General features: G+C 46.4%; 62 protein-coding genes, 3 pseudogenes and 1 riboswitch (2 of these 66 only partly in view). Of the genes and pseudogenes, 19 read left to right on the top strand and 46 right to left on the bottom strand.

What is annotated here, in order from left to right; genetic code table 11:
• The 3 genes from K3G25_RS13900 to K3G25_RS13890 form a co-directional block, all read right to left on the bottom strand.
• Positions 1-24, bottom strand: the 5' end (the start) of a protein-coding gene (locus K3G25_RS13900) for a carbohydrate ABC transporter permease (RefSeq protein ID WP_012118373.1). Its footprint begins 867 nt before the window's first position; only the first 24 of its 891 coding nucleotides appear in the window; the start codon lies at positions 22-24; its stop codon lies beyond the left edge, outside the window.
• Between the two features lie 24 nt (positions 25-48).
• On the bottom strand, positions 49-1314 hold the full coding sequence (locus K3G25_RS13895; protein ID WP_025650319.1) for an ABC transporter substrate-binding protein: 1266 nt from the start codon (positions 1312-1314) through the stop codon (positions 49-51).
• A gap of 73 nt (positions 1315-1387) precedes the next feature.
• Positions 1388-2374 (bottom strand): SIS domain-containing protein, encoded by a 987-nt coding sequence (locus tag K3G25_RS13890; protein WP_104678952.1) that lies wholly within the window; start codon positions 2372-2374, stop codon positions 1388-1390.
• A gap of 196 nt (positions 2375-2570) precedes the next feature.
• Here K3G25_RS13890 and K3G25_RS13885 point away from each other — a divergent pair, with 196 nt between their 5' ends.
• Positions 2571-3497, top strand: coding sequence for a MerR family transcriptional regulator (locus K3G25_RS13885; protein ID WP_121984697.1), 927 nt, complete (start codon positions 2571-2573; stop codon positions 3495-3497).
• A gap of 33 nt (positions 3498-3530) precedes the next feature.
• Here the strand turns inward: K3G25_RS13885 and K3G25_RS13880 are convergent, their stop codons facing one another.
• The 3 genes and pseudogenes from K3G25_RS13880 to K3G25_RS13870 form a co-directional block, all read right to left on the bottom strand.
• On the bottom strand, positions 3531-4121 hold the full coding sequence (locus tag K3G25_RS13880; protein WP_017418971.1) for a sporulation delaying protein family toxin: 591 nt from the start codon (positions 4119-4121) through the stop codon (positions 3531-3533).
• 84 nt (positions 4122-4205) lie between these two features.
• Positions 4206-5022: pseudogene (locus K3G25_RS13875) on the bottom strand (sporulation-delaying protein SdpB family protein); the annotation flags it as partial.
• Positions 5023-5054: 32 nt separating this feature from the next.
• Positions 5055-5585, bottom strand: coding sequence for an SdpA family antimicrobial peptide system protein (locus K3G25_RS13870; protein ID WP_017418969.1), 531 nt, complete (start codon positions 5583-5585; stop codon positions 5055-5057).
• A gap of 126 nt (positions 5586-5711) precedes the next feature.
• On the opposite strand from K3G25_RS13870, the gene K3G25_RS13865 reads away from it, so the two are divergent.
• Positions 5712-5984, top strand: a complete 273-nt coding sequence (locus K3G25_RS13865) for a DUF1648 domain-containing protein (RefSeq protein ID WP_007410095.1) — start codon at positions 5712-5714, stop codon at positions 5982-5984.
• A 38-nt stretch (positions 5985-6022) separates the two neighbouring features.
• Here the strand turns inward: K3G25_RS13865 and K3G25_RS13860 are convergent, their stop codons facing one another.
• From K3G25_RS13860 to K3G25_RS13845, 4 genes are all read right to left on the bottom strand, one after another.
• Positions 6023-6397, bottom strand: coding sequence for a nucleotide excision repair endonuclease (locus K3G25_RS13860; protein ID WP_007410094.1), 375 nt, complete (start codon positions 6395-6397; stop codon positions 6023-6025).
• Positions 6398-6463: 66 nt separating this feature from the next.
• The gene (locus K3G25_RS13855; protein WP_017418968.1) at positions 6464-7579 is read right to left on the bottom strand and encodes an NAD(P)/FAD-dependent oxidoreductase; all 1116 of its coding nucleotides are present in this window, start codon (positions 7577-7579) and stop codon (positions 6464-6466) included.
• A gap of 382 nt (positions 7580-7961) precedes the next feature.
• Positions 7962-8696: a DUF6060 domain-containing protein gene (locus K3G25_RS13850; RefSeq protein ID WP_014418820.1), complete on the bottom strand. Its 735-nt coding sequence runs from the start codon at positions 8694-8696 to the stop codon at positions 7962-7964.
• A 70-nt stretch (positions 8697-8766) separates the two neighbouring features.
• On the bottom strand, positions 8767-9267 hold the full coding sequence (locus K3G25_RS13845; protein WP_029973603.1) for a hypothetical protein: 501 nt from the start codon (positions 9265-9267) through the stop codon (positions 8767-8769).
• A gap of 128 nt (positions 9268-9395) precedes the next feature.
• Here K3G25_RS13845 and K3G25_RS13840 point away from each other — a divergent pair.
• Positions 9396-9860 (top strand): annotated as a pseudogene (locus tag K3G25_RS13840) (DUF2691 family protein).
• Positions 9861-9992: 132 nt separating this feature from the next.
• Complete coding sequence (gene csn, locus K3G25_RS13835; RefSeq protein ID WP_003151879.1) at positions 9993-10829, top strand: chitosanase; 837 nt, start codon at positions 9993-9995, stop codon at positions 10827-10829.
• Positions 10830-10864: 35 nt separating this feature from the next.
• Here the strand turns inward: csn and sufB are convergent, their stop codons facing one another.
• From sufB to K3G25_RS13740, 19 genes are all read right to left on the bottom strand, one after another.
• Positions 10865-12262, bottom strand: coding sequence for a Fe-S cluster assembly protein SufB (sufB, locus tag K3G25_RS13830; RefSeq protein WP_007410090.1), 1398 nt, complete (start codon positions 12260-12262; stop codon positions 10865-10867).
• 19 nt (positions 12263-12281) lie between these two features.
• A complete protein-coding gene (gene sufU, locus K3G25_RS13825) occupies positions 12282-12725 on the bottom strand; it encodes a Fe-S cluster assembly sulfur transfer protein SufU (protein ID WP_003151877.1) in 444 nt (147 codons plus the stop codon).
• A complete protein-coding gene (gene sufS / locus K3G25_RS13820; RefSeq protein ID WP_014418823.1) occupies positions 12715-13935 on the bottom strand; it encodes a cysteine desulfurase SufS in 1221 nt (406 codons plus the stop codon). The genes sufU and sufS overlap by 11 nt, the downstream gene beginning before the upstream one ends.
• Positions 13935-15248, bottom strand: coding sequence for a Fe-S cluster assembly protein SufD (gene sufD, locus K3G25_RS13815; protein ID WP_014418824.1), 1314 nt, complete (start codon positions 15246-15248; stop codon positions 13935-13937). Before sufD ends, sufS begins: the two co-directional genes overlap by 1 nt.
• Before the next feature lie 17 nt (positions 15249-15265).
• The gene (gene sufC, locus K3G25_RS13810) at positions 15266-16051 is read right to left on the bottom strand and encodes a Fe-S cluster assembly ATPase SufC (RefSeq protein ID WP_003327022.1); all 786 of its coding nucleotides are present in this window, start codon (positions 16049-16051) and stop codon (positions 15266-15268) included.
• Positions 16052-16227: 176 nt separating this feature from the next.
• Positions 16228-16380: a YuzK family famiily protein gene (locus tag K3G25_RS13805; RefSeq protein ID WP_094296276.1), complete on the bottom strand. Its 153-nt coding sequence runs from the start codon at positions 16378-16380 to the stop codon at positions 16228-16230.
• Between the two features lie 192 nt (positions 16381-16572).
• The gene (locus K3G25_RS13800) at positions 16573-16950 is read right to left on the bottom strand and encodes a carboxymuconolactone decarboxylase family protein (RefSeq protein ID WP_029973602.1); all 378 of its coding nucleotides are present in this window, start codon (positions 16948-16950) and stop codon (positions 16573-16575) included.
• A 94-nt stretch (positions 16951-17044) separates the two neighbouring features.
• Positions 17045-17860 carry a methionine ABC transporter substrate-binding lipoprotein MetQ gene (metQ, locus tag K3G25_RS13795; RefSeq protein WP_014418825.1) on the bottom strand — a complete coding sequence of 272 codons (816 nt, stop codon included), beginning with the start codon at positions 17858-17860 and terminating at the stop codon, positions 17045-17047.
• A 13-nt stretch (positions 17861-17873) separates the two neighbouring features.
• Positions 17874-18542 carry a methionine ABC transporter permease gene (locus K3G25_RS13790; protein WP_003151851.1) on the bottom strand — a complete coding sequence of 223 codons (669 nt, stop codon included), beginning with the start codon at positions 18540-18542 and terminating at the stop codon, positions 17874-17876.
• A complete protein-coding gene (metN, locus tag K3G25_RS13785) occupies positions 18535-19560 on the bottom strand; it encodes a methionine ABC transporter ATP-binding protein MetN (protein WP_003151850.1) in 1026 nt (341 codons plus the stop codon). Before metN ends, K3G25_RS13790 begins: the two co-directional genes overlap by 8 nt.
• 105 nt (positions 19561-19665) lie before the next feature.
• Positions 19666-19772: riboswitch (SAM riboswitch) on the bottom strand.
• Positions 19773-19883: 111 nt separating this feature from the next.
• Positions 19884-20234 carry an SCP2 sterol-binding domain-containing protein gene (locus tag K3G25_RS13780; protein ID WP_007410085.1) on the bottom strand — a complete coding sequence of 117 codons (351 nt, stop codon included), beginning with the start codon at positions 20232-20234 and terminating at the stop codon, positions 19884-19886.
• A 96-nt stretch (positions 20235-20330) separates the two neighbouring features.
• Complete coding sequence (locus K3G25_RS13775) at positions 20331-20651, bottom strand: thioredoxin family protein (RefSeq protein ID WP_003151847.1); 321 nt, start codon at positions 20649-20651, stop codon at positions 20331-20333.
• A 2-nt stretch (positions 20652-20653) separates the two neighbouring features.
• A complete protein-coding gene (locus K3G25_RS13770) occupies positions 20654-21019 on the bottom strand; it encodes a toprim domain-containing protein (RefSeq protein ID WP_007410083.1) in 366 nt (121 codons plus the stop codon).
• Positions 21020-21088: 69 nt separating this feature from the next.
• On the bottom strand, positions 21089-21325 hold the full coding sequence (locus K3G25_RS13765) for a YusG family protein (RefSeq protein ID WP_003151845.1): 237 nt from the start codon (positions 21323-21325) through the stop codon (positions 21089-21091).
• A gap of 54 nt (positions 21326-21379) precedes the next feature.
• The gene (gene gcvH / locus K3G25_RS13760) at positions 21380-21763 is read right to left on the bottom strand and encodes a glycine cleavage system protein GcvH (RefSeq protein WP_003151844.1); all 384 of its coding nucleotides are present in this window, start codon (positions 21761-21763) and stop codon (positions 21380-21382) included.
• Positions 21764-21822: 59 nt separating this feature from the next.
• Positions 21823-22179 (bottom strand): arsenate reductase family protein, encoded by a 357-nt coding sequence (locus tag K3G25_RS13755; RefSeq protein ID WP_003151843.1) that lies wholly within the window; start codon positions 22177-22179, stop codon positions 21823-21825.
• Between the two features lie 113 nt (positions 22180-22292).
• Entirely contained in the window at positions 22293-24077 is a 1785-nt protein-coding gene (locus tag K3G25_RS13750; RefSeq protein WP_007613612.1) for an acyl-CoA dehydrogenase FadE, read from the bottom strand.
• 19 nt (positions 24078-24096) lie between these two features.
• Positions 24097-25272 carry an acetyl-CoA C-acetyltransferase gene (locus K3G25_RS13745; protein WP_003151841.1) on the bottom strand — a complete coding sequence of 392 codons (1176 nt, stop codon included), beginning with the start codon at positions 25270-25272 and terminating at the stop codon, positions 24097-24099.
• A 10-nt stretch (positions 25273-25282) separates the two neighbouring features.
• The gene (locus K3G25_RS13740; RefSeq protein WP_029973600.1) at positions 25283-27652 is read right to left on the bottom strand and encodes a 3-hydroxyacyl-CoA dehydrogenase/enoyl-CoA hydratase family protein; all 2370 of its coding nucleotides are present in this window, start codon (positions 27650-27652) and stop codon (positions 25283-25285) included.
• Positions 27653-27842: 190 nt separating this feature from the next.
• On the opposite strand from K3G25_RS13740, the gene K3G25_RS13735 reads away from it, so the two are divergent.
• A complete protein-coding gene (locus K3G25_RS13735) occupies positions 27843-27983 on the top strand; it encodes a YuzL family protein (RefSeq protein ID WP_003151836.1) in 141 nt (46 codons plus the stop codon).
• A 29-nt stretch (positions 27984-28012) separates the two neighbouring features.
• Here K3G25_RS13735 and K3G25_RS13730 read toward each other — a convergent pair whose 3' ends face one another.
• Complete coding sequence (locus K3G25_RS13730; RefSeq protein WP_021494006.1) at positions 28013-28921, bottom strand: proline dehydrogenase family protein; 909 nt, start codon at positions 28919-28921, stop codon at positions 28013-28015.
• 89 nt (positions 28922-29010) lie between these two features.
• Between K3G25_RS13730 and K3G25_RS13725 the strand changes: the two genes are divergently transcribed.
• The 4 genes from K3G25_RS13725 to K3G25_RS13710 all read left to right on the top strand — a co-directional run bounded on the left by K3G25_RS13725 (position 29011) and on the right by K3G25_RS13710 (position 31828).
• The gene (locus K3G25_RS13725; protein WP_015418171.1) at positions 29011-29268 is read left to right on the top strand and encodes a hypothetical protein; all 258 of its coding nucleotides are present in this window, start codon (positions 29011-29013) and stop codon (positions 29266-29268) included.
• An 11-nt stretch (positions 29269-29279) separates the two neighbouring features.
• Positions 29280-29612, top strand: a complete 333-nt coding sequence (locus tag K3G25_RS13720) for a spore coat protein (RefSeq protein WP_017418957.1) — start codon at positions 29280-29282, stop codon at positions 29610-29612.
• Positions 29613-29750: 138 nt separating this feature from the next.
• Positions 29751-30212: a MarR family winged helix-turn-helix transcriptional regulator gene (locus K3G25_RS13715; RefSeq protein WP_003151828.1), complete on the top strand. Its 462-nt coding sequence runs from the start codon at positions 29751-29753 to the stop codon at positions 30210-30212.
• Between the two features lie 20 nt (positions 30213-30232).
• Positions 30233-31828 (top strand): MDR family MFS transporter, encoded by a 1596-nt coding sequence (locus K3G25_RS13710; protein ID WP_007410079.1) that lies wholly within the window; start codon positions 30233-30235, stop codon positions 31826-31828.
• 112 nt (positions 31829-31940) lie between these two features.
• On the opposite strand, the gene K3G25_RS13705 is transcribed toward K3G25_RS13710, so the two are convergent.
• A complete protein-coding gene (locus K3G25_RS13705) occupies positions 31941-32828 on the bottom strand; it encodes a LysR family transcriptional regulator (protein WP_014418832.1) in 888 nt (295 codons plus the stop codon).
• A gap of 121 nt (positions 32829-32949) precedes the next feature.
• On the opposite strand from K3G25_RS13705, the gene K3G25_RS13700 reads away from it, so the two are divergent.
• The gene (locus K3G25_RS13700) at positions 32950-33696 is read left to right on the top strand and encodes an acetoacetate decarboxylase (RefSeq protein ID WP_029973597.1); all 747 of its coding nucleotides are present in this window, start codon (positions 32950-32952) and stop codon (positions 33694-33696) included.
• 13 nt (positions 33697-33709) lie between these two features.
• Positions 33710-34750, top strand: a complete 1041-nt coding sequence (locus K3G25_RS13695; protein ID WP_021494008.1) for a ketopantoate reductase family protein — start codon at positions 33710-33712, stop codon at positions 34748-34750.
• Between the two features lie 188 nt (positions 34751-34938).
• Here K3G25_RS13695 and K3G25_RS13690 read toward each other — a convergent pair.
• From K3G25_RS13690 to K3G25_RS13675, 4 genes and pseudogenes are all read right to left on the bottom strand, one after another.
• Positions 34939-35206: pseudogene (locus K3G25_RS13690) on the bottom strand (YusU family protein).
• Positions 35207-35208: 2 nt separating this feature from the next.
• Positions 35209-36033 (bottom strand): ABC transporter ATP-binding protein, encoded by an 825-nt coding sequence (locus K3G25_RS13685; protein WP_014418835.1) that lies wholly within the window; start codon positions 36031-36033, stop codon positions 35209-35211.
• 155 nt (positions 36034-36188) lie between these two features.
• Positions 36189-36626 carry a YusW family protein gene (locus K3G25_RS13680; protein WP_095270529.1) on the bottom strand — a complete coding sequence of 146 codons (438 nt, stop codon included), beginning with the start codon at positions 36624-36626 and terminating at the stop codon, positions 36189-36191.
• Positions 36627-36744: 118 nt separating this feature from the next.
• The gene (locus tag K3G25_RS13675) at positions 36745-38526 is read right to left on the bottom strand and encodes a M3 family oligoendopeptidase (RefSeq protein WP_232489354.1); all 1782 of its coding nucleotides are present in this window, start codon (positions 38524-38526) and stop codon (positions 36745-36747) included.
• A 132-nt stretch (positions 38527-38658) separates the two neighbouring features.
• On the opposite strand from K3G25_RS13675, the gene K3G25_RS13670 reads away from it, so the two are divergent.
• Positions 38659-39501, top strand: a complete 843-nt coding sequence (locus K3G25_RS13670) for an oxidoreductase (RefSeq protein WP_029973594.1) — start codon at positions 38659-38661, stop codon at positions 39499-39501.
• Positions 39502-39590: 89 nt separating this feature from the next.
• Complete coding sequence (locus tag K3G25_RS13665; RefSeq protein ID WP_007410071.1) at positions 39591-40055, top strand: Dps family protein; 465 nt, start codon at positions 39591-39593, stop codon at positions 40053-40055.
• A 46-nt stretch (positions 40056-40101) separates the two neighbouring features.
• Here K3G25_RS13665 and K3G25_RS13660 read toward each other — a convergent pair whose 3' ends face one another.
• Complete coding sequence (locus tag K3G25_RS13660) at positions 40102-41463, bottom strand: S1C family serine protease (protein WP_232489353.1); 1362 nt, start codon at positions 41461-41463, stop codon at positions 40102-40104.
• A gap of 277 nt (positions 41464-41740) precedes the next feature.
• Between K3G25_RS13660 and K3G25_RS13655 the strand changes: the two genes are divergently transcribed.
• Positions 41741-42418, top strand: a complete 678-nt coding sequence (locus K3G25_RS13655; RefSeq protein WP_014418841.1) for a two-component system response regulator CssR — start codon at positions 41741-41743, stop codon at positions 42416-42418.
• A complete protein-coding gene (locus K3G25_RS13650) occupies positions 42415-43770 on the top strand; it encodes a two-component system sensor histidine kinase CssS (RefSeq protein WP_014418842.1) in 1356 nt (451 codons plus the stop codon). Before K3G25_RS13655 ends, K3G25_RS13650 begins: the two co-directional genes overlap by 4 nt.
• A gap of 27 nt (positions 43771-43797) precedes the next feature.
• Here K3G25_RS13650 and spxO read toward each other — a convergent pair whose 3' ends face one another.
• Complete coding sequence (gene spxO, locus K3G25_RS13645) at positions 43798-43962, bottom strand: anti-adapter protein SpxO (RefSeq protein WP_007410067.1); 165 nt, start codon at positions 43960-43962, stop codon at positions 43798-43800.
• A gap of 178 nt (positions 43963-44140) precedes the next feature.
• On the opposite strand from spxO, the gene K3G25_RS13640 reads away from it, so the two are divergent.
• A complete protein-coding gene (locus K3G25_RS13640; RefSeq protein ID WP_021494013.1) occupies positions 44141-45016 on the top strand; it encodes a TetR/AcrR family transcriptional regulator in 876 nt (291 codons plus the stop codon).
• Positions 45017-45052: 36 nt separating this feature from the next.
• Here K3G25_RS13640 and fumC read toward each other — a convergent pair whose 3' ends face one another.
• Positions 45053-46441 (bottom strand): class II fumarate hydratase, encoded by a 1389-nt coding sequence (gene fumC, locus K3G25_RS13635; protein ID WP_007410064.1) that lies wholly within the window; start codon positions 46439-46441, stop codon positions 45053-45055.
• A 67-nt stretch (positions 46442-46508) separates the two neighbouring features.
• A complete protein-coding gene (locus K3G25_RS13630) occupies positions 46509-46694 on the bottom strand; it encodes a YvzF family protein (protein WP_003151806.1) in 186 nt (61 codons plus the stop codon).
• Between the two features lie 116 nt (positions 46695-46810).
• Here K3G25_RS13630 and K3G25_RS13625 point away from each other — a divergent pair, with 116 nt between their 5' ends.
• Genes K3G25_RS13625 through K3G25_RS13615 form a run of 3 tightly spaced genes read left to right on the top strand, consistent with a single transcriptional unit; the run spans position 46811 to position 50437 of the window.
• The gene (locus K3G25_RS13625; RefSeq protein WP_022553750.1) at positions 46811-48253 is read left to right on the top strand and encodes a spore germination receptor protein GerAA; all 1443 of its coding nucleotides are present in this window, start codon (positions 46811-46813) and stop codon (positions 48251-48253) included.
• Positions 48228-49328, top strand: a complete 1101-nt coding sequence (locus K3G25_RS13620; protein ID WP_014418846.1) for a spore germination protein — start codon at positions 48228-48230, stop codon at positions 49326-49328. Before K3G25_RS13625 ends, K3G25_RS13620 begins: the two co-directional genes overlap by 26 nt.
• Complete coding sequence (locus K3G25_RS13615) at positions 49325-50437, top strand: Ger(x)C family spore germination protein (protein WP_115941033.1); 1113 nt, start codon at positions 49325-49327, stop codon at positions 50435-50437. The genes K3G25_RS13620 and K3G25_RS13615 overlap by 4 nt, the downstream gene beginning before the upstream one ends.
• A 41-nt stretch (positions 50438-50478) precedes the next feature.
• Here K3G25_RS13615 and K3G25_RS13610 read toward each other — a convergent pair whose 3' ends face one another.
• The 7 genes from K3G25_RS13610 to K3G25_RS13580 all read right to left on the bottom strand — a co-directional run.
• Complete coding sequence (locus tag K3G25_RS13610) at positions 50479-51111, bottom strand: two-component system response regulator LiaR (protein ID WP_003151798.1); 633 nt, start codon at positions 51109-51111, stop codon at positions 50479-50481.
• Entirely contained in the window at positions 51089-52171 is a 1083-nt protein-coding gene (gene liaS / locus K3G25_RS13605) for a two-component system sensor histidine kinase LiaS (RefSeq protein WP_022553751.1), read from the bottom strand. The genes K3G25_RS13610 and liaS overlap by 23 nt, the downstream gene beginning before the upstream one ends.
• Complete coding sequence (liaF, locus tag K3G25_RS13600; RefSeq protein WP_029973590.1) at positions 52168-52899, bottom strand: cell wall-active antibiotics response protein LiaF; 732 nt, start codon at positions 52897-52899, stop codon at positions 52168-52170. The genes liaS and liaF overlap by 4 nt, the downstream gene beginning before the upstream one ends.
• A gap of 26 nt (positions 52900-52925) precedes the next feature.
• On the bottom strand, positions 52926-53795 hold the full coding sequence (locus K3G25_RS13595; RefSeq protein WP_100262000.1) for a LiaG family protein: 870 nt from the start codon (positions 53793-53795) through the stop codon (positions 52926-52928).
• Positions 53796-53900: 105 nt separating this feature from the next.
• Entirely contained in the window at positions 53901-54578 is a 678-nt protein-coding gene (gene liaH, locus K3G25_RS13590) for a stress responsive protein LiaH (RefSeq protein ID WP_007410057.1), read from the bottom strand.
• A 13-nt stretch (positions 54579-54591) separates the two neighbouring features.
• Positions 54592-54972 carry a protein liaI gene (locus K3G25_RS13585; RefSeq protein WP_007410056.1) on the bottom strand — a complete coding sequence of 127 codons (381 nt, stop codon included), beginning with the start codon at positions 54970-54972 and terminating at the stop codon, positions 54592-54594.
• Positions 54973-55138: 166 nt separating this feature from the next.
• On the bottom strand, positions 55139-56195 hold the 3' portion of the coding sequence (locus K3G25_RS13580; protein WP_014418851.1) for an MFS transporter. The gene runs 212 nt beyond the window's last position; only the last 1057 of its 1269 coding nucleotides appear in the window; its start codon lies beyond the right edge, outside the window; it ends in the stop codon at positions 55139-55141.

The raw sequence follows: 56195 nt of genomic DNA, 5'->3' as shown, positions 1-56195 counted from the left end.
TCGGCTGACCAAGGAAATCCTCATCTCCTTTCTCCAAAGAAATCTGTTCTATTCAGATGACGCTCTGACCTGACGCGCCGCTTTCTGCACGGAATTCATCACCTCGCGCGGTGTCATTGTGCCGCCGAGCATCTGCTGAACGCCTGCCGCATACACATCGGCGATTTCAACGTCAACATCCATATCAAACCACGGCACCATTGATTCGGCGCGGACGATATCCTGCACGGCTTCGCGCTGGATCGGGGCGGAATTGTTTTCTGTCGCCGTTCCTTGAACCGCGCTGTATTTACCGACGTCTTTTATCAGCTTCTCTCCCATTTTTTTCGAGGTTAAAAACTGAAGAAATTCCATGGCTTCTTTCGGGTGCTTCGTTTTTGAGGAAATCATAAATCCTTCCGGAGATCCGGTCAGTGCACGGGGAGATCCCTTTTCGCCGCTGATTTTCGGGAAAGGAAACAAGCCCAGATTGACCGGTTCGACGAGCTTAATTTCTGCCGTTTCCGCATAAATCATCGCCGCTTTGCCGCTTGTAAACTGCTGGCGCACGTATTCGTGATCAACGGAGTTCACGTGCTTTGTAAAGTACGGCAGCAGTTCCTGAAGCTTTTCAAGCGCTTTGACATAGCCTTCGTCCGTAAACTCCCCGGTTTCCGGGCTGTAATCCTTCGCCCGCGTTTTTTCATCCACCATACGCTGGTTCAGCGTCCCGATATAATGAGAAATGGTCCAAGGCGCTTTTGTGCCGAAACTGATCGGAATATATCCGTTCTCTTTCAATTTCTCAGAGACTGTGATCAGTTCATCCCATGTCGCCGGGGGCTTCAAATGTAATGTATGAAAAATGTCCTTATTATAAAAGAATGATTTAGCGTCCATTTGCCACGGAACGCCGTACTGTTTTCCGTCATGCGTAAAGGGTTTGATTTGTGACTGCACAAGCTGTGAGGACCAATCTTTATCCTGCTGATAGTAAGACGACAGATCGAGGGCTTTATCTCCTTTGATGAATTTATAAGCAAACCGGTCGCTCCATGAAAAGAAAATATCAGGGGGGCTCGTTGTTCCGAGCATGACTTTCACCTTGTCTTTATAAGAATCGTTTAAGACCGCTTCCGTTTGGATATGAATATCCGGATGAGCGGCTTCAAATTCTTTGACCGCTTCTTCAAAATAGCTTTTTTCCGGCTCCTTCGGCCACCTGTGAAAAAACTTCAAGGTCACTTTTCCGTCAGAGGAACTGCTTTGGCTTGAACAGGCGGCGGCTGACAGACATACGGCTAACAGAACGAACAGGCAGATGAGCTTTTTCAGATGCTTTTCCTCCTTTGTCACCGGACTATAACGTTATATATCATTATAGTCCGGTGAAATATAATGCGCGTTCTTAATATTCGACTTTCCACATGTAACGCCGCTGGCTTAACGGATGGTTCCTTGCTTCCGCCAGCGCATCCGCATAGCTTCTGAGCACCCGGTTTAATACGAGAGGAGCCAGATAGCCTTTTACAGAATCGTCAATTCCGGAAAAATCATATGCTGCCGCATCAAGCACAGTCAGTTTTTTGCCGTATCTTTTTGAGAAGGAAAGCGCCCGCTCTTCAAGGGGTCTTGTTTCGTCTAAGCCGAGCAGGATAATAAATGGAACGGATTCATCAATGATTTCGAACGGTCCGTGAAAATATTCTCCGGCATGAATGGCGTGGGAATGAATCCATTGCATTTCCATGAGAATGCAGATGCTGTAGGAGTAAGCGACGCCGTAGTTCGCACCGCTTGCCATCGTGTAAATGATATCTTCTTTTTCGTGGTCTTTCGCGAATGCCTTTGCGTGATCCGCTTCTTGTTTAAGCGCTTTGTTATATACGGTCTGGAGTTTATTGAGTCCGTCGATCGCCTGCTCAAACGCGGGATGGTTTTCCAGCACGTGTAAAGCGCCGAACACGATTTGATACAGAACCCCGTAATTCGTATTTATCGCCTGTGCGTTCTCACCCCAGTCATAAACCGCGACATATTCGGCTTCTTTCGCTAACGGCGAATCAGGCTCATAGGTCATCGCAATCGTAAGCGCGCCTTTTTTTCTGGCGAAACCGGCGGCTTTCACCGTTTCCGGCGTATTGCCTGAATGAGAACATAAAATCACGAGAGAGTTCTCTCCGAGCTGAACGGGATTGCGCTGAATAAATTCATTTGAACTGTAGAGATCAGAGCTGATGGCTTTCGCCTCTCTGTCAAACACGTACTTGCTCGGATACATAATGGCTGAAGAACCCCCGCAAGCGACGAAAAAGACGTGGTCAATCGTTTTTCCTTTCAGATCATCCAAGAAAGCCTGAACCTTGTGATTCACTTGTGCGGCAGTTTGACTCAAATCCTTCACTCCTCAGTGTTTTATTATATAACGTTATATAACATTATATAACGTTATATTAATCGCAACAAAGGTGCGTTGTCAATCATATTTTCTGAAATTTCTAAAATATAAAATAAACCCGCCTTATTTCCCGCCCTCTCTTGACCTGACCCTTAGAGACACGTTTAGAATGAAAAGCAGGGAGTGATTCAGAATGAATATAAAAGAAGCCGCCAGACAGACGGGTCTCACGAAAAAAGCCATCAAATATTATGAGCAGGAAGGTTTAATCACCGTCAGCAAAAACCCTGATAACGGATACCGTGAGTATTCCGCTCAGAACGTGAATACGCTGAAAATGATTGCCGCCCTCCGAATGCTGGCACTGTCTGTAAGCGATATTAAAGCGTTCCTCTTAGAGGGCAGCAGTCTGCATGATATACTGCGCCAGCAGCATCAAAAGCTCAGCCGGCAGATTGAAGAGCTTGAGCAGGAACGGAAACTGACTGAAATGCTGATCAAGCGCGTGGAAGATGCGGAAAATGTCGATTCAATTTTGCATGATATCGGCGAGGTCAAAATAGATGAACCGAAGTATATGGGACTTCAGCTGAAAAAACTGTTCCCGGGAGATTTCGGAGAATTTATCGCCGCGCTGTTTGAACCGTTCCTCGACTTTTCTATTGATACAGATGAGAAAAAAGCGATATGGGCGGAGCTTATTAAAGTATTGGATGATATGGAAGAAGTTCCGGCTGAACACCCGATGATGCAGCTGGTCGGCAAGGAGGATCCGGCTCAGCTCCAGCAGCACAAAGTCCAGCATGACCAATTTATCGAGCGGATTTTGGAGAGAGACCCTGCCACTTGGGACACTCATAAAAACATCATCATTCAGCTTGTGAAAAGAGTGCAGACAGATGAAGAATATAGAGAAAGCCTGATCAAGGTCGGAGAATCCGCTTCTGATCTGCCCGCGCTGAAGGCGGGATCGCCTTTCAGCAATCTTCTTCAAAAGCTCAGCCCGAAATATGACGCGTACGTGCGACTTCAGCTTGAACTGAAAAAAGAAGCCGACGAGGAACTCGGCTTTGATTCAGAAGCATATTTAAAAGAGATGCTTCAATCAAAAAAACGCTAAGGTTCGTTTCCTTAGCGTTTTCTTTCTTCAGCCTCAGTGCTGCGCGTTAATGCGGTCAACGACATTAGCGATGAGCTGCTCTTTTCCTAAGTCGGAATCTTCGTCAACGCTTGCTACTGTCAAAATGATGGCCGCTACCGCAAGAGCGATCGTCTCAATGGCGGCCGCCGCGTTTAAAAATACCCATACAGCCGTTGCGCATTGGCCGATGGCCGTTGATTTTCCTTTGTCCATGCTCTTTTTGTCAAACTCTTCTTTCAGCACTTTCGCCATAATCTGCGAACCTTGATCAATGACGCTGTTCACTTTCTCATAATCGCCGCTGTAGACCGCCGCTTTCAACTCTTTAAAATAATCCGGCGATGACTTTTTAATATCAGTGATCACCTGATCGGAAACTTGCTTTAATTCATCCTGATCAATCTTTTTGACAGCCTTGGTATCCCATACTTCAGGAAGGAGCTTTGCGACCTCACCTTGTCCGAAAAAGATGCCGGAAAAAATGTCTTCACCCGAATAAGAGACGGATGGCTCAGTTTTCGCCGCGGCATGCGGGCCGACTAATGCAACCATTAAAACAAACACCAGCATCATGGCAGCTGCGGACTTCTTGCTTTTAACCATATAATTTCCTCCTTTTCCTTTTATTGAAAAAATTGTATCTGATAAAAAGGGGATTGTAATGGTTCAAAGCTACTGTTTTCTCTGCCGGCACCAAAAACAGGACCAAAATACCAGCCACCGTAATGGAAAACGAGGTAAGCCCCAGCATAACGGCAAAGATTTCGTGCATAAAAATGGATATAAACAATATCAGACGCCAATATGTTTTCGGAGCGAACAAAGCGCAGAACATAATGGTTTGCACAATAAGCGTGCCCCAAGTCGGGATGATGACAAGCTTGGATTGCAGGATAAAGTCAAACAGACCGTGAAGCGCATCCGGCAGACCCAGCATCGGATCGTTCAAATAGTAATAAACGGCAGTTCCGTTCTGCCACTCTTCTTCCATCAGTTTGGCAATGACGGAGTTAAAATACAGCATTGCGACCTGTATTCTGATGATTGTCAGCGTCGCCCAGCACAAGGAGCGGTAATAAGGCTCAAGCGGCCTTTTCTCAAAAGACGCCTCGTACGGAGACCAGTGCCATTTCCGCGGATCGGTTAATGTCAGCGGGAGCAGCAGCAGTGTAAAAACGGCAGCCACCTGATCTCCTCCGTCAAGGGTAACGGCGGAGTTTTGGAAGCTGTACGAAATCCACCAGTGAAAAAAACCGGTGATTCGCGGCCGCCAGCCAATGACGACAAGGATTAACATACAGATACAAACGGCTTTGACGATCTCAATGTAACGGAAATCGGGAAACAGCAGAAACAGGCTGAACGTGTCGGAAAAACCGAGCATTTGATTTTGCGTTTTGAAGAAGACAGACGCCGGATTGAACAGCAATGTCAGCAGCGTGCCGAGCGCGATTAAGCTTCTGGCAAGCCCGTACACATTTGTCCAAGGCGGATTCTTCATCATCCATAAGGTGAGCTGCTTTTTTGCATCCTGAATCAATTGACATCCACTCCGATGTATTTTTTGATGGTTCTTTTCGTTTCGGTATGCTGGCTCCATGCCCACGGGGTAATGCGTTCATATGTAATGATCATTTTCCCTTTCAGCCTTGGGGAGGGGGACTCATTTTTCATTTTCAAAAATGTGGTATCCTTAAAGTCTTGGCCAGCCGAAAAGTCATTCCACTTCTCTTTGGAAGGCAGCTTTTCCAGCATAAGGCCGAGCTCTATCCCTTGCGTCCGCCCGTAGCGGTTTAAGCCGATCACATTTTTCAGAGAATTATTCGGCCATCTGAGCTCCTCATCGGCATCAAGAAGATAGATGTTCAAGCTGTCTTCTCTCGGATCTTTACTGAAAAATCCCCAGCTTTGCGGATAAATCATGGAAACGGTTTTGGATTGATGCTTGGTTAATTGGATGGCAGAGCTTGGCAGTGCCGCGATGACGGTAAAAAACAAAACGATGATCCAGGCGGCCATGATAAAAAGAAAGAATGAAAACATGCTGGTTTGCTTCTTGTCAGTCAATTGAAACCCTCCTAGCGTATGGAAATTTCATTGACATGATTATACACCAATCAACAGGTAAAATATTGATAAATTAGTTTTTTTCGAACTAATATACTATTATATGTAAAAAAAGGGAGTGTTCATATGTTTTTGATGAATGATAAAGTGCTGTGGGGAGCTGTGGTTCTCGCCTTTATTCTGTCGATTGTGTTTTATCCGTTTCTTCCTGCTGATATGGCCATTCACTATGACGTGTCAAACCGTCCGAATACATCAATCAATAAAACGGCCGGCGTCCTGATTTTTCCTGTGCTCATGATGATCTGCATGTTATTCAGAAAAAAGGTCGTCCAGCTATTCCTCGTCGTTTACTGTCTGCTGATCGTGCATATTGCCGTGATGTGGCTGGCACTGTAAACATAAAGAAAACCGGAGCCCTTAAGCTCCGGTTTTTCTTATTTATAAAATACTTTCTCAATGTTGTATTTCGACTGAAGGGTATTGATCGCGTACGTTTCGTAAATCTCTCTTTCCATCGGATCATTTACGACACATACTTCAATTTTATACACTTCGTCCCTGTGATGTTTAACAGGCGACACATTGTCTTCAAAATGCTTTTTGATCCTTTGTCTTAATTTACGGGCTTTCCCGACAAACAGCAGCTCATCATGAATGTTATAAAACATAAATATGCCGCCTTTGTCTCTCGGAATTTGGTGAAAATCAATGAAACCGTAAATCGCTTTAATCGCCGGTTCATTCTCCGACGGTGACTGCTGCCGTTCCGTAATGGTTACATCAGGAGCAGGAAGGTTTATTTTTATCAAAATGGGTCACGTCCTCTTATTCATTAAAGCTCCATCCTATCATAAGAATGCACCAAAAGCTATTTTTTATTCAAGCGCCCCGGCCGGATCATAAAGGCTTAAATCAATTTCCGTCTGCTGACCGAGCGCGAGTTTCGCCAGTTCAGCCCCCAGATACGGCCCGCTCGTCAGTCCTGAGGCGCCCAGCCCGTTGGCAACGAGGAGTCCGCTGATATTCGGCACTTTGCCGATGACAGGAAGAAAGCCGGGAGTAAACGGCCTGAAACCGACTCTTGTCTCTATTACAGTACTGTCTGAAAGGCCTGGCGCCACGGTTAATGCTTTGTCAAAAATCTCGCGGAGGCCGCCGGCCGTCACCCGCAAATCCATGCCGGTATCGTTTTCATGAGTCGCACCCGCTATGATTCTGCCGCTGTCAAAGGCGAGAATGTATTGATCGTTTGGGGGCATGACGACGGGCCAGCCGCCCGTCTCCTCTCCCTGAAGCTCTAAATGAACGATCTGCGCCTTTTGGTATGATACTGAAAAACGGATGCCGAGCGGCTCAAGCAGCTCTCTCGCCCAAGCGCCGGCCGTTACGAGAACCTGGTCGGCAGTAAGCGTGCGTTCTGCGGTTTTCACACCGATGACGGCACCGTCCTCTGTCAATATTGACGCTTCTTCATTGTAAACAGCCGCTCCGTACTTAACGGCCGCATTTAACAGCGCCTTACGAAGCGCCCTCCCGTTCACCCGGGCCGCGCCGCTGACATGAACTGCCCCGTATTCCTCCGACAGCGCGGGGAACAGCGCCTTCGTTTCTTCCGGAGTCAGTCTTGTAATGTCACCGATTTCAGGGGCATCCTCTCTTCTTTTATAAGCTCTTTCCTCCATTTGGCTGAGCTTTTTTTCATCCGTATGGAGGCTGACGGCACCGACCTTTTGATAACCGGTTTCTGTTTCTCCGTCCGCTTCAAGCTGCTGTATCAATCGTTCATAATAACGGGCGCCGCCTTTTGCGATCGCATACCATGCCTGATTGCGCCGCTGCGACAGCCACGGGCAAACGATCCCCGCCGCGGCGTCAGTCGCTTGCCCCGGGTGTTTCCGGTCAATGACCGTTACATCCGCCCCGGCCTTTGCGAGATGATAAGCCGCGGACGCACCGAGAATGCCGGCCCCGATAATCATATAAGACTTCATGTGTAACACCTTTTCTATCTGTTTTGTCTTATTTATTTTAACAAATAGAGCGCTTTGCTTCGACCTTTTGCCCCCATATGAAAAAGCAGAAGGTCGACCAATCTCTTCGCTCTCCTATCAAAGATTCCATCTATCAATAGAGAAAAGGTGATGTCTTAAACGTAAATCATCATGGATGTGAAGAAAACACAGACCCTAAATCGACAATCGCAAGCTTTCAAACAGCAGCCAGTATCAATTCAAAAGTCATAATCAACGTATATACAGATCAAGAACAAAAGAGAACATCAAAGAACGCGGCTAAGTATCAAGCCCCGTCCTTATTGAGAGGATAAAGGCATTATCACTATTATCCTTCCACTATATAAACTGATCTATCATACTATTTTTTAGTAAAAACAAAAGTATAGTATCCATCAGCTTCTCCGGTTTTCATCTTAATCGCTGATCTTCCATAGGCTGATTTACTGCTGATTTTACCATGCATTGTAGAATACTGCGTTAGGGTACCTGTAGACTTTCTTTTGTATGGTTTAAAGGCTATATATCCAGATTGGCCTTTTTTGAGCGTAAAGGAATATGTAGTAGAATAAGATTTTGCTGACGTAAAATTAAAACTAGCTCCATAGTTTATAGCTTGAATTTCTGATGAAGCATTAACACTGTAAGACTTAGATACAGTAGCTTGCGTCTGTTTATCTACTCTGCACGATGATGTAGTACACTTAATTGTTGCTGAAACTTTAATAGGGTCACCATAATATTTAGTGGCTGATTTTTCTTTATATCTCCAATATCTAAGATCAACGTCAGCATAGGGCTTAAATTCTAATTCGTCATTACTTTCCTCAGAAACAACAAACTCATTCTCTAAATCTTCGTTTTCTTTTATTTCAGTCGTTTTTTCATATTCATCTTTTGAAACAGGTACAAGCCCATGTTCTGACGCTTTGAATGGTGCGATTACTGCACCTTGTTCCTCATCATAAAATTTTTCTACATTTGAATCAGATAGATTAATGGTATATTGCTCGACAGCGAATCCTTTCGAGGGATTTCCAAAAACCATCAAAAATACCACGAAAACTGCAATCAAAAGCGTAACTTTCTTTTTCATATACATCCTCCTTATTTTATGACACATCAAAATATTACCAGAGAAGTATATTTTTGTAAACTAGGTGTGATTAATTTATACTAGGAATTAACAAATAATATATTCCAGATTTCTTATCCACATGAGGGGTTACATTGTTATCTGTCTGAGTTTCAATTTTCAGATTTTTCGTTTTGTTAAATCCAGCATATAACTTATATTTTTTACCTGAATAAGACTTTACATCAAATGAAATATCTGTCTTATTATTCTGATTTTTAAGCGCTACACCATTTCCATTCTTTACCCATATAACTTTTTTATCTTTCCATGCCAATGTTCCTGTTCCTATACCTATTTGTTTATTTTCTTCAAATTTGTATATCACAACTTTTTCATTGTCAATTTCCTTTGTTTCATATATAAAATCAGTGATATAAGGTGATTCTTGTTTAGCATACTGTAAAGCTTCATGTTCAGTATTAAATTTTTTCGCTGAATCAGGAGTTTCATTATTCTTAATAAAAAACAAACTGATTATGAAAATAATACAGATGACCAATAAACAAATAATGATCTTTTTCCCCTTCATAACAATAGTCCTCCAATTTAGAAACATATTAGCTATTATTATAGCAATTTTACAGTAATAAAATAAAGCTCCTATGGATTTAATTTCAAAATAGTCAGTCATTAGTTATTCGATTTCCTCATTTTATTATGAAACGCGGCATTACATTTAACATCCCAAATCAATTCGGACGGTTTGCGGCAGATATATTACAACCGTTCCCCATCTCTTCCTATACGTGGTTTATCGGTGATGGAGAGGCGTATATTGAGTTCAAAGAAGACACCGATACAGACCTGTTTCCGCAAAATCAGCGCATCATTCAGGGTCAAGAACTCCGTCAGCGTCTGGAATGAAACCCTTATTATATGATTTTTGCTGAATTGAAAGCTTTCCCGGGCGGGATGGTAACGGAAATCAATACGTATGAGGAATATTTGGAGAGTTCCTGTGAGCTTGTGCTTCTCATTGCAGATTGCTCGTATGTAACGTTATATTGCAAAGATCCGGTTATGCTCGAAGCCCTTTATCAGCAGGCTGTACAATGCGGGTTTCACCGCGTTGACTATGTTACAGATGAGAATGACGCAAGAACGGGATTGTCTGTCTGGTGAAGGTCGTTCTTTTTATGAAGCGCCGGATAGGGCTTAGGATTCAAAATATTGACAAATTCGTGTGTTTTCAACAAAAAAACAACCCCCTCATGTATACTGAGTGCGTAACTTACATATGAAAGGGGTATGGCAATGAAAATCAGCTTGAAGAAAAAAGCAGGTTTTTGGAAGAAGACGGCGGTTTCATCTCTTATTTTCACCATGTTTTTTACCCTGATGATGAGCGGTACGGTTTTTGCGGCCGGGCTGAATAAGGATCAGAAGCGCCGGGCGGAACAGCTGACCAGCATCTTTGAAAACGGAAAGACGGAAATCCAATACGGATATGTTGAAGCGTTGGATGACGGAAGAGGTTACACTTGCGGGCGGGCCGGCTTTACGACGGCTACCGGAGATGCGCTGGAAGTAGTCGAAGTCTACACGAAAGCGGTGCCGAATAACAAATTGAAAAAGTATTTGCCTGAATTGCGTCGTCTTGCGAAGGACGAAAGCGATGACATCAGCAATCTGAAAGGATTCGCTTCTGCCTGGCGCTCACTTGGCAATGATAAAGCCTTCCGCGCTGCCCAAGATAAGGTAAATGACAGCTTGTATTATCAGCCGGCGATGAAACGTTCAGAAAATGCCGGACTGAAAACGGCCTTGGCAAAAGCAGTGATGTACGATACGGTGATTCAGCATGGCGACGGCGATGATCCGGACTCCTTTTATGCCCTGATTAAACGCACGAACAAAAAAATGGGCGGGTCACCGAAAGACGGAACTGACGAGAAGAAATGGCTCAATAAATTCTTGGATGTGCGCTATGACGATCTGATGAATCCGTCAGATGAGGACACTCAGGATGAATGGAGAGAATCGGTTGCCCGTGTCGACGTTTTCCGCGATATTGTTAAAGAGAAGAACTACAATTTAAACGGGCCGATTCATGTCCGGTCAAGCGAATACGGTAATTTCACTATTCAATAAACAAAAAAACCCCGCCACATGGCGGGGTTTTACTATTAACCGATGGAACCTTCCATTTCGAATTTAATCAAACGGTTCATTTCAACTGCGTATTCCATCGGAAGTTCTTTTGTGAACGGCTCGATGAAGCCCATAACGATCATTTCTGTTGCTTCTTCTTCAGAAATACCGCGGCTCATCAAGTAGAAAAGCTGTTCTTCAGAAACTTTTGATACTTTCGCTTCGTGCTCCAATGAAATGTTGTCGTTCAGGATTTCATTGTAAGGGATTGTATCAGAAGTTGATTTGTTATCCATAATGAGCGTATCACACTCGATGTTTGAACGGGCGCCGTCCGCTTTTCGTCCGAAGTGGACGATACCGCGGTATGTTACTTTTCCGCCCTGTTTGGAAATCGATTTTGATACGATTGTGGATGACGTATTCGGTGCAAGGTGAATCATTTTCGCACCCGCGTCCTGATGCTGTCCTTTGCCCGCAAGAGCGATAGAAAGCGTCATGCCGCGCGCGCCTTCACCTTTCAGAATGACAGCCGGATATTTCATCGTCAATTTAGAACCGATGTTTCCGTCAACCCATTCCATCGTCGCGTTTTCTTCACAAACCGTACGTTTCGTTACTAGGTTGTAAACGTTGTTCGCCCAGTTTTGAATTGTTGTATAACGGCAGTAGCCGCCTTTTTTGACGATGATTTCAACAACCGCGCTGTGAAGCGAGTTTGTTGTGTACACAGGAGCCGTACAGCCCTCTACGTAATGAACGCTTGCTTCTTCGTCAACGATGATCAGCGTACGTTCGAACTGACCCATGTTTTCGGAGTTGATGCGGAAGTAAGCTTGAAGCGGTGTTTCAACCTTCACGCCTTTAGGCACGTAGATGAAAGATCCGCCGGACCAAACAGCTGAGTTCAGCGCCGCAAACTTGTTATCAGTCGGCGGGATAACTTTCGCCCAGTGCTCGCGGAAAATGTCTTCATTTTCTTTCAGCGCGCTGTCTGTGTCTTTGAAGACGATGCCTTGCTCTTCAAGATCTTCTTTCATATTGTGGTACACAACTTCGGATTCGTACTGTGCAGAAACACCGGCAAGGTATTTTTGCTCAGCTTCAGGAATACCGAGTTTGTCGAATGTCTGTTTAATTTCCTCAGGCACTTCATCCCAAGAACGCTCTGAACGCTCAGACGGCTTTACGTAATACGTAATTTCGTCAAAGTTTAAAGAGTTTAAATCCCCGCCCCACTGCGGCATCGGCATGTTGTAGAAATGCTCAAGAGATTTCAGGCGGAAATCAAGCATCCATTGAGGCTCTTCTTTCATGCGTGAAATTTCTTCTACGATTTCTTTTGTCAATCCGCGCTCTGAACGGAAAATGGAAACGTCCTTATCGTGAAAACCGTACTTGTATTCACCAATTTCAGGCATTTTTTTAGCCATCCATTTTCACTCCAATCTTTTAATTGCCGCCTTTTTCGCCAGCGACTCCTTTTTCAAGTGCTTTCCATGAAAGGGTGGCACATTTAATCCGGGCCGGGAATTTCGAAACGCCTTGAAGGGCTTCAATATCCCCGAGATCTATTGAGTCGTCATACTCTTTCCCTTGCATCATGTCTGAGAAAATCTTAGACATGGAAAGGGCGGTATCAATATCTTTTCCTTTAATCGCCTGCGTCATCATGGAAGCTGAAGCCATGGAGATGGAGCAGCCTTCTCCTTCAAACTTCGCTTCCTGAACGGTATCGCCGTCAAGCTTCATTGTCAGTCTGATCCGGTCGCCGCAAGTCGGGTTGTTCATATCGACGACGATGCTGTCATCCAAAACCCCTTTGTTGCGCGGATTTTTGTAATGATCCATGATCACTTGTCTGTATAATGTATCTAAATTTGCATTAAAAGACATTTGTAAAGTACTCCTTTGTCTTTTGGAGGGCTTCCGCGAGCTTATCGATCTCTTCCTCTGTATTATACAGATAAAAACTCGCTCTCGCAGTAGCAGATACATCCAGCCATTTCATGAGCGGCTGGGCGCAATGATGGCCGGCTCTGACCGCAATGCCCTCAGCATCGAGGACAGTCGCGACATCATGAGGGTGAACCTCATCAAGATTAAATGTCACAAGTCCCGCCCGCTCTTTCGGACCGTATACCGTCACGCCGTCTAGCTGCTCGAAACGGTCAAGCGCATAGGCTGCAAGCTTATGCTCATGCCGGGAAATCTCGTCGAGTCCGATCTCTTCAAGAAAATCAATCGCGGCTCCCAATCCGATCGCGCCTGCAATGATCGGCGTGCCTGCTTCAAATTTCCACGGAAGCTCTTTCCAAGTTGATTCATAAAGCCCTACAAAGTCGATCATCTCGCCGCCAAATTCGGCCGGCTCCATATTCTCAAGCAGTTCTTTCTTGCCGTACAGCACGCCGATTCCCGTCGGGCCGCACATTTTATGGGAAGAAAGCGCGAAGAAGTCGCAATCCAAGTCCTGAACGTCGATTTTCATGTGCGGTGTGCTTTGCGCCCCGTCCACCACGATGACCGCGCCATTGTCATGAGCGATTTTGGCGATCTCTTTAATCGGGTTGATCGTGCCGAGCACGTTTGACACATGAGCGACTGCCACGATCTTCGTATGGCTTGTGACAGTCTGCCGGACGTCGTCCAACGAAAGCGTGCCGTCTTCCTGCATCGGGATATATTTTAAAGTCGCGCCGGTTGCTTTGACAGCCTGCTGCCACGGAATGATATTCGCATGATGCTCCATTTGGGTGATGACCACTTCATCACCGGGTTTTAAGCTGGCGCGGGCATAGCTCAGCGCCACCATATTCAGTGAAGTTGTCGTGCCTTTTGTGAAAATGACCTCAGCCATTGACTTCGCATTGATAAACTTACGGACTTTTTCACGCGCACCTTCATAGCCGTCTGTCGCTCTCGTGCCAAGAGTATGAACGCCTCTGTGTACATTGGAGTTGTATTTGTTGTAATACTGATCCACTGCTTCAATGACAGCACGCGGCTTCTGGGAAGTCGCCGCGCTGTCAAGGTACACGAGGTCATGTCCGTTCACTTGCTGATGAAGGATCGGGAACTGTTCACGAATATCGGTGATATTCATTATTTTACTTTCCTTTCGATGACGGAGACGAGCTGTTTCTTAACTCCTTCAATCGGAAGCTCTTTTACCACCGGAGCAAGGAATCCGTAAATGACTAAGCGCTCCGCTTCTTCTTTCGGAATTCCGCGGCTCATTAAGTAGTAAAGCTGGATCGGGTCCACACGGCCGACAGATGCCGCATGTCCTGCAGTTACATCGTCTTCATCAATTAAAAGAATCGGGTTTGCATCTCCGCGTGCTTTTTCACTCAGCATCAGAACGCGGGATTCCTGTTCAGCGTTTGCTTTAGACGCGCCGTGCTCGATTTTGCCGATTCCGTTAAAGATGGAAGATGCGGCATCTTTCATGACTCCGTGCTTCAGGATATAGCCTTCAGAAGCCTTACCGAAGTGGATGATCTGCGTCGTAAAGTTTTCCGTCTGTTCTCCTCTTCCGACAACTACGGTTTTCGTATCGCCGTATGTGCCGTCTCCGTAGAGGTTTGTCGTGTTTTCAGAAATCGTGTCGCCGTCGTTCATCAGTCCGAGCGCCCACTCGATTTTGCTGTCGCGTCCGCGCGCGGCTCCGCGGCGGTTGACGTATGTTGTGACGCCTGCTGACAGGTTGTCAACGGCGCCGTACGTCACGCTGGCATTATCAGCTGTGACCACTTCACTGATAATGTTGAATACAGCTTCTTTCGGATTCACCGTGCTGATGTAGTTCTCAACGTAAGTGACGGAGCTGTGATCTTCAGCGACAATCAGCACGTGGTTGAACAATGCCGTGTCATTGCTTTCATGAACGTAAACGGCCTGAACAGGCGTCTCCACCTGAACGTTTTTAGGAACATAAAGGAATGCCCCGCCGTTCATTAATGCTGCATGAAGCGCAGTCAGTTTATGTTCGTCGACCTTAACGCCGTCTTTCATGAAATACTTCTCAACGAGATCGCTGTGCTCACGGGCAGCCGTTAAGATGTCCGTAAAGATGACGCCTTTGTCTTTCAGTTCTTTAGAAAGAGAAAGGAAAGCGGGCGTTTGGTCACGCTGCACATATAACGTTTTGTCTTCGTTTTCGATATCGATCAGCGCTTTTGCTTCATCAGCTAAATCTTCTAAAGAAGCAAGCGGCGCATTTTCTACTGTATGCTTGTTGAACTTTGTAAAGTTCCAATTTGTGATTTTTGTTTTATCAGGCTTAGGCAGCGGCAGATCTTCAGCTTTTTCAAGAGCCTGTAAGCGCAGGTTTTTCAGCCAGGCAGGTTCTTGATGCTTTTCGGAAAAGCCTTTGACATATTCCTGATCTACGGATAGTTTCGTTTCCAATGTCATGATTATCCCCCTAACGCTTACGCTTCTTGGCCTACAGTTTCGTCTTCAATGCCTAGTTCTTGTTTAATCCAGTCATAACCTTCCGCTTCAAGGCGCTGTGCAAGCTCCGCGCCGCCGGATTTCACTACGCGTCCCTGCATCATAACGTGAACGACATCAGGCGTGATGTAGTTCAGAAGGCGCTGGTAGTGAGTGATCATTAAGCAGCCGAAGTTTTCGCTGCGCATTCTGTTAATTCCTTTAGAAACGACTTTAAGCGCATCGATATCAAGACCTGAATCGATCTCGTCAAGAATGGCGATTTTCGGCTCGATCATCATAAGCTGAAGGATTTCGTTGCGTTTTTTCTCCCCGCCTGAGAAACCTTCGTTCAGGTAACGTTGCGCCATTTCAGGGTCCATTTCAAGGAACTCCATGTTTTCGTCCATTTTGCGGATGAATTTCATAAGAGAAATTTCATCGCCTTCTTCACGGCGTGCGTTAATCGCAGAGCGAAGGAAATCGGCATTTGTCACACCGCTGATTTCGCTTGGGTACTGCATCGCAAGGAAAAGACCCGCCTGAGCTCGCTCGTCCACTTCCATTTCCAGTACATCCTTGCCGTCAAGCGTGATGCTGCCTTTTGTAACTTCGTATTTCGGGTGTCCCATAATCGCTGCTGAGAGCGTGGATTTACCGGTACCGTTCGGCCCCATGACAGCGTGGAATTCGCCGCCTTTTATTTCAAGGTTTACACCTTTTAAGATCTCTTTTCCTTCGATTTCAACGTGAAGATCCTTGATCGTTAATGTTGAAGCAGCCATATCTATACCTCCAAAATATATAATCATTATTCTCAATTTATTCTCATTCTAATTTTATAACAAATGAAAAGTAAATACAACTTTTTATATTACCCGGAACATTCCTAAAGTTTATCAAAGATCAAGGCGTAATTAAAGCTGTTTGAAACAGAAAAAGGGCGGAAATCCACCCTTTTTTACTGACCGATTTTCTCATTAAGCTGCGCTGCGAGGAACTTGCTTTTTTGATAATCAAGCTCCCTCTGCCGTTCGACTTCCATCCTTTTTGAAAGACGCCGTCCGTATTCCTCGTAGCCGATGCCGTGTGACTTCTGCATCGCTTTTTCCATTTCAGGCGTATAGTCAAGGTCCAGTCTCTCGTGGCTGGTGCAGATAATGAATCAATCCCTTCATATATTTGTTTCTATTGTAACAATGATCCTCTGCTCCGGCCAAAGAGAGTGTGCCCCTGAATCCTTTCGAATGTGCCGAAAACCGGCGCTCGCTTTATCTGAAAAACGGTATTCACACGATTGCTCTTTCTAATGCGTCGTATGTCCGAATTCCTGAATGCACTGCTGCACGAGGGTCACTCCCTGACTGAGAGCCGCGCCGCCCCCGAATGCCGCCGCGACGCCGATGACCTCAAGGATGTTTTCTTCTGTCGCCCCTTGGTCAAGGCAGCCCTTCGTATGATAAATCATGCAAAATTCATCTTGAGCGCTGATGCTGATGCCCAGAGCGATTAATTGTTTCTCTTTTTCAGTTAATGAATCCGCAGAGAAACACTGTTCAGTAAATTCATTAAACTTCCGCCCCATCATCGGCATTTTTTGCTCAAATATGCCTAAACCTTCTTTATATTGTTTCAATGCGTCATGCACGCTTTTGCCGTTATCCTGGTATTGAGCCACTGCCATTTCCCTCCAATAAGTTAACCTTCCTTTTTATTATGGACAGTTCTCCGATTAATACCCGAAAAAAACCCCGGATGATTCATCCGGGGTTTTCGTTTTATTCAGATACGGGAAGCACGGCTCCGTCGTATTTTTTCTCAATAAAGTCTTTGATTTTCTTAGAGTGAAGCACTTCCATAAGCGCTTTGATTTTCTCTGATTTTTCGTCACCTTTGCGTACGGCGATGATGTTTGCGTACGGGTTGTTTTTCGTTGATTCCACTTCAATCGCATCTTTTAACGGATTCAGTTTGTTTTGAATCGCATAGTTGACGTTAATGAAGACTGCATCGCCTTCTTCTTCATTATATGCTTTCGCCGTTAATTCAGGGGCGATTTTTTTGAATGTCAGGTTTTTCGGGTTTTTCGTAATGTTTTTCGTAGTGGCTTCAATCGTTTTTACCTTCGGATCAAGTGTGATCAGTCCGGCTTTTTCAAGCATCGCCAGCATACGGCCTTGTTCAGCGACATTGTTCGTCATGATGATGGTCGCGCCTTTAGGCAGGTCTTTCAGTGATTTGTATTTTTTCGTGTAAATTCCGAATGGCTCAAGGTGAACGGCTCCGGCATTCACTAGTTTGTAATCTTTATTTTCTTTCATTTCCTGTTCAAGGTAAGGAACGTGCTGGAAGAAGTTCGCATCCACTTCATTATCAGCTAACGCTTTGTTGTACATTTTGTAATCGTTCAGCACTTTTACTTTTAATGTGTAGCCTTTTTCCTTCAAGAGCGGTTCCGCTTCTTTTAAGATTTCAGCATGCGGTGTTTTTGTCGCAGCGACGACGATTTCCTTTTTATTTGAGCCGTTTGACCCGCAGGCGGCCAAAACTCCCGCGAACACAAGCAGCAGCGCACTTAATACAATCTTTTTCAATGTAAATCCTCCCTTATCTTTTGTCTATTATATTTGTAATTACATCACCGATAATCTGAATGATAAAGACGATGATGAGTATAAATACTGTCGCTACAAACGTTACATCCGTATTATTGGACTGGTAGCCTTCTACATATGCAAGGTTTCCGAGTCCGCCTGAACCGATGGCGCCGGCAATGGCGGTAGATCCGATCAGGGCGATGGCCGTAACGGTGATGCCTGAAATTAACGCAGGCATTGATTCAGGAATCAGCACTTTGAAGATAATCGTCGATGTCTTTGCTCCCATTGATCTGGCAGCTTCAATGACTCCTTTATCGACTTCCCGCAGTGCAATTTCCGCAAGACGGGCGTAAAACGGCGCGGAGCCGATAATCAGCGCCGGCAATGCGGCGTTCGGTCCTAAAATCGATCCGACCAAAATCTTAGTAAAGCCGAGAAGCAGAATAATTAAAATAAGAAACGGAATAGACCTGAAAATATTAACGACCGCCGCAATCACGGTGTTAATGATTTTATTTTCCCATAAGCTTCCCTTGCCCGTTAAAAAGAGCAGAAGACCGAGAATCGCTCCGATGATAAATGAAAAAACTAATGCGATGACCGTCATATAAAGGGTCTCGTATGTGGCCGTCCACAGCTCGGTTATATCAACGTTCGGGAACCATTTTTCAAACATTTGTGATCACCTCTGCTTCTACCTGTTTGTCTTTGATGAACCGGATCACGTTTTCTACTTCTTTTTCCTGACCGTCAATATGAATGAATAAAGAACCGTAGGCTCCGTCCTTCGTCTGTGAAATTTTCCCCTGCAGAATATTGACGTCCACATCAAAGTTTCGGATCATTTCCGTAATGAGGGGCTGCTCGGCGGCCTGCCCGACAAATGAAAGCTGAATCGTTTTTCCTGTCGCTGTTTCCTGCAGAAAATGCTGGATGGTTTCTTTCGTCTCCTCCGGTTCTGTCACCTGCTGAACGAAACGCTTAGTCATCGGTTCGCGCGGGTTTCTGAAAACTTGGAGTACTTCGCCTTCTTCAACGACTTTCCCGTTTTCCATGACGGCGACTCTGTTGCAGATTTTTCGGATGACGTGCATTTCATGGGTAATGAGCACGATCGTCAGACCGAGTCTGTCATTTATATCGGATAAAAGATCCAAAATTGAATCGGTTGTCTGCGGATCGAGCGCTGATGTCGCTTCATCGCACAGAAGGACTTTCGGATTATTGGCGAGCGCCCGGGCGATGCCGACACGCTGCTTTTGACCGCCGCTCAGCTGCGACGGATAAGATTTTTCTTTCCCCTCTAATCCGACCAGTTTAATCAATTCATCGGCGCGGCGGACCCGTTCGCTTTTTTTCACGCCGGCGATTTCCAGCGGAAACATAATGTTCTCCCGGACGGTGCGCGACCACAGAAGGTTAAAATGCTGGAAGATCATACTGATTTCCTGGCGCGCTTTTCTCAGCCCGCGGCTGCTTACTTTATTTAATTCCGTCCCCGCGACTTCCACGGTTCCCGACGTCGGCTTTTCAAGGCCGTTCAGGAGACGGATTAAGGAACTTTTACCAGCTCCGCTATATCCTATAATTCCAAATATTTCGCCCTTTTTGATATCAAGAGTGACATCTTGGACAGCATTGACATCCCCATGCTTCGCTTTGTAAATTTTTGAAACATTTTGAAGATGGATCAAAGCAATCACCCGCCTTACACTATTCTAAGAAATCTTCCGGGTTTCTCCGCAAAAGAAAAGCCTTTCTGCAAAAATGAGCAGAAAGGCTTATTGAAAAAGGCCTTTCTCTCATCTTTCAAAGCAGACCGCTTCGAGTGAATTGGCACCATTTCAACATTGTTGATGGTTGCCGGGCTTCATAGGGCACTTCCCTCCACCTCTCTTGATAAGAGAAAACATATCGTATTTTCGTCCGGAAATTCTTACTGTAGAATAGCACGGCGAATGATAAAAAGTCAATAAAATAAATATTGGAAGCTATTGTCACATAGTAGATTGGCAGTTTAAGGCCGTTTACTGATCGCCTGAAAAAATCCGTTTGTCAGCCAGAGGATGGCCTCCAGCTTCAGCAGAGCTCTGAATGATCCTTTCACTTTGAGTTTTCCGCTTTGGATAAGCTTTTGCAAAGAGACATCACCATGCAGGAGATGGATGATTTCCGTCTGGTTTCCGTAGAAGGTCAAATTAGATTTTTCCTTTGAAACCGACGTTTTTCTCATTTCTCCCTGTCCGTTAATTGAGACCGTTAAGGCTTCTGTTTCTCCTTGGAATGTAATCAGCAGAGTTGAGGCGTTTAATAGCGGTTTCAAAAACAGATGCTGTCCGTCATTCTCTGAAACTTCTATTTTCTCCACTCGTATAACCTCCCGTTTTAATGGCCATACATACACTTTCTCTTTTTAACGGACAGAACCCTTTATAAACCGCACGACATTTTCCTGTAAATATTGTCACATCGGGAACGTTTGCGATGTTTTTTGTTTAATCAGCTCATATAAATAGGAAACGGAGCGGAAGGCGTATCCTTTCTCAACAAGCTCTCCGCCTTTAAACAGCAAAAAGCACGGAACGCTTTCAATCTGATAGGCTTTGGCGAATGCGGGGGAATAATTCACGTTGTTTTTATAGAAGGCGGCGCCGGGCAGCATTTCTTCAACGACAGTAAGCATTTTGGACGCCAGCTGGCATGTGCCGCAAAACGGGGTGTACAAATACAGGAGATAAACGTCATCCTGAATCGATTCGAGTTCATTTTCTTGGAGTTCTTTCATGATTACCACCTCAGGTCGTTCTTTTTCAAAAATACAGTGTCAGCATCAAAGCCGGCTCTGATCAGCACAGATGCGAGATGATGGCCCGGGCACGACTCGACTTGCCTGTATGTTCTGTCTATATAAATATGGCGCGCTTCGGGAAGCTCCCGTTTGAGCTGTTTTCTTAATTTTTCTCCGGAGTCATCTGCGTCCGTTAAAATATAGACGTCTCTGTCAAACAGGCGGTCCGCCAAATCTTCCAGTTCGGTTTGGCCGATTGTTCCGTTTGTACAGACGATTTCCGCGGGTTCGATGAGCACTTCCCTGACTTTGATTTTATCAGATTTTCCTTCTACGATAATGACCTTTTCATCTCCGTTGTACATAAGCGCGTCACCTGCCGATTGTTTTAGCGTCAGATTGAAAAAGAAGGCAGTGAAATTCACCGCCAACTGTTAACACCAGCCATTCTCATAATCGCAATCGACATATTTCGGATCGCTGCCGTTTATGACATCGGCTGTTTTATAAAATTTTTGATTTTCAAATGAAAAGCCCTGTTTGAGCTCGTACTGGTCCATGCCTGTCATCTCGCCGATGGCTTCATTTTCATGAAACAAGGAAAACCGGCCGTTTTGAAAGCGGCCCGTGACGTTCTCCGTCACATCGACCTTTTGTTTATCAAAAGCCATTTTAGACACCTCCCGTTACAGATAGAATGTCCAAATGGCCCCTTTGCTATCCGATCAGTCTTCCTGTGTCATTTCGTCATATTGCTCGGAAGTCATGAGGTTTTCGATTTCTTCAGCATCAGCCGGTTCCACGACGATCATCCACGCTTTTTCATACGGAGACTCGTTTACGAATTCAGGACTGTCATCAAGGTCTTCGTTCACTTCCGTCACCGTTCCGTTAATCGGTGCGTACAGTTCTGATACGGTTTTGACGGATTCCACGCTGCCGAATGGCTCGTCCGCTTTAATTTCGGCGCCGACTTCCGGAAGCTCGACAAAGACGATGTCGCCAAGTTCGGCTTGCGCGAAATGTGTAATCCCGATGCGGGCTTTTCCGTCCTCAACTTTGACCCATTCGTGCTCTTTGGAATAACGCATATCTTTCGGTGTGCTCATCTAAATCCCTCCATTTTTTTCTTATAATAAGAAGATACCATAATTCTTTGAACCTGGCATTACATCCAATATTTTTCGAATTGGTCTTCTTTAAAGCCGACAGTGACTTTTTCGCCGTCTGTCGTAATCGGGCGTTTCAGGAGCATACCGTCTGATGCCAGGAGTTCAAGCTGTTCGTCCTCTGACATATGGTACAGTTTTTCCTTTAAGTTCAGCTCGCGGTATTTCATTCCGCTCGTGTTGAAAAACTTTTTGAGCTCAAGACCGCTCTTCTCATAGAGGTCTTTAATTTCTTCTTTCGACGGAGTTTCCTCCGCGATATGTATTTCGTTTATTTCCTTACCGCGGTCTTCCAGCCATTTTTTCGCATTACGGCACGTTCCGCATTTAGGGTACCAGTAAAAATTTAACGACATCTTCTTCACCCCTTGTAAATGATCGTCGTTATTTTAACACAATCACTTGTAAAAACCTATAACGTTGCTTCATGAAAAAGCGCCCCTGATGAAGGAGCGCTTTCAGCATGTGATCAGACCGTATATTTTTCTTCACGGAAGACGGCGGCTGCCGCTTCACGTTTTTTCTGAATGAGGTTTTTCGGCGTCAGGCGCGTCAGTTTGCGCAGCACGGAAAGCATCATGCGGAGGGAATCTCCTTCCTCCATGGCGATCAGTGATTCTTTGGCGTGCGCTTCAATGTTCTGAAGGGCTTCCTGAGCAAAGATTTCCGTATATAACAGCTTCTGCGCGGCTTTTTCGGCACCGTCCGCCGCAATTGCTTTTTCCGTTCTGAGGACGGCAGATTCCAAAGCGTAAAGCGCGCTGACAATATCGGCAATGTTCACCATGATTTCCTGCTCGCCTTCGATCTCTTTGCCGTATTTCTGCGCCGCGAGACCCGCTGTCAAGAGGGCGATCTTTTTCGCCTGTCTGACAATGTATTTTTCCTGTTCAAGAGGTTCTGAGCCCGGCTCTTCAGGCATCAGCATCATGAGTTCTTCTTGGAGCGCTTTTGCTTTTTCAAAGAGCGGCAGCTGACCTTTTACGGCTTTTTTCAGGAACGTGCTCGTTACGATCAGGCGGTTGATTTCATTTGTGCCTTCAAAAATTCTGTTGATTCTTGAGTCGCGATAAGCGCGCTCCACTTCATATTCCTGCATAAATCCGTAACCGCCGTGAATTTGAACACCTTCATCGGCAATGTAATCAAGCGTTTCAGAACCGCACATTTTGTTGAGCGAGCATTCAATCGCGTACTCGGCGATTGACTTCGCGACTTCGCGTCCGTCTTTTTGCTCCTCTTCCGTCAGTCTGCTCATATTATCTTCGAATAAGCCCACTGTTCTGTATACAGAGCTCTCCATGGCGTAAAGCCGCGCTGACATCGTCGCAAGCTTTTCCTGAGTGAGCGTGAAGCTTGAGATCGGCGTTTTAAATTGCCGGCGCTGGTTTGCATAAGCGGCGGACAGCTCAATCACCCGTTTTGAAGCGCCGATTGTGCCGACGGCAAGCTTGTAGCGCCCGATATTCAGAATATTAAAGGCGATGACATGGCCTTTTCCGATTTCGCCGAGAAGGTTTTCTTTCGGGACTTCCGCCTGATCTAAAATCAGTGTTCTTGTCGATGAACCCTTAATCCCCATTTTTTTCTCTTCCGGTCCCGTTGACACGCCCGGATAGTTCTTTTCTACGATAAATGCGGAAAACTTATCTCCGTCCACTTTAGCGTAGACGACAAAGACATCTGCAAAGGCGGAGTTTGTAATCCATTGCTTTTCTCCGTTAAGAATATAGTGTGTGCCCGCTTCATTCAAAACAGCCGTGGTTTTCGCGCCGAGGGCATCTGAACCTGAACCGGGCTCAGTTAAGGCGTATGCCGCGATTCTTTGCCCTGAAGCCAAGTCCGGCAAATAGGTTTTTTTCTGTTCTTCCGTTCCGAAGAACACGATCGGCAAGGAGCCGATACCGACATGAGCGCCGTAAGACAGCGAAAAGCTGCCGGCACGTGAAAACTTTTCCGTAATGAAGGCTGAACTGATTTTATCCAATCCGATGCCGCCGTACTCTTCAGGTACGTCTGCTCCGAGGAGGCCGAGATCTCCGGCTTTTTTCAGCAGTCTGACCGAATGCTCGAACTGATGGTTTTCAATTTCATCGATATATGGAAGCACATCGTTTACGACGTAGTCTTCTGTCGTTTTGCCGATCATTTTATGTTCGTCTGTAAAGTCCTCCGGAGTGAATATTTGATCATATCCCGTCTCTTCAATCAGAAAGCTGCCGCCTTTTTTGACGTTGACCGTTTCCTGTTTCATGCTTCGTTTCCCCCTTGTTTTAAATGAGCTCAAATACGCCGGCAGCGCCCATGCCGCCTCCGATGCACATCGTCACCACGCCGAATTGCTCGTTTCTCCGTTTCATTTCATGAATGAGTGACAGGGTCAGCTTCGTTCCCGTGCATCCGAGCGGATGTCCGAGCGCGATGGCGCCTCCGTTGACGTTCACCTTTTCTTCATCTATCCCAAGCGATCTGATGACTTGAATGGCCTGTGAAGCAAAGGCCTCATTCAATTCAAAAAGCCCGATATCCTGCAATTCGAGTCCGGCAAGCTTGAGCGCCCGCGGGATGGCTTCAATCGGACCGATCCCCATTACCTCAGGCGGAACGCCCCCTACGGCAAAGGAACGGAATTTGACAAGCGGCGCCAATCCGAGCGACGATGCTTTTTCGCGATCCATCAGCATGACAGCCGCCGCGCCGTCACTTGTTTGTGAAGAGTTCCCGGCCGTCACGGTTCCCGTTTTAGAAAAAGCCGGACGGAGCTTCGCCAAGACGTCAGCCGATGTGCCGGGACGAACGCCTTCATCTTGTGAAAAGGTAAATTGTTTTTTCCGCGGCTTATGGTCATCACCGACTTCTGTCAGCGATACTTCAACCGGCACGATTTCGTCATTGAATTTGCCTTCTTTAAGGGCTTTTGCGGCATTCTGATGGCTGCGGACGGCAAATGCATCCTGGTCTTCTCTGGATACGCCGTACGTTTCGGCGACCTGCTCCGCTGTGTGCCCCATGCTCATGTAATACTCAGGCGCATGCTCCGCCAAAGCGATATTCGGCCGTGTCACATGCCCCATCATCGGAACTTGCGACATGGATTCCGCACCGCCCGCAATGACGGTGTCACCCGCGCCGATCATGATTTTTTCAGCACCGTAAGCGATGGATTGGAGCCCGGAAGAGCAGTAGCGGTTCACCGTAATGGCCGGCACCGTATGAGGAAGCCCCGCCAGCGCACCGATATTCCGCGCCATATTTAATCCTTGTTCGGCTTCAGGTGTTGCACAACCGATAATTAAGTCATCGATGTTTCCTTCATAGCCGCCTGCCCGTTTCAGCGTTTCTTTTACACAAAGCGCGCCTAAATCATCAGGACGAACGGCTGCAAGCGATCCTTTTTTCGCTTTACCGACCGGGGTTCTCGCACCGGCCACAATGACTGCTTCTCTCATAAACACCCTCCTAGTTCCGTAAAGGTTTGCCTTTGACGAGCATATGCTGCATTCTCGCTTGAGATTTCGCCTCGCCAGCGAGGCTTAAAAAGGCTTCTCTTTCAATCTCGAGTAAATATTCTTCTGAAACCTCCGTGCCGAACGGGACTCTTCCGCCGGCAATGACATGGGCCAGCTTCTTCGCAATCTTCATATCGTGATCGGATAAATAACCCGACCGTCTCATTTGGTCTGCTCCGAGCAGTAATGCCGCACAGCCGGTTTCTCCGGTGACTTTCACTTTTTTGCGGGCAGGCGGGCGGTATCCGCTGTCATATAAGGAAGCAGCCAGCTGTTTCGCATCGTGCAGCAGGTGATCCTGATTCATGCTGACACGGTCTGCCGCGGACAAAATCTGCATATCACGGGCTTCGTGTGCCGAACCGGACACTTTGGCAAGCGCGATTGTTTCGAAGGTTTTAATGGCCGCGTCCATCAGTTCACTTCCGCCGTTCAAATAATTCATGTACAGCTCTTTGTTTCCTCCGCCGCCCGGAATAAGGCCGACGCCGGTTTCAACAAGACCCATATACGATTCGCTCGCCGCCTGAACGCGTGCCGCCGGGAGACAGACTTCCGTGCCGCCGCCGAGTGTCATCCCGAATGGCGCCGCGACAACGGGTTTAGCGCTGTATTTGATGTTCAGCATCGTCTGCTGAAAACGGCGGATGACAAAATCGACTTCCATGAAGTTATCATCCTGAGCTTCCATTAAAATCATCGCAAGGTTTGCCCCCGCGCAGAAATGTCTGCCTTGGTTTCCGATGACAAGTCCTTTATAATTCCGCTCGGTTTCCTCAAGCGCATTGTCAATCATCTGAATAATGTCTAAGCCGATCGCGTTGCTTTTCGTATGAAATTCCAGCAGCGCGACATCATCGCCGAGATCAATCAGACTTGCGCCGCTGTTTTTAGTGATAACGCCTTTTGTTTCTTTTAACGTTTGCAGGCTGATCCGTTTCGGATTTTCTTTCACAGCCCTGTATTGGCCGTCTGAATAGTAAAATGGTGTTCCGTTTTCCTTCATATAAAATGTTTCATGGCCCTGGTCAAGCATTTCTTTCACCCAGCCGGGGATTTCTGCGCCTTCTTCTTCGAGCCGCTCCGCTGATTTTCTGACGCCGATGGCATCCCACATCTCAAACGGTCCGAGCTCCCATCCGAAGCCCCATTTCATGGCGTCGTCAATCGCTTTGATATCATCAGCGATCTCACCTAAAAGCCGGGCTGAGTATAAGAGTGTTTGCGATGTAATATTCCAAAGCAGGCGTCCGGCGCGGTCATCAGAGTATATAAGCGCTTTCATTTTGCCTTTGGCACCCTTTGCCTGTTTGGCGGCTTCTAACGCGGGCGTCTTCATTTTCGAGCGCTCACCGTATGTCATGGTCAGCGGATCGAGTTCATATATTGTTTTACCTTCTTTTTTGTAAAAACCTTGGCCTGATTTGCTGCCCAGCCAATTGTTTTTCAGCATGTCATTCATAAATTCAGGAAGCTTAAACATGTCTTTTTCAGCACCGTCGGCTTTATCATACACATTTTTTGCCACATGGGCGAAAGTATCAAGCCCCACAACGTCAAGGGTTCTGAAGGTCGCGCTTTTCGGTCTGCCGATCAAAGGCCCGGTCACCGTGTCCACCTCGCCGATGCGGCAGCCGGAAGAAAGCATTTCTCTTACCGTGACCAGCAGGCCGTACGTACCGATGCGGTTGGCGATAAAATTAGGCGTATCTTTCGCGATGACGACACCTTTCCCGAGCGTGTTTTCTGCAAATGAAGTCATAAACTCCAGCACGTCAGGATCTGTTTCCTGAATCGGAATGATTTCCAGAAGCTTTAAGTAGCGGGCCGGATTAAAGAAATGGGTTCCTAAGAAATGGGCTTTAAAATCGGCAGATCGGCCTTCCGCCATTTTTGTGACGGAGATACCGGACGTATTGCTCGACACGATGCTTCCCGGTTTCCGGTATTCATCAACGAGTGAGAAAATCTGTTTTTTTACGTCAAGATTTTCGACGACGACTTCAATAATCCAATCAGCATCCTTTAATTGAGCTGCGTCATCTTCCAAATTCCCCGCAGTTATATAGTCGAGATTGGCAGCCGAAGTCAGCGGCGCCGGTTTTTGCTTCAGCAGCTTTTGCATGGCCGATCGGCTCAGCCTGCTGCGGACCTCCGGGCTTTCTAATGTCAGCCCTTTTTTCATCTCATCCTTTGTCAGCTCGTTTGGCACAATATCAAGCAGCAGGACGGGAATTCCGATGTTAGCCAAGTGCGCGGCAATTCCGGACCCCATGACGCCTGATCCGAGAACGGCTGCTTTCTTTATAAACTTGTGCATGAGTCATCCCCCTTGAACTTTGAATGAATAGTCATTCATTTTTTCGGCAAAAAAAATGAAACCCTTTTCTTCTTTCATCTTAAAAGATTTTCAGGATGACTTCAATAGCAAATATGGAATTTTTTTAAATTTTTCGGCTTCCGCATGTTCCATGGCGCGGGCGGGAAACTTAAACCCGGAGGTGAAGGGAATGGTGCGAGGGAGAAAAGATCCGTCTTCTGCCGCAGTGAGCGCGGCCAGCATGAAAGGAAATGCGGGACCGAAGCAAAAATACGGCGGCGGCAAACGGACGAGCCAAAATCAGCAATATAAAAAAGACAACATGGAATAACATGCTGCGGCTGCTTTTTGGAGCAGCCGTTATTTTTTGAAGATCCCTTTCAGCACAAACGCCGCGTTTGCCGGGCGCTCGGCGATTCTTCTCATCAGGTACCCGTACCAATCGGTTCCGTACGGGACATACACCCTCATCCTGTATCCTTCTTCGGCAAGCTCCTTCTGGCGCTCCGTTCTGATGCCGTACAGCATTTGGAATTCAAACTGCTCCCGGGGAATTTGATGTTCGCTTATGAGTGTTTTCGTATAAGAAATGATGTCATCGTCATGAGTCGCCACCGCCGTTTCATGGCCGCTCAAAAGCTGCAGCTTAATCAGCTGCTGAAAATGAAGATCGGTTGCTTTTTTATCAGGGAATGCAACGGCCGCCGATTCTTTATAAGCGCCTTTTACAAGCCTGAGCCGCGGCTTGTATGGCATCAGACCGCTGATGTCTTCAGCTGCCCGGTACAAATAAGCCTGAATGACGGTGCCGAGCATCGGGAAATCCGGCTTGCACCGCTTATACAGCTCGAGTGTACGGCCGCATCTTGAATAGTCCTCCATATCAATCGTTACAGGCACGCAGCGTTCTTTTGCCTCCGTCAATATGTCTCTGACATGCTGTTCCGCGAGCTTCTCGGAAATATCCAGACCGATGGATGTTAATTTCAGAGACAGCTCACAATCCAGTTGATTCTCGGCAATCGCCCTGATTGCTTTTTTACATTCTTCCGCCGTCCTTTTCGCATCCTTCTCTGAACCCGCATATTCACCTAGATAATCAATCGAAGCCGACAGCCCTTTTTGGTTCAGCCGCTTTACCGTTTTCACAGCTTCTGTGAGTGTTTCCCCTGCAACGAACCTTCCCGCGCCGAAGCGGATTCCGTAAGCCTGGGCGAATTTTGTAAGCATTTTATTTTTCGACAAAAATAAACATATGTTCCGCAGCAAGGATGAACTCCCTCCTTTTTCTTTTATTCGTGTATGAAATCCTGATCGCAGAGAAAGCTAAAAAGAACAGAATTGAAGGAGGCGTTTATATGAACAACCAAGAGCAGCACGGAAACTTGCCGCCTGCCGTCATCTCAACGAAAGACCATTTGTATCTTGAGGACATGCTGAACTGGAATCTGCTTGCCATGAAAAAAGCGCATTTTATGGCGGAACACTGCCAGAATCAGACGTTAAAACAAGAGCTTGATCAGATCGGCCGGATGCATCAGAAGCATTATCAGCACATATTGGGCCGCTTGAACCCCGATCAAGGCGGACAGACAACAACAGGCTATATGCAATAGGAGGACAATACATGGAACAGCAAAATCAAAAAATCACAAATCCGCAAACGCCCGTGCCCAATACGGCGCAAATGAATGACAGAGACTTGGTGAATGAGCTGCTGACGACGGAAAAATACATCACGGCTTCATATTGCACAGCCCTGCACGAGTTCAGCCACGAGTCTCTTTATCAAGATATTCAGGCGATTTTCGATGAGTCACAAAAAGCGCAAAGAAGATTATACGATGTGATGTTTCAAAATGGCTGGTATTCCATTGAAGCAGCCGATACCCAAAAGCTTCAGCAATCGTATGAGAAGTTCCGGCAGACCATTCAGCAGCAGTCTCCCTATCAGCAGTAAAACGAAGAAGGATTTGATGTTTTCGACAAGCATCAATCCTTTTTTTATTTTTGCACAAAAAGATTGACTTATCATTAATCCTTATTTATATTTAACTAATGTTAATTATTTTCTCAAGGAACAAGATGAGGAGGAGTTATGAAAAACGCGGATCAATATGTGTCTGACATCCAGAAATCTCTTCAGACGCTGCTGCAAAACATACAGCCTGAAATGGTGGAAAGCATGGCAAAACACGAGGTGACGCCTGCCCAATTATTTGTTTTAGCCAGCCTGAAAAAACACGGGAGCTGCAAAGTTTCCGAAATTGCGGAACGCATGGAGGTAAAACCGAGCGCAGTGACGCTGATGGCCGACCGCCTCGAGCAAAAAGGACTTATCGTCCGCAAACATAACCAGCAGGACAGACGCGTCATCGACATCAGCCTCACCAAAAAAGGCGAAACAAAATTCGAAGATGTTGTGGAAGGACGGAAAGCGATACTGGCGCGAAACCTGTCCGTTCTGACTGACGATGAACTGATTCAGTCCGTGAACATCATCCGCAAAGTAGCGGAAGCCGCCGAGAAATACGCGGCTGATCAAAAAGAAAACGAATAGAATAGAGGAGCTGCCGAAACATGAGCATTGAAAAGAAAGATCCAAAACGCACATTATTAATAACCGGCTTAATCATCGCCATGTTTTTCTCAGCCCTTGACGGCACCATCGTAGGAACGGCGATTCCTAAAATCGTGGGTGACCTCGGGGGATTAAGCATGATGACGTGGCTGACCACGGCATATCTTTTAACTTCGACGACGATCGTTCCGATTGCGGGGAAACTTGCAGATTTATTGGGACGCCGCGTCGTCTATGTGTCAGGTTTATTGATTTTTATGGGAGCCTCCGCACTGTGCGGTATGGCAAGCAACATGACGGAACTGATTATTTTCCGCGGACTTCAGGGAATCGGCGGCGGTGTCATGATGCCGATGGCTATGATCGTCATCGGGGATTTGTTCACAGGAAAACAGCGTGCCAAGTTCCAAGGGCTTTTCGGGGCGATTTACGGGCTTGCTTCCGTGATCGGCCCGCAAATCGGGGGCTGGATTGTTGACTCATTAAATTGGAAATGGGTTTTCTATATCAACCTGCCTGTCGGAATTTTAGCCGTCATCTTTATCGCAAGAGGACTTCAAGGCAGAAAACAGACCGGGCCGATTAACTTTGACATCGCCGGCATTTTTACAATGATCGTCGGAATCGTCAGCCTTCTCCTCGCACTCAGCTTCGGAGGAAAGGATTACGCATGGGGCTCTTGGCAGATTCTCGGTCTCTTTGCGCTTGCGCTTGCCGGGATTGTCGGATTCATTTTCGCTGAAATCAAAGCAAAAGAGCCGATTCTGCCGATGTACCTGTTTAAAAACAGAACGTTTACCGTACTGAATCTGATCGGCTTTTTCATGAGTATCGGCATGTTCGGCGCCGTTACGTTCGTTCCTTTCTTTATGCAGGGAATTATCGGAGTCAGCGCCACCGCGTCCGGCACGATTATGACGCCGATGATGGTATCTATGATTATCACAAGTATTATCGGAGGCCAGCTGGTTTATAAGATCGGTATTAAACCGCAAATCATGATCGGCATGCTGATCATGGCCGTCGGCTTCTTCTTATTAACGACATTGCAGCTGGATACAAGCAAGCTCGCGGCGACGTGCTATATGGCCGTGATCGGTCTGGGAATGGGGCTCGTCATGCCGCTTCTCACACTCGCTCTGCAAGAAACGTTTTCAAAAGAAGAGCTGGGTGTTGTGACCTCTTCAAGCCAATTTTTCCGGATGATCGGGGGAACGTTCGGCATTACGGTGCTCGGCGCTGTCATGAATGCCAGATCAGGAAGCCTTTTAACCGACAGACTGGTGCCTTACTTAGACTCACTCCCGAAACAGGCAAGTGCCTTTGCCGCCCAGTTTAAAGGTATGATTGACAAGAATCCTGAAGGGCTGCTTCAATCCTTGTTCAGCCAGGAATCGATTAAGCAGATCCCGGCCGCATTTTCTTCCCATATCGTGCCGGTTTTGAAAACGTCACTGATGGATTCGCTTCACAGCGTGTTTTTCACAGGCCTGGCCTTTATCGCTGCCGGATTGATCCTCACGCTGTTTGTTAAATCAATTAAACTGACAAACAAAAAGACAGGCAAACAAGAAGAAAAGGCGAAAGCCGTTTAACAAAGAAAAATCCCGCGGATGCCGCGGGATTTTTTTATATCATCTGGGAATGGCCAGTCTTCCGCCTCATTGGAATTGGGGGAAAAATTCAAAAAAATAATGATGAAACCCTTTAATAAACCTTAAACATTTCATAGTTATCTTTATAGTACGACATAATAAAGTCACGAAAATTTCTTATCGAAGAAGATAACAGCTTATGTCTTAACCAAGATAAGCCGACTGGATATGAAGCAGAGTGATCAGTCACTTTTATAAAATTCAGCCCCAATGTTCTGCAAACTGAAATAGGAAGCAACGCAACACCTTGATCCAGCTTTATAATCTCGACCAGTAAATGAGAATCTGCCTCAAATGCAATATTTGGGGTGAAACCGGCTTTCTCACAAAGCGAGGCTGTAAAACCGCTGTACTCTTCATTATTAGCAAGGGTAATAAATGGTTCATCGGCGGCAAGACGTAAAGAAATTTCTGTTTTACCCGTAAATCGGTGGTTTGAGGGCAAAGCCAGAACAATATCTTCATTTACCAGCACACAACTCTCTATCTCTTCATCTTGAATCGGATGACCTGTTATTCCTAAATCAATGTCCCCTTTTTTTAAACTTGTTATGATCTCGCTTTTAACTCCGATTGCTTGGAGAATTTTTGATTGAGGGGAGCGGTTGATATATTCACTCATCAGTCCTGCAAGGAATCTTGGATTGGAAATAGATATTCTGATGGTGTCAGACATTTGATGTTCCTCCAATTGAATTTCCGTTTGTGCATTTTCAATCTCAGTAAAAATCCTGTTTACATGTTTTAAAAGAATTTTCCCTGCTGAACTCAGCTTAATATTTCTGCCTTTTCTCTCAAACAAGGTTGTTCCCAGTTCATTCTCAAGTCTTTTTATAGTGAGACTTAAAGAAGGCTGGGCAATCTTTAATTGTTCTGCTGCTTTAGAAATATGTTCAGTATAGGCAACTGTCTGAAAGTATTTTAGCTGCAGCAATTCCATCTGTCTGCACCCCCTTATTTATTTCAATAAATATATATATACCTTATTATGTATTAGATTAAATGTAAATATGGATGTAAGATAATAACGCAGTTAAATAAAAGGAAAGGGGTTTCCTACTATGAAAATTGATGTGAATAACATTGTGAAAAATTTAAACACACCTTTAACATCACCTGCTTACCCCGTGCCAACCTATAAATTTGTTAACCGGGAATATCTTAATATTATTTACCGAACGGATGAAAAAGCTTTACGTGCGGCAGTGCCGGAACCTCTTGAAATTACTGAACCTTTAGTGAAATTCGAAGTGATGTGGATGCCCGATGTTTCCGGACTTGGTGCCTATACAGAGGCGGGACAAATCATCCCTGTCAGCTTTAATGGTGAAGAAGGAGATTATGTTCATTCTATGTATGTAGACAATTTCCCGGCTATTGCAAGCGGACGGGAACTTACTGCATATCCAAAGAAATTGGGTGCCCCTAAGCTGTATATAGACTCTGATACTCTTGTTGGCACATTAGATTATGGCAGTCTTCGTGTGGCAGCTGCGACTATGGGATATAAACATTTCGAAATGGACAAGGAAAAAGCGAAAAGGGAAATTTGCCGACCTAATTTTATGGTGAAGATTGCTACTGATTACAATGGTGATTTAAGGGTTTGTGATTTGGTGCGAACGCAAATAACGAATATAGAAGTTAAAGGTGCCTGGACTGGACCGGCGCGGCTTCAATTATTTGAACATGCTCTGGCACCGCTTGCAGATTTGCCTGTACTAGAAGTTGTTTCAGCATCTCATATTATTACGGATTTAACCTTAAATGCAGCACAGCCGGTTTATAACTACTTAGAGGAAAAATAAGGAGACGTTTACAATGAGAATTGCAGTTTTAGGAGCAGGTTCTTTAGGAACCATTGTTGGAGCATATCTGTCTGCTGGCGGAATGGATGTCGAATTGATTGATTCATACAAAGAACATGTAGATACTTTAAATCAAATAGGTGCTAAAGTAGTTGGTACAACGGAATTTCAAGCAAAGGTGAAAGCCATTACCCCTGAAAACAAGTCGGGCAAGTATGATTTCATATTACTTCTGACGAAACAATTATATAATGACTCCATTCTTAAGGAGTTACTGCCTTTTTTAAAGGATGACAGTGTAGTATGTTCCTTGCAAAACGGTATACCTGAACAGAAAGTCGCTTCGATCGTTGGTGATGAACGTGTTATTGCAGGTTCTGTTGAATTTGGTGCTACGTTTATTGAACCGGGCGTATCCAGACTTACAACTGAGTATACTCAATTTAAAGAGTACGCTTTTCAAATTGGAGAATTACATGGTGAAACAACAGAAAGAATCCAGCGTATTAAATCGGTTTTAGACCTTATCGGCGGAACACATATTTCCGATAATTTAGTTGGAACGAAGTGGTCAAAATTACTTATCAATAATGCATTCAGTGGTTTATCAGCAGCATTAAACGGAGAATACGGAGACATTCTTGACCATGAAATCGGCATTGTTAGTGCAGTTCATATCGCAGATGAGACGATTAAGGTTGGACACGCCAATGGTGTCAAATTTGCGAAAATGGGCGGCCTTGATATAGAATCTTTGGAATTAAGAAGCGAAAATGATATTCCTGAACGTATCCAAACATTTAGGGCAGCCATGGAACCATCTAGGCTGCTAAGAGCAAGTATGCTCCAGGATCTTGAGAAAAAACGCAAAACTGAAATTGATTATATTAATGGAGTTATTCCCAAAATGGCAGAAGGTACTGGCATTTCAACACCTTTTCATGATTTGGTTGTAGCACAAGTCAAATGTGCCGAGGAATCTCAAACAGTGCCCAATTTTGATACAAATATAAAAGCATTTGAAGAGTTATTACGTATCCGAAAGGAAATGTGATATATAGGAAAGAGAGAAAGGGATTGCTGCGGCGGTCCTTTTTTCTTGGTTCAGCAAGCGGAAGAAATATACGTTAACAAACGGGTGCGTTACATTAAAGTTCTTCGCTATGAATTGAACGGCGCCTTTATTGATTCCTTTTCAGAAAAAAAAGCTTCCGGCACCTCTCTTTGATGCCGAAAGCTTTTTTATTGTTTTTTTCTGTGTGCTTCATTGAGCTGTTTAATGTGCTGTATCGCAGCTTTGATGCCCTCTTTGGCGTCCGGGTAGGATTGATTCCAATGTTTGACGAGCGGAGGCATGCTTTTTGCGATATGTGTATACAAAATCCACTGCCTGACTTCTTCCTTTACATCCGGGTTTGTTTCGCCAAGCAATAGTTCCGTGTATTTTTCAAGCAGGCCGTCCAGCTGCTGCTGCAGTTTCTCTTCCATACCGTTCCCTTCCCTTTTTCATGATTATGACAATCGGGCGGTGAGGGCCGCTTCCTGCACGATACATCTGCCGCGTCCGTGCGGAATGCAAAGCGGCGTGCCGAACAGCGGGTCTTGCGTTACCTGGCAGTTCATCGCAAAGACCTGCTGTACAAGCTCGCAAGTGATGACTTCTTCGGGACGGCCCTCTGCGTAAATCTGTTTATCTTTAATGGCGACCAGATAATGGGCATAACGGCATGCCAGATTGAGGTCGTGCAGCACCATGACGATTGTGCGTTTTTCTTTTTCATTTAATTCAAACAGCAAATCAAGAATTTCAATTTGATGCGTCATGTCGAGATAGGTTGTCGGCTCGTCAAGCAGAATGATATCCGTATCCTGAGCGAGTGTCATCGCAATCCATGCGCGCTGGCGCTGTCCGCCTGACAAGGAATCCACCGGACGGTCGGCCATTTCCTCAAGCTTCGTCGCTTTAAGCGCGTTTGCCACTGCGTCTTCGTCCTCTTTGGACCATTGCTTCAGCCAGCTTTGATAAGGGTATCTTCCCTGCTTCACAAGCTGATGCACCGTCAGGCCTTCGGGAGCTGACGGACTCTGCGGCAAAATAGCGAGCTCTCTTGCCACTTCCTTCGTCGGAAGCTTAGCGATGGCTTTTCCTTCTAAAAGCACAGAACCGCCCCTCGGTTTCATCAGCCGGGCCAATGAACGTAAAAGCGTCGATTTTCCGCAGCCGTTGCTTCCGATCAATACAGTTATTTCGCCTTTTGGAATCGCGACATCCAATTCGTCAATGATAACAGTTTCTCCGTACCCTAAGCTCAGCGTCTCTGTAGAAATTGCACTCATACCGCTAACCGCTCCTTTTTTGAGTTTCCCAACACTATGTATATAAACAAATTGCCTAAACATTCAACGTGAGATCATGATTATATTGTAACAGAAATTAATGACTCTGAATATCATTATCAATTAGTTTTGGGCAAAAAAGCAGCGGACGGCGGTTATTTTTTTATTTCTGTCATTTCTCCGTCGTTCTTTTTCAGTTTCAGATAAAAATGGTCATAGCGGCTGTCCAAATTAAAAGCCGAGAGCACCTGCCGGACGACCTCGCTTTCCTGCATCCGGCTGTTTACAACAAGTTCTCCGAGGATCATCTTCATTTCATCAAGCGCTTCCTCGCCCTCTCTGTGAACCCCTGAGAGCTTGTCCCGGATGTCCGCCTTTTCATGACCGCTTTTTCTCTCATACAAACCTTCATAGCGGTTATGCTCTCCGGCTCCGTAGCTGACGCGCAGGGCAAAGCTGCTGTAAGGAACCGGCTTCGCGGATGACACGGGTGTGCTGTCTTGTTCCGCTTCCCGTTTTTCTTCATTCAATCGGCAGCCGGCAATCAGCATCAGCGTAAGACATAAAACGCCCGCCGTCCTGAACCATTTCATGCGATTCACTCCCATTCCATTCCGATCGTTTTTAGGTATTTCCAAGGGAGGCGGCTGTCATTCATGGAACAAAAAAGAACCGGAGCGGTAACACTCCGGCCGGTTCATCTCCAGATTATCATTCAGTCAGCTCTAAAAATTCCTGCACATCCTGTACGGCAAGGCGGACCGCGTCTTCCCAAAACGACCGTTCCGTCAGATCCGCTCCAAGGTGCTTCATCGCCAAATCCTCAACGGTCATCGAAGCCGTGTCACACAAAAGCGCGATATATTTTTCTTCAAAATCCGCTTTTTCCCGAAGAGCTCTTGCATATATTCCAAGCGAAAATAAGTAACCGAACGTATACGGAAAGTTGTAAAACGGCACTCCCGTAATATGAAAATGCAGTTTTGACGCCCAGAAATGAGGGTGGTATTCCCCTAATGAATCGCAAAATGCTTCTTTCTGCGCCGCTTCCATCAGTTCATTCAGTTTCTCAGCCGGAACGACGCCCTGCTTGCGCTCTTCATAAAAACGCGTTTCAAATAAAAATCTCGCATGAATATTCATAAACATGGCAACGCTTCTTTGAATTTTATCCTCAAGCAAGAACAGCTTTTCATCCTTTGTCTCCGCTTGTTTCAAAGCGGCGTCGGCGACGATCATTTCCGCAAAGGTCGAGGCTGTTTCAGCAACATTCATGGCGTAGGCTCTGTTCAGCTGCCGCACTTGAAGCATGGCCTCCTGATGGAACGCGTGACCGAGCTCATGCGCCAGCGTCGATACATTCGAAGCGCTTCCGGAAAACGTCATAAAAATCCGGGATTCCCCGCTGTCGGGAAAGCTGGTGCAGAAACCGCCGACCCGTTTGCCGCTGCGGTCTTCCGCTTCTATCCACCGATCGCGGAACGCTTTTTCCGTAAATGCGGACAGCTTTTTGCCAAACGTCGAAAATTGGCTGACGATCAGATTGGCCGCTTCATCAAATGTGTATTCTTTCGGAGCCTCGCCGATCGGCGCGTCCACATCATACCAGTTCAGCCGCTCAAGCCCTAAAAGAGATGCCTTTCGATTCAGGTATTCGGCAAGAGGTTTTTTATGATCGGTAATGACCTGCCACATGACATCCAGCGTTTCTTTTTTCATCCGGTTGATCGCAAGCGGCTCTTCCAAAGCGCTTTTCCAGCCCCGCGCTTTATAGATTTCCGTGCGGAAGCCGGCCAGATGGTTCAGCGTGCTGCCGAAAAGCTCCTCTTCTCCTTTCCAGGCTTCATTAAGCTCTTTGAACACTTGATGTCTGATGCGGCGGTCCGGGTGTGCCATCATATTTTCCGCTTGGCCGACCGACAGCTCTTTATCCTCAAACGGAATCTTCATTCTGCCGACAGCCGCATTATACAGGTCGCCCCATGCGTGATAGCCATCAACGGCCAGGCCTTCAATCAGCCTTTCTTCTGAAGCGCTGAGCTTCTCTTTGACACGGTCTCTTCTCTCATTTAAAACATATGTGAGATCCTGAAGTTCCGGTTTTTGCAGCAGCTCCTCCCAGACCCGCTCGTCAATCCGGGCAAGTGTATCGTCAAGGGTGACCAGAGCGGATTTAAAATCACTGCTCAGCTGATTAATCCGCGCCCTCCATTCATTCGCTTTCTGATCTTGAGTGTTCTGAGCCTGAAGACAGCCGACGAACGCTCCCGCCTGCCTGATCATGATCGCTGACCGTTCAAACCTATCAATCAGATTTATCAGCTCCCGGCTTTCATCCGCATGCGCCGGAACTGTAAACGCTTCAACCGCATGTTGAAAAGCGCTTAGATGCTTTTTGAGCTCTTGTATGTATTGCTGAAACTCTTCCGACCGGCTCCCGCCCTCAAAAATGGAGTTTAAATCCCATGTTTCCTTCAATCCCTTTAATGCCATCTTTTCTTTACCCCTTTCTATCCGAAGCTGACTCCATTATAAAACAATTCTGACATATTTCCGAACGATTTCTCCTTCTTTCCGCGAGATGTTATACACTATGAGATAAGAACAAACGGGGAGGATTATAAGATGAACAGAAAAATTGCCATTGTAACCGGCGCGACGAGCGGATTCGGGCTGCTGACAGCGCTGAAGCTCGCCCGGTCCTATCACGTCATCGCAACAGCCAGACAGCCGGAGAAAGCTGAAATACTGAAAGAGGCCGCCGCTCAAGCGGGTGCATCCGAACATGTTACGGTCGTTTCTTTAGATGTGACAAATGAGCAGTCGGTGTCTGACTTCGGGAACACCATCAGCGGTTTCGGACCGATTGACCTGCTCGTCAATAACGCCGGCTCTGCGTACGGGGGGTTTATTGACGATGTGCTGATGGAACATTACAGACAGCAGTATGAAACGAATGTATTCGGTCTGATTCACGTCACAAAAACCGTGCTGCCTTATATGCGAAAACATGGCGGGGCGAAAATCTTCAATATCAGCAGTATCAGCGGACTGACCGGTTTCCCGGCTCTATCTCCGTACGTCTCTTCCAAATTCGCGGTTGAAGGATTTACAGAGTGTCTGCGCCTCGAACTGCTGCCTTTAGGAATTGATGCCGCTTTAATAGAACCGGGCTCCTATAAAACGTCTATTTGGGAAACGTCTCTCTCCAATCATCTTACGGCACCCGCCAAAGATTCGCCTTATTACCGCTATTATCAGCAAATCGAAGCTTACTTCAAAGCCAACGCATCCAAAAGCGGCGATCCTGATGACGTAGCGGAGCTGATTTATCAATTGGCACAAAGGAAACGGCTGAAGAAACTGCGGTATCCGATCGGCAGGGGCGTTAAGCTGGCATTGGCTTTCCGCTCACTCTTCTCGTGGTCCGCCTGGGAATCTGTTGTGAAGAAAAAGCTGTTCACTTAAACCTAAATTATAATTATTATAATTTAGTATTGATTTTTATTTGATATGTGGTATAATTAAATTAACAGATCACAGGGAGGACGATGAATATGAATACACAAAACGCGAAAAAAACTGAAACTCTTGTTGAGAAATCAATGAACACACAATTATCAAACTGGTTTATCCTTTACTCTAAACTGCACCGCTTCCATTGGTATGTAAAAGGTCCTCATTTCTTTACGCTTCATGAAAAATTTGAAGAACTGTATAACGAAGCGGCGGAAACGGCGGATGCCATCGCAGAGCGTCTTCTGGCCATCGGCGGACAGCCTGCGGCGACTTTACACACTTACCTTGAACAAGCTTCCATTACGGATGAAGGCCAGGAAAAAACGGCTTCTGAAATGGTGGAATCACTGGTTCAAGACTATAAACAAATCAGCCGCGAATCAAAATTTGTCATCGGCATCGCCGAGGAACAAAATGACCCGTCAACTGCCGACCTGTTTGTCGGATTAGTTGAAGAAGCGGACAAGCATGTGTGGATGCTGTCAGCCTACTTGGGAGAATGACGAAAAAAGCTGAACCTCAGTTGAAGGTTCAGCTTTTTTTATGCGTTCAGCTTGCGCTTACGGTTTGTTTCGTTAATGTGACGTTCAGCGTCTTTTTGCTTCCGCTTCTGAGAACTTGAACAGTCGTCTTATCGCCGATTTTCAGCTGGTTATATAAGATCTGTCTGATATCGGCGCTGCTGCCGACATCTTTGCCGTTCAATTGTACAATGACGTCATTTGATTTGATGCCCGCTTTCGCAGCCGGTGAGCCGGATTGCACCTCTTTTACGTAAACACCCTTAGACAGCTGGTCGCCGAACAGTCCGAGCGTGTTTTCCTGATAGGTTTCCGGCACTTGCGACATATCAATCATCTGCACACCTAAAAACGGGCGCTCGACTTTTCCTTTTGCAAGCAGCTGGTCGACTATCGGTTCTACATCATTGCTCGGAATGGCAAAGCCGAGTGACTCCACGCCGCTTTCACTGACTTTCATGCTGTTGATCCCGATAACCTGGCCGCTTGAGTTGATTAACGGGCCTCCGCTGTTTCCGGGGTTAATCGCCGCATCCGTCTGAATCACGTTCATTTCCACCGTGCCTTGAGATGTATCGGCGTCTACCGTTCTGTTCAGCCCGCTGATGACACCTTGTGTGACGGTGCCGGAAAACTGCTGGCCGAGCGGGTTGCCGATGGCAATCACTTTATCGGCAATGCGGAGCTTGGAGGAATCCCCGAAGCTGGCCGCTTTTTTGACATTGGACGAGCTGATTTCCAATACAGCCAAGTCACTGATGGCATCCTTTCCGACAAGCTTTGCCGTTTCGGTTTTCCCATTGTAAAGAGTGACCGACAGTTTGTTCGCCCCTTCTATGACATGATTGTTTGTGATGATGTACGCTTTTTCGCCGTCTTTTTTGAAGATGACGCCTGACCCCGTGCCGCTTTCCGTTTCAGAGCTTGAACCGCCGTCAAGTCCGAACTGGCTGCTTTGCGAAGCTTGGTAGTTGGACACTCCCACAATCGCAGGCTCCAAATCTTCTACCATATCCGCTACGCTTGAGGTATTTTTCAAAGGCGTTGACGTAAAATTCGAAGACTGAACTTGTTTCGTATCAGAAACGGCTTCTGTCTTATGCTGCTCACTCGGCAGGTTCGGCACAATGCCAAGCACGAGGCCTCCGCCGATAATACCGCCTAAAATCGGGCTCAGCCAAGCGGCTCTCCGTTTTTTTTCTTTTTTCACGGCAGCCGTTTTTTCAAATTCCGCGCCGGCGGCCGTCTCTTTTTCCGCTTCTTTCGAGACGGGCCCTTCGAGCAGCTCCGGCTCCTGATGGCTGATCCGCTGCTGTTCATTTCTGTTTTGTTCCGTATGTGAAAGATCTGACTGATCGCGGCTTCTGCCGTCATCTCGATGATCATTCATATTCACGCACACTCCTTTTAGCATGTTTTCATTCTATCGATTACATATTCATCGCATGTACAAGTTCTATTGTCCCAATAATAAGGAGAAAAGCAAAGCTCCAAAACAAAATGTGTTTAAACATGTTATCTTCCCCGCTTTTTTTCTTCCTTTCTTCCCTTATACACATCATAAACAAACATTGTGGGATAAAAATGAAAAGAATATGTGAAATTATGAAAATGCGGCTTGAGTGTGTTAAAACTAGTATAATGACGTTGAAAGGATGTGAAATGCCTTGTCATACACCATTTATCTAGTTGAAGATGAGGATAACCTGAATGAACTGCTCACAAAATATTTAGAGAATGAAGGCTGGAACATTACATCTTTCACAAAAGGCGAAGATGCCAGAAAGCAGATGCAGCCGTCTCCCCACTTGTGGATTCTCGACATCATGCTTCCGGATACGGACGGCTATACATTGATAAAAGAAATAAAAGAAAAAGATCCCGATGTGCCCGTCATTTTCATTTCCGCGCGGGATGCCGATATTGACAGAGTCCTCGGGTTAGAGCTTGGAAGCAATGATTATGTCGCCAAGCCTTTTTTGCCGAGAGAGCTCATTATACGGGTTCAGAAGCTGCTGGAGCTCGTGTATAAAGAACAGCCCGCCGCAAAGAAAACCGGCATCACCGTTTCTTCCTACAATGTGATCGAAGATGCCCGAGAGGTTTATGATGAAACCGGCAGCCTGGTCAATTTGACGTCTAAGGAATTTGATCTGCTGCTTTTATTTCTTCACCATAAAGGACACCCCTTTTCCAGGGAAGATATTCTGCTGAAAATATGGGGCCATGATTATTTCGGCACTGACCGGGTGGTCGATGATCTTGTGCGGAGGCTGCGGAAAAAAATGCCGGAGTTAAAGGTTGAGACCATTTACGGATTCGGCTACAGGATGATGACGTCATGAAAAATAAGCCGCTTGCTTTTCAAATATGGGTGGTCATCTCAGGCATCCTCTTAGCCATTTCGATTCTGCTGCTCGTGTTGTTCTCAAATACGCTGCGTAATTTTTTCACGGATGAAACGTATACGACCATTGAAAATGAACAGCATGTACTGACGGAGTACCGGCTGCCCGGATCGATCGAGCGGGGATATTACAGCGAGGATGCGACCGCTCCGACGACTTTCCGATCCGTTCAGCACGTTCTTCTGCCGGAACGGGAGGAATCGGCCAGTGACAAAGACTTGAACTACTTTTCTTCTTCCTTTATCCATAAAGTGTACAAGCTCGCGGGCCGCCAGCACAGCGTCACGAAACGATACAGCGCGGACATCAGCGGTGAAAAAGTATTTTTCGTCATTAAAAAAGGCCTCACCATTAACGGCCAGGATGCGATGATGCTGTCTTACGCCCTTGATTCCTATCGTGATGATCTGGCATTCACCCTGTTCAAGCAGCTGCTCTTTATCATTGCCGGCGTGATTTTGTTAAGCTGGATTCCGGCGATTTGGCTTGCCAAATATCTCTCGCGCCCGCTCGTTTCCTTAGAGAAGCATGTCAAACGGATTTCAAAACAGGATTGGGATGATCCGGTCATCGTCGACAGGAAAGACGAAATCGGAAAATTAGGCCATACCATTGAAGACATGCGGAGCAAGCTGGTGCAAAAGGATGAAACGGAAAGAACACTCCTGCAAAATATCTCTCATGATTTAAAAACGCCTGTTATGGTGATAAGGGGCTATACTCAATCAATAAAGGACGGGATTTTTCCTAAGGGGGATCTGGAAACCACAATTGATGTCATTGAAGGCGAAGCAGAAAAACTTGAGAAGAAAATTAAGGATTTATTATATTTAACGAAGCTTGATTATTTAATGAAGCAGCGGGTGCACCATGAGACATTTGACATTGTGAAGGTCACGGAAGAAGTCATTGAACGGCTCAAATGGGCCCGGAAGGAATTATCGTGGACCGTTGAAACAGAAGATGCATTAATGATGCCCGGTGATCCGGAACAATGGAGCAAACTTCTTGAAAACATTCTCGAAAATCAAATCCGCTATGCAGAAACGGCGATTCACATTCGGATCAGCCAAAATCAGCAGCAGATTGTCATGACGGTTAAAAATGACGGGCCTCCGATTGAGGATGAGATGCTATCCAGCTTGTACGAGCCTTTTAATAAAGGGAAGAAAGGCGAGTTCGGCATAGGACTCAGCATCGTAAAACGGATTTTAACCCTGCATAAAGCATCAATTTCAATTGAAAATGGCCAATCGGGTGTAATCTACCGAATTATCGTACCAAAGTAGACTGTAATGTTTCATTGCAGTCTTTTTTTATGTGAAGGAGTAGCCGTTAAAATCTCTGTAGTTTGTTTTCAGCGGTTTTTGGCATTGATGAACCCATTTCTTTTCACAAATTGTCTTTTTCGGATATTTCACCTTTTCGACTTTAATTCCTCTGTTTCGCAAGCGGCTGATCATTTCATCTAATTCTTTCATTTTCAGATTCACCCTTTCGCCAGAACTTTGACCATTCGGTCAGCTCACTTTATAATATAAATAAAATAAAACAAAAAAACAAGTTACAATCAGGTTAAATTTACGGAATATCAATATGACCATATAGTCATACATAAGAAGCACAAGCCAGCCTCCTGGCTCCGAAAGGGTGGAACCATTGAAGGAAAAAGAAAAGCTGATCATTGAAGCAGCAATTAAACTGTTTGCCCGAAAAGGGTACAAATCTACATCGGTTCAGGAAATCGCCGATGAATGCAAAATCTCAAAAGGCGCTTTTTATCTATACTTTCCTTCCAAAGAAGCACTGCTTCTATCCATGCTGAATTACTACTATGATAAAACGTTTACCCGAATCACGACGATCCAAACGGAGGGTGACAGTCCGAGAGCCGCTTATCAAAAACAGCTTGCGGTGTTTTACGAATCGATTCTCGCCCATCAGGATTTTATTACCATACAGATGAAAGACGGTTCACTTCCTTATACCGAAGAAGCGGCGCAGTGCGGAAAGAGAATCCGCCGGTCGATCCTGCAGTTTCATATCGACAGTCTTCTTGCTATTTACGGAGAAAAAGCTGAACCATACACAGCCGAGCTTTGTTTTTTAATAGAAGGAATCAGTCAGATGTATCTTGAATATCTCATTCTGACCGGCCGGTCCGTACAGCCTTCGCTTCTGGCAAATACCGTGATTCACAGAATTGATGACATCGTAAACGGAATGGCGGACAGACATCATGAAGCGTTTATTTCTCTTGATGAGGCAAGCTCACTGTTTGGGCCCCTTCATAACGGGCAGCCCGATCCTTTAAGCCAATCGATCTTGCAGACCCTCCGCACGCGCATCGGCACGATGGACAAGGCGCAAGCATCTGAATTCACCGAGAGCTTGGATATTCTGGAAGCGGAAATGAAGAAAAAGTCGCCGAAACCGGCAATCATCAAAGGAATGATTTTGAATTTGAAGGAATCCGACCTGCTGGCTGAAGATGCAGAACAGCTCAGATTTTTACTGAAACAGCAGTTTATTTAGAAGAACGGCCGCAATGACTGCAGCCGTTCTTTCTTTTTATGCTTTCGGGTGCACCATATCTTCCGGACGCACCATTTCATTAAATTGTTCTTCTGTCAGAAGGTTCAGCTGTAATGCCGCTTCTTTCAGCGTCAGGCCTTCTTTGTGGGCAAGCTTGGCGATTTTCGCGGCGTTTTCATAACCGATGTGCGGGTTAAGCGCCGTAACAAGCATTAATGAGTTAGAGAGATTTTCCTGAATCGTCTCTTGGTTCGGCTCAATACCGACAGCGCATTTGTCATGGAAGGAATTCATTCCGTCACTGAGCAGCTGCACGGTCTGGAGGAAGTTATAAATAATAACCGGTTTGAAGACATTCAGCTCGAAGTTTCCTTGGCTGGCCGCAAATCCGATTGTCGCGTCATTTCCCATCACTTGCGCGGCGATCATTGTCAGCGCCTCACTTTGCGTCGGGTTGACTTTGCCCGGCATGATAGAGCTTCCCGGCTCATTTTCAGGAATAACGATTTCGCCGATTCCGCAGCGCGGGCCGCTGGCCAGCCATCTGACATCGTTGGCAATCTTCATCAGGTCGGCAGCCAATGCTTTTAACGCGCCGTGAACGTGAGTGATTTCATCATGGCTTGTCAGCGCATGGAATTTGTTAGGCGAACTCTTGAATGTCTGCCCCGTTACTTTTGTGATTTCTTCCGCGACGAATTCACCGAACTGCGGATGGGCGTTGATTCCCGTGCCGACTGCCGTGCCTCCGATGGCAAGCGCGCGGATTTTTTCCGTTGACTCAAGAATCATTTCTTTCGAACGGTCAAGCATGTATACCCAGCCGCTGATTTCCTGTCCGAGCGTCAGCGGAGTGGCGTCCTGCAAATGCGTGCGTCCGATTTTCACAATATCCTGATAAGCTTTCGCTTTTTCATCAAGCGTCGCGCGCAGCTGATCAAGCGCCGGAACGAGCTGCTCATATACGGCAAGAACCGCCGCAACGTGCATCGCTGTCGGGAATGTATCGTTTGAGCTTTGGCTGCGGTTAACGTCATCATTCGGATGAATCTTCAGCTCGGAATTTTTTTCTTTCAATAAAGCAGTCGCGCGGTTGGCCACCACTTCATTCATGTTCATGTTGCTTTGCGTGCCGCTTCCCGTCTGCCAGACAACGAGCGGAAAATTATCGTCGTATTTGCCGTTTAAAACATCGTCACATACAGCGGCAATCGCCTGTGCTTTTTCAGACTCTAAGTTGCCGAGGCGTTCGTTGGCGATCGCTGTGCTTCTTTTCAATATTGCAAACGCCTTCACAACACGCTGAGGCATTTTTTCTGAACCGATTTTGAAGTTCTCTTTGCTGCGCTGTGTCTGAGCGCCCCAAAATTTATCTGCCGGAACTTTAACTTCTCCCATGGTGTCTTTTTCAATTCTGTAGTCCATTTATGTATCCCTCCATAACAGTTGCTTCACCCTGAGTATTATTCGCCAGTAACAGATGAAACCCTTTTTATTTTTCGGCCTTGGCCGTTTTTAATTTCAGCTCAAGATAGACGCGCGAATCCTTTGAGTATTTATACTTCGGATTTGTTTTACGGTATTCTTTCGACGTGTAAGCCACTTCGTAATGCGCTTCAAATGATTTGATGAGCTGTTCAATTTCTTCGGCATTTCCTGCCAGTCTGACTTGTGCCACATCTCTCCTCCGCTTTCATAAAAAAACTTGTACCATTAAATACTTTATCATAGTATATCATTTTTTTAACAGGAAAAGATAACCTCAATTAAGGATTGGAAGGCGGGTGACTGTCGATGACGCAATCGGAATTCAAGGAATACATACACGTTAATCTGGCACTGGTGCTTCCCCACGTAGAGCAGAATGATGACCTGGTTCAAAATAAAAAGATGCTTCCGAACGGGCTTGTTTTTTATTATATGTATCTGAGTGAAATGAACGACGAAGACAAAATAAAAGAGGCGATGGAAACGCTGCTTCGGGAGGAAGACACCCTGACGCTGGATACGGTGGCGAAACGTCTTGATAAGATCGACGCCCGTCCCGTCTTTACGTCGAAGGAAGCCGTCATCTCCATTCTGCGGGGAAAATGCGCCGTGTTTATTAACGGACTTGACAGCGTATACATTTTGTCCACGGGAAAAAGAGAAAAAAGAAGCGTGAATGAACCCACATCCGAAAAGGTCGTAAGAGGTCCGAAAGTCGCCTTCATAGAAGATTCTGATACAAACGTCGCCATGATCAGGCAGCGCACGAACCATCCGAAGCTGAAAACGAAAAAGGTTCCGATCGGAGAAAACAAGTTAAAATACGCTACTGTCATGTACATAGATGATGAGGCGGACCCGTCTGTCGTCAGCGATGTTGTAAAGCGCCTCAGCGAAGTGAAGATGGACGACATCCAGGATTCCGGAACGCTTGAGGAGCTTATTGAGGATAATAAGTATTCGCCCTTTCCGCAAATACAAAATACGGAACGGCCTGATAAAGTCTCTTCCGCCTTGTTCAACGGCCGCGTCGCCATCCTTGTCGACAACTCGCCGTTTGCGCTGGTGGTTCCGGCTTCTTTAGGAATTTTAATGCAGTCTCCCGATGATTATTATGAACGGTGGATTTCCGCCTCGCTCATCCGGGCGCTGCGGTTTACGTCTATTTTTATTACGCTGTTTTTTTCGTCCATTTATATCGCCCTCGTTTCGTTTCACCAAGGGCTGCTGCCGACGACGCTTGCAGTCACCATCGCGGCGAACAGAGAAAACGTTCCCTTCCCGCCTATCATTGAAGCGATGGTAATGGAAATTACGATAGAGCTGCTGAGAGAAGCGGGCTTGAGGCTTCCCAGCCCGCTCGGCCAGACGATCGGATTGGTGGGCGGAGTTGTCATCGGCCAGGCGGCCGTTGAAGCGAATATTGTCAGCTCCATCATGGTCATCGTGGTCAGCATTGTCGCGCTCGCTTCATTTACGGTGCCGCAGTACGGGATGGGTCTGTCGTTCCGTGTGCTCCGTTTCATTTCGATGTTTACCGCGGCAGCTTTCGGGCTGTACGGCATGATTTTATTTATGCTGGCGATCTACACTCATTTATCGAGACAGCGAAGCTTCGGTTCTCCGTATTTCTCGCCGAATGGATTTTTCAGCTTAAAAAACGCAAACGACTCTATTCTCCGTCTCCCTATTAAAAATCAACCAAAAGAGGCGAAAAACGTAAATGAGCCAGAAAACAACTCACAATAAGCTTACAAGCTATCAAGGGACAGCGTTGATTTCAAACACGATGCTCGGCGCGGGACTCCTCACCATGCCGCGGGCGCTGTCATCAAGGGCAAATTCGCCGGACGGCTGGATCGCGTTATGTCTGGAAGGCGTCATCTTTATCTTTTTGATTTATCTCAATACGCTCATTATGAAAAAGCATCAGTACGGATCATTATTTGATTATATGAATGAAGGACTCGGCAAATGGGCGGGAAATATCGTCAATCTTATGATCTGTCTCTATTTTATAGGAGTCGCCAGCTTCGAAGCCAGGGCGATGGCGGAAATGGTCAAGTTTTTTTTATTGGAAAGAACGCCCGTGCCGGTCACGCTGTTTATCTTTATCGCCTGTTCCGTTTATTTAATTATCGGCGGCATGAGCGATATCGGCAGGCTCTTTCCTTTCTATTTAACGATTACGATCATTATTTTGCTGGTGGTGTTTTCTTTCAGCTTTAAAATATTTGATCTGGACAACCTGCGGCCGGTGCTCGGGCAGGGGTTTTCTCCCGTTATGGCTTCCTTGACCGTCGTTTCTGTTTCCTTCTTGGGAATTGAGATTATGCTGTTTCTCCCCGAGTACCTCAAAAATAAAAAGCACACATTCCGCGTATCGGCCATGGGCTTTGGCATCCCGATTATTTTATACATCATTACCTACGTACTCGTCGTCGGCGCCTTAACCACCCAAGATGTCAAAACAATGATCTGGCCTACGATCGCGCTCTTTCAATCATTTGAAATCAAAGGGCTTTTTATTGAAAGGTTCGAGTCCTTTTTGCTTGTTGTCTGGATCATCCAATTTTTCGCCACCTATGTCTCGTACGGGTATTTCGCGACATCAGCTCTTAATAAAATTTTCGGGCTGAAGCAGAAAAAAGGGATCATCTTCGTAGGGATCGCGACATTCTTCGGATCATTGATGCCAAAAGACGGCAACAAGCTGTTGATGTTCAGTGATATTCTCGGCTATATCTTCTTGGTTTTCTTTTTGCTGCCTTTACTGATGTTTGGAGTCGTCGCTGTGAAAAGGAAGGTGAAAAAAGCGCAATGAAGAAATACATCGTAATCATGCTTTGCACATTGCTTTTGGCCGGGTGCTGGGACAGCCGCAATATAGAAGACTTGAGCCTCGTTATCGGGGTCGGGCTCGATAAACCCGAGGAAGAAAATGTAGAAGTGACACAGCAGATTCTGATCCCGCAAAAAGCAAGTTCCCAGCAGTCGTCGTCAGGCGATACGACAAAAGTAACGTCCACTCCCGGGGAAACCGTCCATCAAGCATTAAGAACGGCATCGTTAAAAAATCACCCCGCATTCTCCCAGCACTTGCGTATCATGCTGTTTTCCGAAGCGCTGTTAAAGGATAACATTCCGCTTGACGCATTGATGAACCAATTTATCAGAGACAACGGTACGAGAAGAAGCTGCAATGTGATGACGGTGCCGGATAAAACGAAAGATATTTTCAAAATCAGTGACCAGGGAGAACCTGCGTCAAATACGATCTATGACTTAACGGAGAATAATTCGGTCACCATCCGGATGATGGAGCCCGTGACATTGGGGGAAATATCCGAGAAAATCGCCAAAGGCGAGACCTTTGCCCTTCCTCAAGTGCGCCAAGTGGGCAGCAGACTGGAAATCTGGGGCGCTACCATTATTAAAAATAAATTCTGGTATGCGAATTTAACGCCTTTACAAGTCCAGAATATGAACCTGTTCACAGGCACAGTAAAGGGGGGCGTCACGTTTGCAAAGCATGACAATCATTATTTATCCTTCGAAGTATTTTCCAGCAAATATAATGTGAAAACACAATATAAACACGGAAAATTCAAGTTTATCGTCACCCGGTTTGTTGAAGGCCGTCTGTCTGAGGATTGGAATCCGAAAGAAGATTCCTTCAAGGAGTCCTATATAAATGAAATCAAAAACGCGGTAAAACACAGCATTCATTCAGATGTCATGGCATTCATTGATTACATGCAGCATGAGTTGAAAGTGGATATTACCGGGTTAGGCGATCAAGTCCGGATTCATTATCCCGATAAATGGAAAAAGATATCCTCTGACTGGGACCATCACTTCAGTGAATCGGATATTGAATACAAAGTCAAAGTCGCCATCAGGGATTTCGGAACAAAGGGAATGTCCCAATGACCCTGTCTTCGGGAGAGTGTGCTGGCGCCGCTCTCCTTTTCTTATGTCACGAGATGATTGCGGTGGGCATATACGGCTGCCTGCGTGCGGTCACTGACATCAAGCTTTGACAATATATTCGTAATGTGGGTTTTTACCGTTTTAATCGTAATGAACAGCTCTTCACCAATCTCTTTATTCGTCTTGCCTTCCGCGACGAGACAGAGGATTTCCAGTTCTCTTTTTGTCAGCGTTTCATGCGGAAGCTGATTCTCTGAATGGCGCAGCCTTGACAGCACTTTTCCCGCCACCTTCGATTCAAGCTTCGGTTCGCCCTTGGCAGCCGCTCTGATGGCTTCGGCTATTTCTGCCGCCTTGGACGTTTTCAGCAAATAGCTGAGCGCTCCCGCTTCGATCACCGGATACACTTTGTCGTCATCAATAAAGCTCGTCAGCACGATGATTTTCGGGTCATTGAGTTTCGCGCAGATCTGTTTTGTCGCTTCGATGCCGTCCATGCCGTCCATGACAAGGTCCATTAAAATCACATCCGGCAAAAGCTCTGCGGCCAGATCGACGCCCTGCTGCCCGTCTGATGCTTCACCGGCGACTTCAATGTCCGGCTGTGCTTCTAAAAATGCGGCCAGACCCATCCTGACCATTTCATGATCATCAATCAGTAACACTCGAATCACTGTCGTTCTCTCCTTTTGTTTTCTGATAAATCGGGACTTTCACGTCGATCTGCGTGCCTTTTCCCTTTACGGAGATAATTTCCGCTATGCCGCCGATTTCACTCGCTCTTTCCTTGATGGAATGCAGGCCGTATGAGGATGCTTTCACTTGATCCATCGTAAAACCCGCCCCATTATCAATGACTTTAAGCTGAAGTTTTTGATGTTTCGCGCCGAGCCTGACGGTGACCTTGGTCGCCTTTGAATGTCTGAAAACGTTGGAAAGCGCCTCCTGCACGATGCGGAACAGATGGTCTTCAACGCCTTTTGACACACCCGTATCGCTGATGTCCCACTCAATATCCAGCGGCTGCTTCGCTTTGAACTCTTTTAACAGCTCAATCAGCCCTTCTTTTAAGCCTTTTCCTTCTAAAGTGACGGGCCGCAAATGCAATAGCAGCGCTCTCATCTCGTTTTGCGCTTCCCCCGCCATATGTTCAACCATGCGAATCCGTTTGACGATTTTGTCATCCGCATCTTTCACCTGCTCTAAAACGGCGGATGTCATCATAGAAATGGCAAAGAGCTGCTGGCTGACGGCATCGTGCAGATCGCGCGCCAGCCGCTGGCGTTCTTCAGTGATGACCGATTTTTTCATTTGATCCTGCCATTCCGCACGTTCGTTGGAGAGCTTTTGCAGCGATGTGACCTGGAGCTCGACCCGCTTGGCCATTTCGTTGAGCTGGTCTGCCGCCAGACCGATTTCATCATCACCGAGCGGCGGCACCCGATAAGCAAAATTGCCGTTTTCAAATTTCAAAACCGCTTCAATCAGTGTATCCATTCTTGTTTTCAGGCGGCCGCCGTATACATAACCGGAAATCAATCCCGCCGAAAGAGACGCCAAAAGCAGGATGACCACAAACGGAATACCGAACCAGCCGGAAGATAACAGCAGCATTGGGTCAAGCCCGTAATACAGCAGCATCAGCGTAATAAACACCGTGCAAAGGAGCAGACTGAGTCCCGCGGTCATCCGCATGGCGCGCCACTGAATATTGGCGAGTAATTTTTTCCTCATAAATACTTCACATCCACATCGCCGATGAATAACGAAATTGAAATTTTAATCCGCCGCGGCGAGTCGCCGTACTCAGACGATACTTTATACAGATTCGGGCTCATGCCGCTTTTCTTAGAGCCGAGCAGGTTCATATCGCCGATAAAAGCCGATGAACTGACGGACACTTCGATATCCGGCGGGACGTACACATCGACATTGCCGATGACACCGCTGATGGTCATCGTGCTTTCTCCTTCGGGAATCATCGCTTTTGACAAATCAATTTTCACATCGCCGATGAATCCGGAAACATTTAAATCATTCAGCTCAAACGGGTCCTTCATCATCCGCAGCTCGCCGATAAAAAAGCTGCGGAGGTCCGGCTGTCTGCTTTCCGTCTGGGCGGAAGGCTTTGGCTGCTCTTCTTTTTCAAGATTGATTTTCTTCTCTTTATGTTCATACACGCGCTTTCCTTTCAGGAGCCTGTAGCCCGCGTAGATGAGAAAGGCGGCGAAGGCATAGCCGAACAGGTTAAAGGTGGCGCTGAACAGGTTTCTAAAAAATAAAAAAGCGGCGAAGATATACAGGACGGAGCCGAGCCAGCCGCGGGAATATTTATTAAAAATATAACCTGTGATCAGAAAAAAGAGCGGCCAAAACAAGAAGTCGCCGATGCCGATAATACGCAAAAACATGCTGACGCCTAATAAGGCGATGATAAGTCCGAGAATCTGTTTTTTTGCCATCAGCTGCTTGCCCCTCCTTTCCTTGACTATTGCAGTGCAATATTGCCGCTCGTCACCTTTATATCAATCGGCCTGGCGCCGCTGCCTTTCATGCCGGTAAATGCCCCGCCTTCCTTCCTCGTTTTCTCAAAGGAATAAGACGGCTGAATCCTTCCGCTTGCCGTCTCGGCGTTCACCGTAAAACTTCCGTCTTTCGGCAGGCTGATCGCTGCGCTGCCGCTCGCAAGCCTGACGGATACGGGAGCATCCGCCGTCTCAAGCGAGGCGTCGACACTGCCGGAAGCGACCCGCACGTCAAGGGCCCCCGCCACATGTTGAAGCCCGACATGTCCCGAGGATAAGCGGACATCCCCCGTTTTTGCCGCAAGGCCTGCTGCTGTGAGATTGCCCGACAGCCCCTTCGCTTCAAACACATCCGTCTTCACGTGCTTCAGCGACATATTCCCGCTTACAGAACGGACGCCGAGGTGCGCAAGAGACAGCCCCTTGTTTCCGTCAACGGCAATGCTGCCGTTTGATGTATGGACGGTGATGTCCCGATGATAATCATACGGAATGCGGACAATCAGCAGAGGGCGCTGAAAGAGATTCAGAAATTGGAACCCTTTCTCCTTCGCTTTAAGATTGAGGGTCTTTCCCCTGTTTTGGACAAACATTTTCCCCGCCGGTCCCGTCATGTTTGCCGCGATATCATTCCGCGCTTCCGCGATGATTTTCACATCCGTCTGTTCCGATGAAACCGACAGGCTGTTGACGGCACGCGGCGGTATGCTTGCCGATTCCGCTTCTGTTTCGTACAGCGGAAAAAAACGCCCGGCAAACACTTCTTTCACCAAAAACAGACAGCAGATCAGAACGGACGCCGCCATCAGTCCTTTGGCAATCTTACGCTTCATTACGTTCCATCCTTTTTCATTCATTTTATTATAAAGGAAAAGCCGGAGAATTGATACGTGCGTATAGGGAAGAGGCGTAAACGCGCCGATCTTCCCTTGTGCACATTATTCATGAGCCGCTTTTTGACGCTCTGTTTTTTCCAGAGAAAGCGAGCGCATTTTTTCAATCTCAGCTTCCACCTCATCTGAATATTGGGAGCGGCTGTATTCTGTGTTCGCCTCAGCTGAAGTGCCGTATTTGACACGGACTTCCATTTCTTCAATGCGGCTTTCCATTCGAAGGAACTCTCTGTAGGCGCTTTCGCTGTCAATTTTGTCGAAAGAAGCGTTCATATGTTCCTTCGCATTTGCCGCGTTCGCGCGGGCGATGAGCGCCTGTTTTTTATCCTTTACGTCGCGGAGGCGCGTTTCTAAAGTTTCCAGCTGCTCTTTCAGCTCTGCCAGCTGTGTTTTCGCCTGCTCATACGCTTTTTCATGTTCGGCCGCTTTTCCCTCAAGGTATTTCATTTCAGTCAGCGCCTTTTTCGCTAGCTCCTCTTCCCCGGCGTCAAAAGCAAGCTGAGCCTGGTTTTTCCGTTTTGCCGCCGTTTCGGAGGCGTCTTCCTGTTTTTTCTTAAACTGATGAACGATCGTGTGCTGTTTGACAATCGTTTGTTTCGCCTTGGCGATGTCACTTTCCATATCACGCACATATTGATTCAGCATGACTTTCGGATTTTCTAATTTATCAAGCCCTTCGTTAACAGATGCGACGAACATATTTCTTATTCTTTTTAAGACCATTTTGTCTTCCTCCTTATTTTTTCTTCAGAAATTCTTCCCATTCAGAGTCAAATCCGGATTGATAGCCCGGTGATGCCGCTTCCGGTTCATACTGGCGGGAAGCGGTGTCTGAGCCGCCCTGCTTCATCATCTTCCACCCGAAATACACCATGGCGCCGGCCAGTCCGATCGCAACGATAAATGGAAGAGAACCGACGAGAATCATAGCTCCGATGACGCCCGCGATGATACCCGATACCGCCCGGCCTTTTGAAAAACGTTTGATTCCCCAGTAAAGCATCAGGCCCCCGATCGCCAGCGGGATGATAAATGCGAAATGGCCTCCTCCGAAAAAGACAGAAAGTCCGAACACAATCAGCAGAAAGCCGCCTGCCGTTTTACCATTTATATTCATGCAGATCCTCCTTTCGTTTTCCTTGTCTTTACTATAAACAAATCCCGCGGCCGGCAAAACGAGTCAGAGATTGATTTTCATATCAGACCGGGGTCGTATAAGCCCCCGGACCTTCGCATAAAAAAACGCCGCTGCACCGGACGGCGCAGGGCGTTTTACGAAAAATCTATATTCTGATGCTCGCTTCTTTTTCCCTGATGAGATCTGAGCGTTCGGCTTTGGCCAGCTTCGTAAAGAACAATATTCCGAGACCGGACAGGACTTCAACGAGACCGCCGGCGGCAATGACTTTTCCGGGACCGAAGGCGTTAGCCGCATATCCGCAAAGAACCGCGCCGAGCGGAATGGATATGTTTGAAATCATATGGATGACAGCATAGACTTGCGGCTGGTCATCATGGTCCACAGACGTCTGAATAATCGTATATTCCGGCACATTAATCGCGCTGACGGCAGATCCGAACGCAAACGCGGCGAGGAAGACGAGCGGCAGAAAAGTGTTGAGGCCGGTGATAAAAAATGCCGCTCCTTCTATGATTCCCGCTGACACAAACAGGAGACCGTATTTGTTTACCTTCACCTTAGCCAAAATAAAACCCATTAAAAAGGCTCCGCCCGTTCCTGTCGCTTTCAAAAGCGAGTAGATGATCGGCGGCATGTTTAAATCTTCGGCGACATAAACGGCAGAGAGCGCCTCCCACGGAGCGGCCGCAAAATTCATGAAGATACAATAGATGGCGAGCGGGTATAAAATCTGGTGTTTCCTGACCAGAACGAAACCCCGTTTGAGCCTTCCGAAATACGTCCCGCGCTGTCTGACGGCGACGGTATCCTGTTTGGCATGCCGGACTTGGTATGACATAAAGAGTACGAGAAAACCTGATAGAAGATAGAATATAAGAGCGATAAACAAAGAATAAGCGGGACTGATAAATGTTAAGAACACCCCGCTCAGCGTAATGGCGGCAAGCCTGACGATCTGGCCTGATGACTGGATGACCGCATTCGCTTTCTGCAGGCTGTTTTCTCTGACAATATTGGGGATTAGCGAGATGGATGCAGGATTATAAGCGGCTCCCGTGGCTGAATGCACAATCATGAGAAGCATGACAAACCATAAAGGAGAAAAACCGTTAAAATAACAGATCGGAATAATCAGCACGACCGCCGCGCGCGTGAGGTCGGAGAAATACATCCAGAATTTCAGCGTATGCTGCTTCATA

This window comes from Bacillus sp. FCW2, from assembly GCF_021228595.1.
Taxonomy (GTDB): domain Bacteria; phylum Bacillota; class Bacilli; order Bacillales; family Bacillaceae; genus Bacillus; species Bacillus velezensis.
This window is presented reverse-complemented; position numbering and strand designations above follow the sequence as displayed.

Excerpts from the sequence above, each read along its gene's own strand:
- K3G25_RS13885 (WP_121984697.1), top strand. The coding sequence starts at position 2,571 with ATGAATATAAAAGAAGCCGCCAGACAGACGGGTCTCACGAAAAAAGCC.
- K3G25_RS13880 (WP_017418971.1), bottom strand. The coding sequence starts at position 4,121 with ATGGTTAAAAGCAAGAAGTCCGCAGCTGCCATGATGCTGGTGTTTGTT.
- K3G25_RS13865 (WP_007410095.1), top strand. The coding sequence starts at position 5,712 with ATGTTTTTGATGAATGATAAAGTGCTGTGGGGAGCTGTGGTTCTCGCC.
- K3G25_RS13855 (WP_017418968.1), bottom strand. The coding sequence starts at position 7,579 with ATGAAGTCTTATATGATTATCGGGGCCGGCATTCTCGGTGCGTCCGCG.
- K3G25_RS13850 (WP_014418820.1), bottom strand. The coding sequence starts at position 8,696 with ATGAAAAAGAAAGTTACGCTTTTGATTGCAGTTTTCGTGGTATTTTTG.
- K3G25_RS13845 (WP_029973603.1), bottom strand. The coding sequence starts at position 9,267 with ATGAAGGGGAAAAAGATCATTATTTGTTTATTGGTCATCTGTATTATT.
- csn (WP_003151879.1), top strand. The coding sequence starts at position 9,993 with ATGAAAATCAGCTTGAAGAAAAAAGCAGGTTTTTGGAAGAAGACGGCG.
- sufB (WP_007410090.1), bottom strand. The coding sequence starts at position 12,262 with ATGGCTAAAAAAATGCCTGAAATTGGTGAATACAAGTACGGTTTTCAC.
- sufU (WP_003151877.1), bottom strand. The coding sequence starts at position 12,725 with ATGTCTTTTAATGCAAATTTAGATACATTATACAGACAAGTGATCATG.
- sufS (WP_014418823.1), bottom strand. The coding sequence starts at position 13,935 with ATGAATATCACCGATATTCGTGAACAGTTCCCGATCCTTCATCAGCAA.
- sufD (WP_014418824.1), bottom strand. The coding sequence starts at position 15,248 with ATGACATTGGAAACGAAACTATCCGTAGATCAGGAATATGTCAAAGGC.
- sufC (WP_003327022.1), bottom strand. The coding sequence starts at position 16,051 with ATGGCTGCTTCAACATTAACGATCAAGGATCTTCACGTTGAAATCGAA.
- K3G25_RS13805 (WP_094296276.1), bottom strand. The coding sequence starts at position 16,380 with ATGGAAAAAGCGATGCAGAAGTCACACGGCATCGGCTACGAGGAATAC.
- K3G25_RS13800 (WP_029973602.1), bottom strand. The coding sequence starts at position 16,950 with ATGGCAGTGGCTCAATACCAGGATAACGGCAAAAGCGTGCATGACGCA.
- K3G25_RS13790 (WP_003151851.1), bottom strand. The coding sequence starts at position 18,542 with ATGTTTGAAAAATGGTTCCCGAACGTTGATATAACCGAGCTGTGGACG.
- K3G25_RS13775 (WP_003151847.1), bottom strand. The coding sequence starts at position 20,651 with ATGAAAGAACTCCAAGAAAATGAACTCGAATCGATTCAGGATGACGTT.
- K3G25_RS13770 (WP_007410083.1), bottom strand. The coding sequence starts at position 21,019 with ATGTACAACGGAGATGAAAAGGTCATTATCGTAGAAGGAAAATCTGAT.
- K3G25_RS13765 (WP_003151845.1), bottom strand. The coding sequence starts at position 21,325 with ATGGCTTTTGATAAACAAAAGGTCGATGTGACGGAGAACGTCACGGGC.
- gcvH (WP_003151844.1), bottom strand. The coding sequence starts at position 21,763 with ATGAGCACACCGAAAGATATGCGTTATTCCAAAGAGCACGAATGGGTC.
- K3G25_RS13755 (WP_003151843.1), bottom strand. The coding sequence starts at position 22,179 with ATGTCGTTAAATTTTTACTGGTACCCTAAATGCGGAACGTGCCGTAAT.
- K3G25_RS13750 (WP_007613612.1), bottom strand. The coding sequence starts at position 24,077 with ATGAAACAGGAAACGGTCAACGTCAAAAAAGGCGGCAGCTTTCTGATT.
- K3G25_RS13745 (WP_003151841.1), bottom strand. The coding sequence starts at position 25,272 with ATGAGAGAAGCAGTCATTGTGGCCGGTGCGAGAACCCCGGTCGGTAAA.
- K3G25_RS13740 (WP_029973600.1), bottom strand. The coding sequence starts at position 27,652 with ATGCACAAGTTTATAAAGAAAGCAGCCGTTCTCGGATCAGGCGTCATG.
- K3G25_RS13735 (WP_003151836.1), top strand. The coding sequence starts at position 27,843 with ATGGTGCGAGGGAGAAAAGATCCGTCTTCTGCCGCAGTGAGCGCGGCC.
- K3G25_RS13725 (WP_015418171.1), top strand. The coding sequence starts at position 29,011 with ATGAACAACCAAGAGCAGCACGGAAACTTGCCGCCTGCCGTCATCTCA.
- K3G25_RS13720 (WP_017418957.1), top strand. The coding sequence starts at position 29,280 with ATGGAACAGCAAAATCAAAAAATCACAAATCCGCAAACGCCCGTGCCC.
- K3G25_RS13715 (WP_003151828.1), top strand. The coding sequence starts at position 29,751 with ATGAAAAACGCGGATCAATATGTGTCTGACATCCAGAAATCTCTTCAG.
- K3G25_RS13710 (WP_007410079.1), top strand. The coding sequence starts at position 30,233 with ATGAGCATTGAAAAGAAAGATCCAAAACGCACATTATTAATAACCGGC.
- K3G25_RS13705 (WP_014418832.1), bottom strand. The coding sequence starts at position 32,828 with ATGGAATTGCTGCAGCTAAAATACTTTCAGACAGTTGCCTATACTGAA.
- K3G25_RS13700 (WP_029973597.1), top strand. The coding sequence starts at position 32,950 with ATGAAAATTGATGTGAATAACATTGTGAAAAATTTAAACACACCTTTA.
- K3G25_RS13695 (WP_021494008.1), top strand. The coding sequence starts at position 33,710 with ATGAGAATTGCAGTTTTAGGAGCAGGTTCTTTAGGAACCATTGTTGGA.
- K3G25_RS13685 (WP_014418835.1), bottom strand. The coding sequence starts at position 36,033 with ATGAGTGCAATTTCTACAGAGACGCTGAGCTTAGGGTACGGAGAAACT.
- K3G25_RS13680 (WP_095270529.1), bottom strand. The coding sequence starts at position 36,626 with ATGAAATGGTTCAGGACGGCGGGCGTTTTATGTCTTACGCTGATGCTG.
- K3G25_RS13675 (WP_232489354.1), bottom strand. The coding sequence starts at position 38,526 with ATGGCATTAAAGGGATTGAAGGAAACATGGGATTTAAACTCCATTTTT.
- K3G25_RS13670 (WP_029973594.1), top strand. The coding sequence starts at position 38,659 with ATGAACAGAAAAATTGCCATTGTAACCGGCGCGACGAGCGGATTCGGG.
- K3G25_RS13665 (WP_007410071.1), top strand. The coding sequence starts at position 39,591 with ATGAATACACAAAACGCGAAAAAAACTGAAACTCTTGTTGAGAAATCA.
- K3G25_RS13660 (WP_232489353.1), bottom strand. The coding sequence starts at position 41,463 with ATGAATGATCATCGAGATGACGGCAGAAGCCGCGATCAGTCAGATCTT.
- K3G25_RS13650 (WP_014418842.1), top strand. The coding sequence starts at position 42,415 with ATGAAAAATAAGCCGCTTGCTTTTCAAATATGGGTGGTCATCTCAGGC.
- spxO (WP_007410067.1), bottom strand. The coding sequence starts at position 43,962 with ATGAAAGAATTAGATGAAATGATCAGCCGCTTGCGAAACAGAGGAATT.
- fumC (WP_007410064.1), bottom strand. The coding sequence starts at position 46,441 with ATGGACTACAGAATTGAAAAAGACACCATGGGAGAAGTTAAAGTTCCG.
- K3G25_RS13625 (WP_022553750.1), top strand. The coding sequence starts at position 46,811 with ATGACGCAATCGGAATTCAAGGAATACATACACGTTAATCTGGCACTG.
- K3G25_RS13620 (WP_014418846.1), top strand. The coding sequence starts at position 48,228 with ATGAGCCAGAAAACAACTCACAATAAGCTTACAAGCTATCAAGGGACA.
- K3G25_RS13615 (WP_115941033.1), top strand. The coding sequence starts at position 49,325 with ATGAAGAAATACATCGTAATCATGCTTTGCACATTGCTTTTGGCCGGG.
- liaS (WP_022553751.1), bottom strand. The coding sequence starts at position 52,171 with ATGAGGAAAAAATTACTCGCCAATATTCAGTGGCGCGCCATGCGGATG.
- liaF (WP_029973590.1), bottom strand. The coding sequence starts at position 52,899 with ATGGCAAAAAAACAGATTCTCGGACTTATCATCGCCTTATTAGGCGTC.
- K3G25_RS13595 (WP_100262000.1), bottom strand. The coding sequence starts at position 53,795 with ATGAAGCGTAAGATTGCCAAAGGACTGATGGCGGCGTCCGTTCTGATC.
- liaH (WP_007410057.1), bottom strand. The coding sequence starts at position 54,578 with ATGGTCTTAAAAAGAATAAGAAATATGTTCGTCGCATCTGTTAACGAA.
- K3G25_RS13585 (WP_007410056.1), bottom strand. The coding sequence starts at position 54,972 with ATGAATATAAATGGTAAAACGGCAGGCGGCTTTCTGCTGATTGTGTTC.